Source organism: Actinospongiicola halichondriae (genome assembly GCF_049103745.1).
GTDB classification, from domain to species: Bacteria; Actinomycetota; Acidimicrobiia; order Acidimicrobiales; family Salinilacustritrichaceae; genus Salinilacustrithrix; species Salinilacustrithrix halichondriae.
Map to the genome: position 1 here is coordinate 1241607 of NZ_CP171622.1, position 56492 is coordinate 1298098.

Sequence of the window (56492 nt, forward strand, 5' to 3'; positions counted from 1 at the left end):
ACCTGCTCGAGGGTGCCGAGGTCCCCGGGGTCGAGGTGATCGCGAGCCACGCCGCGGCGACGAGCCGGGTCGCTGCCGGCGCGCTGGCGCTCGACGAGTCGGAGCGGCAGATCGCCGCACTCGCGGAAGGTGACTTCGACGCGCATCCGGCAGCGCTCGATCCGGTGGTTGCGTCGGGAGCGACGCTGGCACGGCATCGGTTGGCCGATGCCTTCACGCGTTTCGACGGCAACCTCGAAGGCGACGGCATCGACGTGCTCGCGGAGGACGAACGGCACCTCTCCCCGACGGGGATCGAGACCTACGCGACCTGTCCGCGGAAGTGGTTCTTCCGGAACGGGCTGGGCATCGGTGAGGTCGATCGGCCGGAGGAAGTCGACCGCCTCCAACCACGCGACAAGGGCACGTTGACCCACCGGATCCTCGAGCGGTTCGTCGGCGACGCGATCGAAGCCGACATCGTCCCGGCGCCAGGGGAGACGTGGGGCGACGACGACCTCCGCCGTCTCGCGACGGTCGCCGACGAGGAGTTCTGCGACTTCGAACGACGCGGACTGACCGGTCACCCGCGGTGGTGGGAGTTCGATCGTCAGGAGATCCTCCAGGTACTGGTCGCCACCATCCACCACGACGACGTGTTGCGCGCTGCCACGCAGTCCACGCCGACCGCCGTCGAGTTGACATTCGGCCGGGACGGCGTCGAGCCGCTACGGGTCGTGCTCGACGACGGCCGAACGGTGCCGCTGGCAGGCCAGGCGGATCGCGTCGACATCGTGCCCGGCGGTGTCCGGGTCTACGACTACAAGTACGCGAGCGCCACTCCCTACAACTCGATCAAGAAGTCGTTGGAGGACGGCGGCGATCCGCTCGACGGAGGCCGTCGGCTGCAGCTCGTGGCCTACGCGGAGGCCGCCGCCGCCCAGCGCGGTGTCGACGAGGCGAGTGCCTGGTACTGGTTCCTCAAGCCGGGCCACACCGGCACCCACATCGGCTACGACGTCACCCCCGATCACCGGCGGCTGTTCCGCCAGACGCTGGGCGTCCTGGTCGACGGAGTGGGGAGCGGGCGATTCCCCGCCCACAGCGGTTCGGACAACTGGTTCACCGGGACCAACGAGAACTGCGGCTACTGCGAGTTCAACGACATCTGCCCGGCCGACCGGGAAGAGGAATGGGAGCGCGTGCGTGCCGATCCGGCGCTGGCCGACCTCGTGCGACTGGCCGAGGAGGGCTCGCCGGCGTTCCTGGTGACCGCCCCGTCCGGGGAGGTCCAGGCATGAGCCGGCTTCCCGCAGATGCTCCGGCGCGGGAGCGCATCGTCACCGACCTCGACAACACGCTCTTCGTCGAGGCGGGCGCCGGGTCCGGCAAGACCTCGTCGCTCGTGGGTCGCTTCGTCTCGCTCGTCCTCGCCGGCGCCGACGTGGCCGGCATCGCCGCCATCACGTTCACCGAGGCGGCAGCGGCCGAGCTGCGAGCGCGTGTACGCGAGACGCTCGAAGACGTGATCGCCGGAAGGGAGGTGCTCGGACTCGACCCGGACGATCGCGGGCGCGAGCGGGCTCGCGTCGCGCTCGACCAGCTCGATCGAGCGGCGATCTCCACCCTCCACGCCTTCGCACAGCGGCTGCTCCTCGCCTCACCCATCGAGGCCGGGCTGCCACCGCGGGTCGAGGTCCACGACGAGATCTCGTCTTCGCTCCGGACCGAGGACCGATGGGGCGTCTTCGTCCGCGGGCTCGTCGACGACGACGACCTCGCCGTCCCTCTCGCAGCGGCGCTGGCGCTCGACATCCGGATGGACCACCTGGCCGCCGTCGCTGCGACGTGCAACCAGAACTGGGACCTCCTCGTCGACCTCGACCTCACGGCAGAACGCTCGCTGATGCTCGACGAGGAGTCGCTCTTGGTCTCGGTCGAGCCGATCGTCCAGGCGGCGCTCGAGATCGAGTCGCTGGCCGTCGTGTGCGACGACGAGACGGATCTGCTGAAACGGTGGATCGGCGACTCGATGTGGCCAGCGCTCGAGCCGCTGCGGGCGGCCGCGGGCGACCCCTACGCGCTCCTGCAGGCCACTGCCGACCCGCCCAAGATCACGAGGAACGGGAAGGCAGCCAACTGGCCGGACGGCACCAAGGCCCGCATCGGTGCCCTGTGGAACGACGCTCGGGACGCGCTGACCCAGCACCGGGCAGCGATCGCCGATCAGGTCGTCCGGCGTCTCTCGGTCGAGGTGGTCGACTTCACGCTGCGAGAGGCGGCCGGTCGACGCCGCGAGGGTCGTCTCGAGTTCCACGACCTCCTGGTCCTCGCTCGCCAGGTGCTCCGCGACGACCGGGTCGTCCGGGAGCGCATGCACGAGCGGTACCGGTACCTGCTGATCGACGAGTTCCAGGACACCGACCCGATCCAGGTCGAACTCGCCGTGCGCATCGCCGCGGATCCCGGCCACGACACCACGTGTCCGTGGGAGGACGTCCCCGTCGATCCCGGACGGCTGTTCTTCGTGGGCGATCCGAAGCAGTCCATCTATCGATTCCGCCGCGCCGACATCGACCTCTTCGTTCGCACGTCGGAGCGCAATCCGTCGGGAGCGACCCGACTCGACACCAACTTCCGGACCGTCGCCCCCATCGTCGAGTTCTGCAACCGCGTGTTCGGGACGATCATCTCCCGGACGGTGGTCGGCGGCGACGGCGACGGGGGAGAGATCGCCCAGCCCGACTACGCCGACCTGTCGCCGTGGCGGGACCCGATCGCCGGTGATCCGGGACCCCCCGTCCTGCTCGTCGGGCACGCAGAGAAGGAGTCCCGAGCCGAGACGCTCCGGGTCGCCGAGGCGACCGACATCGCGGCGGCGTTGGTCGAGGCACGCAACGACGGCTGGCTCGTCCATCCCAAGGGCGGTGAGCCGCGGCCGTGCCAGTGGGGCGACATGACGATCCTGCTGCCGAGCCGGACGTCGCTGCCACACCTCCGGCGTGCCCTGGGCGACGCTGGCGTGCCCTATCGGCTCGAGACCGGGAGCCTGGTGTACGCGACCAGCGAGGTCCGTGAACTCCTCTCGGTCCTGCGGTCGATCGACGATCCGGGCGACGAGGTCGCCCTGCTCGGAGCCCTGCGATCGCGGGCCTACGGCTGTGGCGATGACGACCTGTTGGCATGGAAGCGCGCCGGTCGCTCATGGACCTACCTGGGTCAGGGCGACGACGACGAGTCCGTCGGTCCCGTGGCCGCCGCCATGCATGACCTCCGGACCCGACATCGCGCGCGTCCGTTCCAGACGGTGCCGGAGGTGGTCGCTGCCGTCGTGCGCGAACGACGTCTCTTCGAGTCCGCGATGGCGGTGGCCGGGCACCGTGACGCGTGGCGTCTCTATCGGGTCGTGGTCGAACACGCCCGCCAGTTCGCCGATGGCGAGTCCGGTGGCCTGCGCGAGTTCCTCCGCTGGGCGGCGCTCCAGGCCGACGACAAGCTCCGCTCCACCTCCCCGGTGTTGCCGGAGGCCGACGTCGATGCCGTCCGCATCATGACCGTCCACGGCGCGAAGGGCCTCGAGTTCGCCATCACCGCGGTCTCCGGACTCTCCGGCGGCTTCCCGCGTTCGACGCGCGGGGCGACCGTGCGGTTCCGGCCCGAGGGTGGCTTCGACGTCCGGATGAAGCAGGGGCTCGAAACCGCGCAGTTCGACGCTCGGCGAACCGTCGAAGACGTGATGGGCGAGCACGAGGGGATCCGTCTCCTCTACGTCGCGCTCACGCGCGCACGTGACCATCTCATCGTGAGCCTCCACCACAAGGCCGCGAAGAACGTGGGTTGTCACGCCCATCGGATCACCGAGGTGCTCGACGAGATCGCCGAGGACGACGCGCTGCCCGATGGTGTCGAACGGCGCGACGGCACGTCGTCGCACACGGCGGACCACGCCGACGACACTGCTCGACCGCTCGAGAAGGTGCGTCCGGTGGGTGCCGACGTGTCACCGGCAGCGGTGGACGCCTGGGAGGAAGACACCGCCCGGTGGGTCGATGCTCGGCAACGCCTCGTGGAGCGGGCCGCATCGGGCGGTTCGCTCTCGGCGACAGCGCTTCGTCGTCTGCTCCGGCCCTCGTCGATCGACGACGAGGGCGAGCAACCGGAACCCACGACCGAGCCATGGCGGCGTGGCCGTGCCGGCACGTCGATCGGCAGCGCAGTCCACGCCGTGCTGCAACACGCCGATCTCCGCGATGCGTCCGGCGCCGACATCGCGTCGCTCGCCGCGTGGCAGGCCCAGGTCGAGGGCGTCGGCGGCGCAGCCTCGGAGATCGAGGCGAAGAGCCGGGCGGCCCTGGTGAGTCCGCTGGTCCGGCGCGCCGTCGGTGGACGCTGGTGGCGTGAAGTGCACGTCGGCGTCCCGGTCGCCTCCATCGTCGACGTCAGCACGACCGGTCCCGTCGACCTCTTCGAGGGCTTCATCGACCTGTTGTTCGAGACCGACGCCGGCCTGGTGGTGGTCGACTACAAGACCGACACCGTCACCGACGACGCCGCGGTCGCCACGGCCCTCGACCGGTACACGCCGCAGGGCGCCGCGTACGCGGTGGCCGTCGAAGCGGCGACCGGCCGTCCCGTGACCGAGGCGCACTTCCTCTTCCTCCGAGGAGCCGATGCCGTCGACGCGGTCGTCGACGACCTCGACGCCGCGAAGGCCCAGGTGCGCGACGCACTCCGGACGTACGGCGCGACGGGCGGGGCCGCGACGGGCGGGGTCGACTCGTGAGCGGGCATCCCGAGTCGATCAACGCGGTCACGCTCGGCAGCACCGATCTCGTCGCCTCGCACGCGTTCTACACCGCGCTCGGGTTCCTCGATGTTGCGCACGGCACGCCCGCCGTCGGCTTCATCAGCTTCCGGGTGGGACCGAACTTCTTGAACCTGCAGGCCATCGACGCTGTCGACAGCCGGTGGGGACGATTCATCGTCCACGTCGACGACGTGGACGCGCTGCACCAGCGGGCGATCGACGCCGGCCTCACACCGTCCATGTCGCCGTCAGACGCCCCTTGGGGCGAGCGCTACTTCCACATCAGCGACCCGGACGGTCATGAGGTCAGCTTCGCCCGACCGCTCTGATCACTCGTCCTCGCGGGGCTCCCACCACTGGCACCACCAGTCGCCGCCCACGAGGATGCGCAGTGTCTGGTGCCAGCAGTACGAGATCTCCTCGTCGGGGTCGAGGTAGTAGAGGCAGTTGTCACACCGCTCGTCTTCGCCGTCGGGCTTGGGGTACGGGTGGCCCTTGAGGGTTGCCCGGTCCATGACGTCTTTGACCTCGAGCCAGATCTTGGAGTCGATCTCCTTGGGCTCGGGCTTCGGGATCTCGTAGTCAGACATGGCTCACTTCGTATCCCATGGAGCGGGTCTCCATGCAACATCCCCGAGAAAATTCTCGCTCAGAGACGGAAATCGACGTCGCTCACGATCTCGGTGACCTCCATCTGCGCCTTCTGCAGCCGCCCGGAGTAGTCCCAGTTCATCGACTGCCACCGGGTGAACTGGTCGAGCACCCACACCCCCGACTGACGTGACCCGTTCCCGGACTTGCCGTTGCCGCCGAAGGGCAGGTGTGCCTCGGCTCCCGACGTCGAGTTGTTGATCGAGACCATGCCGGCCGACACGCGCTCACGGAAGCGGAACGCCGTCAACGGATCGGTGGTGTAGATCGCCGCGGACAGTCCGTAGCCGTGGCCGTTCGCCGCCTCGATGGCCTCGTCGAGGTCGCCGAACCGGCCGACGCCGACCAGCGGGCCGAAGGTCTCGGTGTCGTAGAGCGCGTCGCCCGGCCGGACGCCGTCGACGATCGTGGGATGGCAGAACAGGCCCGACGCCGGGTCGCCCACGAAGCCTGCCCGTGGGTGGTCGGCGTCGATGGTGCCGGTGGCGGTCGATCCAGAGATCGCGTGGTGGTCTTCGACGAGGTCGAGCCAACCGAGGAACCGCTCGTGGAACCGTTCGTTGATCATCGGTCCGTAGAGCACGTCGGCCATCGGGTCGCCGACCACCGCGGCCTCGACCGCTGCCGTGTACCGGCGGAGGAACTCGTCGTGGACGTCGTCGTGGGCGAACACGGTGCCGAGCGACGTGCATCGCTGGCCCGCGGTGCCGAAGCCGGAGAAGAGCGCACCCTCGACGGCCAGGTCGAGGTCGGCGTCGGCGGCGACGATCATCGGGTTCTTGCCACCGAGCTCGAGGCATGGTGTCTGGAGGTGACGGCCGCACAGCGCGCCGATCTCCCGGCCGACCTCGGTCGATCCGGTGAATCCCACCTTGTGCACGACGCCGGCGGCGAGGGCTCGGTCGAGGCCCTCGTGGGTGGTCGCACCATCCGCGTGCACCAGGCGGACGAGGCCGTCCGGGAACCCGGCGTGGGCGAGGAGTTCGCCGAAGGCCTCAGCGATGGCGGCGGAGTACTCGGCCGGCTTCCAGACCACGGCGTTGCCGCAGAGCAGCGCAGGTACCAGGTACCAGGACGGCACGGCGACGGGGAAGTTCCCGGCCGTGATGATCATCGCCGTCCCGACCGGGTTCCGGAAGGTGAACAACTGCTTGTCGGGCATCTCCGACGGCACGGTCTGTCCGTAGAGCCGGCGTCCCTCACCCAGGAAGAAGTTGCAGGTGTCGATGGCCTCCTGGACCTCGCCGAGGGCTTCGGCATGGACCTTGCCGACCTCGCGGGTGACGAGCGCCGACAGGGTCTCCTTGTTGGCCTCGAGCAGCCGGCCCAGCGCCGCGATGGACTGCCCGCGGACCGGTGCAGGGACCGCAGCCCAGTCGCGTTGGACAGCGCTCGCCGCGGTGGCGGCTTCGACGATGTCGTCGGCTGTCCCCAGTTGGACCTTCGCGACGAGGTCGGAGAGATCGGCGGGGTTTCGGGATTCGTACACGGTGGTCACGCCCTCATCGTCGCTCATCACCGGCCGACCTCCGACACTCCCGCTCCATTTCCCGTTCTGGGTGCGCGATCTGCCACTGGGGATCCCGATTGTGCACCCAGAACAGTGGGTTTGGGGGTGGAGGTGGGGATGGAGGTGGGGGTGGCGGTGATGGCCGCGTCGAGGAGGGCGAGGGCGGTGTCGACCTGGTCGGGTCGGATGACCAGTGGGGGAGCGAGACGCATCGCCGCCGGACCGCAGGTGAGCGCCAGGAGACCGAGATGGAACGCCGCCTGTTCGACGGCCTTCGCGGTGTCGCCGTCGGTGAACTCGAGCCCGATCATCAGGCCCCGTCCACGGACGTCGACGAGGGCCCGATGGCGGTCGAGCATCGGGGCGAGCCCCGCCATGAACCGTTCGCCCATCGCTGCCGCATGGTCGGCGAGTCCACTGCGCACGAGATCCACGGTGGCGCGCGCCGCCGCGCACGCCACCGGGTTCCCGCCGAAGGTCGAGCCGTGCTTCCCGGCCGTCCAGGTGTGCAGTTCGTCGCGAGCGATCAGCGCGGACAGCGGCAGGCCGGATGCCAGACCCTTGCCTGCCAGGAGGATGTCGGCCTCGACGTCGGGCTCGTGGTCGATCGCCCACATCTTCCCCGTCCGTCCGATGCCGGACTGGACCTCGTCGACGACGAACACGATGCCGTGGGTGTCGCAGATGGCCCGGAGATGTGCGAGCCATCCGTCCGGTGGAACGAGGTACCCGCCCTCGCCCTGGATGGGCTCCACGACGATCGCCGCCACGTCGCTCGGTTCGGAGAGGTGCCGGAAGATCGTGTCCTCGATGAAGTCGAAGTCGCCGTACGGCGCGTGGTGGACGCCGGCGACGTGCGCTCCGAACCCGCTGCGGTAGTGGGCCTTCGACGCGGTGAGCGAGAGGCTGCCGGCGGTGCGTCCGTGGAACGCGCCGAGGAATGCGATGACGTTCTGTCGCCCCGTGTGGAAGCGGGCCAGCTTCAGCGCGGCCTCGACGGCTTCGGTGCCGGAGTTGCCGAGGAAGACCCGGAGACCCTCTCCGCGCACCGGCGCGTCGGCGATGAGTCGCTCGCAGACGTCGGCGTAGACGGGGAGGTACCAGTCGGACGAGCAGTAGTGGAGGTAGTCACGGCATTGGGCGTCGATGGCGGCGACGACGTCGGGGTGGCAGTGGCCGGTCGCCGTGACGGCGATGCCGGCGTTCAGGTCGAGGAACCGATTCCCGTCGAGGTCCTCGACCACGCAACCGGCCGCCCGCGCAGGAGCGAGGTCGTGCACCCGTCCCATCGAGGGGCTCACCAAGCGGCGGTCGCGCTCGATCGCCGCGGTCGCGAGCGGTCCAGGGAGGTCCGTCCGCAGATCGGGCACGGGAGCGTTCGCGAGGTCGGACTCGGTGCGGGTGGGATGGTCGGCGATGGCCATGACGTCTCCTCGTGACGAGCGTTCCGTGGGTTGCTCGAGATGGTACATCTGTTCCGGGTTGCGATGATCGATGGAATGCATGTTCCGGGGTAGGGTCGCCCCATGCGGGTGAACGACGGGTCCATCCCCCTGCGGGATCGCATTGCCGACGTGGCCGGGTCGTTGTCGCCAGCGCAGGCCGCGGTGGCGCGACTCGTCGACGAGGCTCCGAGCGTCGTCGCGTTCGGGACGGTCGCCGCCGTCGCCGACGAGGCCGGAACGTCACCGCAGACGGTCCTACGCCTGGCAGCACGCCTGGGACACGACGGATTCCCCGGACTCCAGGACGAGGTGCGTCGCGAGTTGGTCGCCCGCCTCCCTCCGGCGGCATCGCGCATTCGTCAACGGCCCGGCTCGGACCTCCGTGGCGAGGTGGCTGCGGCCGACGCGGGGAACCTCGCGGTGAGTCTCGACGTCGCGCCGGACGCGATCGCCGCTGCCGTGGACCTGCTGGCCGACGTCGACCGATCGGTTGCGGTGCTGGCCGCAGACTCGTGGGTCGGGGTCGGGGCGTTGTTCGCCGGCCATCTGTCCCAACTCCGAGACGACGTCCGGGTCCTCGACGGACCCGTTCCTCGCGTGGCGTGCCAGATCGCCATGCTCGGTCACGACGACGTCGTCATCGCGCTCGACGTCCGTCGCTACGAACGCTGGGTGGTCGAGGCAGCGCAGCAGGCGGTGACCAACGGTGTCTCGTTGATCGCCGTCTCGGACGGTCCGACGTCGCCGCTCTTCGCCGATGCCGCGCATCGTTTCGTGGTCGGTGTCGGGAGCCCGGGCCCGTTCGAGAGCGCGACCGGCGTCGTGGCGTTGCTGCATCTCCTGGTGACCGAGACCGCAGCACGGCTCCGCGACGACGCCGGCGGGCGCCTCGATGCGGTGGAGCAGGCCTGGCTCGACCGCGACGCCCTCCTCGACTGAGCAGTCGCTCGATCGACCGCGCTCGACCGGCCCCCTCGGTCAGCGCACGACGATCGTCGAACCGCCGACGACGTCGACCTGCCAGCGGTCGTCCCGCTGCCGAGCCTCTGCTGGTGACCCGTCGACGGTCGTGACCACCGGGTGATCTGCCCAGCCGTCGACGGTGACGGTCTCGCCGTCGCCCACCACCGAGATGGACACCGCACCGTCGACACGGTCGACGGATGCGATGCGAGCTCGGCCGACCGGCGCATGCTTCGACACGTCGCCGAACACCGCCAGGCCGTCGAGGCGGGGAGCCAGCAGGTGGTGGGTCCACTGGGCCGGCTCGAGCGCGATGTCCCAGCCGGTCTCGGGGTGGTGGACCGCTCCGGTCCGCAGGTCGAGCGCGACCACTGCGCTCGTCGGCCAGGCCGGTCCCAGGTCGATCGTGCCCGAGATGGGTTCGTCAGCGCGGTACGTGTTGGCGCAGAAGACCTGAGTCCAGCGCCCGGCCGCGTGGTCGGTGTGGGTCTCGGCCACCAGTGGGACCGACTGGGCGACGGCGTGACGACGGAAGCACGCGTCGACGGCGGCGATGGGCACGTCGGGTCGGATGATCGTGCCGTCTGCCCGGCAGGTGGCTCGGACGACGTCGCCGTCGGTGGTGCCGATCGCGTCGCCCACGCCGACCGGGCCGGTCGACAGTGCCGAGAGGAGCGCCTCGACCTCGGCGTGGTCGCCGCCGGAGGAGAACACGTCCTTGAACGGAGCGAGCCCCAGCGCCCGGGCGAGCGCGTTGGTGTAGCAGAACCAGGCCCAGAGGAATCCGGGGCCGACCAGGTAGCCGTGGTCGCCGGAGGTGCGGATCGAGGTGACCTGGCCGAGGGTCGCGGTCTGGAAGAAGTCGGCCGGGGTCGCCATGCACCACTGCAGCGTCATGGACCGTTTGGCGGCGGCACGGTCGATGCCCTCCTGCCACGCACGTGCCCGACCCGGTGCTGCTCGGAGCCCGCGTACGCCGAGGAAGCACTCGACCAGCCAGTCGTGTTCGAAGGTCTCGACGCCCCACGACGCGGCCCGGTCGAGGAACTCCTCGTAGTAGTCGTCACCGGACGGGTGCGCGTACTCCTCGTCCACCCAGCAGTCGAAGCGGTCGACGAGCGGGGACTGCTTCGAGAGATGGCGGCAGTGGGTGATCAGCGGGCGTCCGCCCACGGCGTCTCGAATCGGTTCGAGGCCCTCGGGGAGGATGTCGGATCGTGGTGCCCAGTCGAGGAGGCCCGACGGCGGGACGACCCACTCGTCGGTGTCGAACGGCCGGGTGGTCTCGTGCGGGTAGAACCACGAGTTGAGTTGGAGCGAGCCGACGGGGACACCGGCCTCCTCGACGGAGATCACGGCGTCGCGCAGTGTCTCGGTGACCGAGCGAGGCGCCTCGGTCCGGTACCAGTAGGCCGCCCCGTTGTCGGTCCAGTAGCTCACACTGCGTCCGAGCGCGTCGTGGTCGACGGGTCGTCGAGGTGCCACGTCGAGCATCGCTGCCCACCGGGTGAGGAGGTCGCGTGGCGAGTCCCCGGCCAGGACGGCCAGCGTCGAGGTGAACCCGGCCGGCACCTCGTCGAGGTCCCCGTGCCATCCCCACACGATCCGCGTGTCGGTCGAGTCGGCGGTCGGGACGGTGATCACCTGCTCGTGGAAGCTGTCGAGTGGCGCCACGAGGAGCGTGGCGCCGTCGGGGTCGCACAGCCACATGGGCAACACCACGCTCGGTCGGAACGGCAACAGGAACCACCGATCGAGCGCTTCGCCCGCCTGCGTCGGCAGGCCGAACTCGGTGTACTGATGCCCGAACGCTCGCAAACCGGCCGGATGTCCATCGGGCCGGCGGCGGGCAGGCTCGAACCGCACGCCGCAGGCCACGTCGGCGAATCCGCCGTCGGACCGGACGCTGACGGCATCGGTCGCCCGGATCTGGAGTGTGGCGGTCGAGCCGTCCACGACGTCCACCGCCAGCGTCACCCCGTCGACGAGGTCGATCGAACCGGGACCGAGCCAGTCCGGGTGGGCGTCGGTGCCGATCCGGACGAGGTCGCCGTCGTCGGCATCCTCTCGCCGGAGGTGGAGGACGGGTGGGGGACTCGCAGCGGTCATGGCGTCATCCTTCCCGACCGAGGCGGTCGGCTGTAGCGTCCGCCCATTCCTCGCCTGACCTCGCTCCTCGCGCCGAGACATCGTCGGACGATCCGCCGGGTCCTGTTGCGGACCGGGGTCGGTGCGGCACCGGCATTGGTGGCGCTTCGAGTGCGCGGGCGCGGCGATGCGTGGCCAGCCGTCGTCGCCGGCGCATGTCTGACGTCGGCCGCTGTCGAATCGGTTCCTGCCGCGCTCGCTGTCGGCGGCGTGATCGCCGTCGCCGGTCGGGCGCGTTCGGCCTCGATGAGCGATCCGGGGTCCGTCGGCATGGGAGTGGCGGGCGCGCTGGCGAGCCTTGCCGTGTTCCCGCGGATCGTCGAGGAGCCGGCCCGGGGGATCGCCGTGGCCGACCGACGATACGTCGACCCGCTCCCGGACGGGACCGGGCTGGTGGTCGTGGTCAACGCCAGCTCCGGGTCGGGGACCGCTGCCGACGCGCTCGACGAGATCATCGATGGACTCCCCGGAGCGACGATCCGACGGTTCGACCCGGACGACGACGACGACCTGGTCGCGATGATGGACGACGCCGCCGCTGCGGGCGTGGCGTTGGGCGTGGTCGGCGGCGACGGAACGGTCAACCTCGCCGCACGCGCGGCGCTCGATGCCGGTGTCCCGCTCGTCGTGTTCCCCGGGGGCACGCTCAACCACTTCGCTCGCGACCTCGGGCTCGACGTCGTGGGCGATGCGATCGCCGCGGTCCGGGACGGCCAGGTCGTCGCGATCGACATGGGGGTGATCGCCGAGCGGACGTTCGTGAACAACGCGAGCATCGGCAGCTATTCCGAGTTGGTCGACGAGCGTGAGCGCCTCGAGGGCCGGCTCGGGAAATGGCCGGCGATGGTGGTGGCGCTGGTCCGGGTGCTCCGCCGTGGACGGCGATTCGAGATCACGCTCGACGGCGACCGGCGGACGGTCTGGATGGTGTTCTTCGGCAACGGGTCCTACGAGCCGGCGGGATTCGCCCCGTCCACCCGTCTCGACCTGGTCGACGGATCGATCGACGTCCGCCTGATCGATGCATCCGCACCGTTCTCGCGAGCCCGTCTGGTCGCAGCCCTGCTCCTCGGAGCGCTCGCTCGGAGCCGCGTCTACGAGCGCCGGCTCACCGACCGGGTCGTGGTGGACTGTGTCGCCGACGATGCCTCTCGTCTCGCCGCCGACGGGGAGACCTTCGACGGGCCGGCTTCGTTCACGGTGGGGAAGCGCCCGATGGCGTTGTCGGTGTACGTCATCGAAAGGTGATCGACAATCGTTGTCAACAAGCCATCGGCGGCCTATGGTCGGTGGAGATGCGCAGCCCTGACCAACTCGTCGCCTCGTTCCGTGCATCGGGACGGAAGGTGACCCCTCAGCGTGAGGGGATCTTCCGGGTCCTGCACGAGAACCCGACGCACCCGACCGCCGAGGCCGTCCACGCTCGCATCGTCTCCGACATGCCGTCCGTCAGCCTTCGCACCGTGTACGCCACCTTGCACGAACTCGCCGAGATGGGGGAGCTCCAGCAACTCGAGCTCGGTACCGGCTCGGCACGGTTCGACCCCAACGTCGAGGAACACCACCATCTGGTGTGCGAACGTTGCGGCGCTGTCCAGGATGTCGACGCTCGGTTCCCCGACGTGTCGCTTCCCGCCGACAACGAGTTCGACTTCGCGGTCGGTTCCACCGAGATCGTCTTCCGTGGCACCTGCGGTGGCTGTCAGACCACGTCCCCTTCCAACCAGTAACCATCATCCAAGGAGCAACACCCCATGGCCGAGCTCAAGGGCTCCCAGACCGAAGCCAACCTCAAGGAGGCGTTCGCCGGCGAGAGCCAGGCCAACCGCCGCTACCTGTACTTCGCGCAGAAGGCGGACGTCGAGGGCTACCCCGATGTCGCCGCGCTGTTCCGTTCTGTCGCCGAGGGCGAGACCGGGCACGCGTTCGGTCACTTCGACTTCCTCGCCGAGGTCGGCGACCCCGCCACCGGTGAGCCCGTCGGTCCCACCGACGCCAACCTGAAGTCCGCCATCGCCGGCGAGACCTACGAGTACACCGAGATGTACCCGGGATTCTCGAAGACCGCTCGCGACGAGGGCTTCGTCGAGATCGCCGAATGGCTCGAGACCCTCGCCCGCGCCGAGAAGAGCCACGCCGGCCGCTTCCAGCAGGGCCTCGAGTCCGTCTCGTAGCACTGTCGCACCGCTGTGGGGGCCGGGCGCTCGACCTTCGGGTCCTGCCCGGCCCCTTCCGCGCCCGCTCGTCACCGAACCACCCACATCCCCTTCGTTGGAGCAACCCATGAGCCGCAAGCTGACCCTCGACGACATCGCCGACCTCCGCGCCTACGAACGCGAGCGTGAGGACTTCCGGGCCCAGGTCATCCAGCTCAAGGCCCGCCGCCGGGTGGGCATCGGGCCCTTCGTCACCGTGGTGTTCGAGAACCGTGACACCATCCGCTTCCAGATCCAGGAGATGGCCAGGGTCGAGCGCCTGCTGACCGACGAGGCCATCGAGACCGAGCTGCGTACCTACAACCCGCTCGTCCCCGAACCGGGTCAGCTTGCGATGACGCTCTTCATCGAACTCACCTCGGAAGCCGACCTCCGTACCTGGCTGCCGAAGCTCGTGGGCATCGAGCGGTCCCTGGTCCTGCGGATCGGGGAGGGTGACACCGCCGAGGTCGTCGCGGCCACGCCGGAGGACGCGCACGCCGCCAACCTGACACGCGACGAGATCACGGCGTCGGTGCACTACCTGCACTTCCACCTCACGCCGGAGCAGATCGAAGCGGTCGCGGCGGGTCCGGTGGCGCTCGGTGTCGAGCACGAGAACTACGCGCACGAGACCGCGCTCGGTGACGAGACGGTGGCCGAACTGCTCGCCGATCTGCGTCCCTGAAGCGCCCCGCCACCCTCGAGGGTGCTTCTGGTTCTGCGTGGATCACCGGGTCTGCTGCAGGAATCTCTGGGTCTTCCGACTCATCCCTACGTTCCGTGAACATACAAACACTTGCAGTAGTTCCGACTTCTCTGTACTCTCGGGAGCATGACGACTACGAAGAGTGAGACAGAGCGGCAGCGTCTGGTCGAGGAACTGGTGCGCGGCGCCGAGTCGGCGGCCCTCAGCGGTCGCCTCCTGCGCACTCGCGAGGTGGCGCTGCTCTTCGAGGTGTCCGAGCGTGCGGTGACCGACTGGGCCACCCGCGGTCGCATCCCGAGCATCCGGACCCCCGGTGGACATCGGCGCTACCCGGCCGACGCCGTGGCGCGCCTCCTGCTCGACGAGCAGCGCGGCATCTAGGACGACCGCCCCGAGGCCGCTCGGAAGGTCTCTTGCATCCCGGGTGAGCGGGTGCCAGAGTCGCCCACTGCGGGCGGCACCCCCTGTCGTCGGCGTTGTGAGCTGAACCCCTCGACGGAGCCCTTCGATGACGACCTCCTGGAGCACTCGAGCTGCGTGTCGCGGTCTCGATCCCGTGATCTTCTTCCCGCCCACGGACGAGGAAGCCGGGTCGGCCAAGGCGGTCTGCGGTGCCTGTGCTGTCCGGGAGTCGCGTCTCGAACACGCCCTCGGGGAGCGGGAGCGCGAAGGCGTGTGGGGTGGCTGCACCGAGCGTGAGCGGCGGCGGATCATCCGTCGTCGACGCCGGGCCGCGTCCTGAGGATGCAGACGATCACCGATGTCGGCGGTTGGCCGACACTGCTGGGACGCCTGGTCGACGGCAGGGACCTGACCGCTGACGAGGCCGGTGTCGCGCTGACCGCGATCCTCGCCGGTGACGCGACCGGCGCGCAGACGGCCGGCTTCATCGTCGCCCTGCGGCAGAAGGGGGAGACGGTCGACGAACTCGCCGGGCTCGTCGGCGCGATGCTCGACGCCGCAGCACCCCTCGACCTGCCTCCCGGGACGATCGACATCGTCGGCACCGGCGGATCGCCGCGACGTCGGACCCGGGCGCTCAACGTCTCGACGATGTCGAGCATCGTCGCGGCGTCAGCCGGAGCCACGGTCTGCAAGCACGGCAACGTGAAGGCGTCGTCGACGTCGGGCTCGTTCGACCTGCTCACCGAACTCGGCGTGAACTTCGACCTGCCTCCGGAGCGCGTGGGCGAGATCGTCCGAGAGGTCGGCGTCGGGTTCTGCTTCGCACGTGCATTCCACCCGGCGATGCGTCATGCCGGCCCGGTCCGCGCAGAACTCGGCATCCCGACGGTGTTCAACGTGCTCGGCCCGCTGTCGCACCCCGGGCGCGTGCGTCGCCAGGTCCTGGGTGTCGGGGATCCGCGCCTGCTCGACCTGGTGGCCGGTGTTCTCGCGACGCGAGGTGCCGAGCACGCGCTCGTGGTCCACGGTGCCGATCACCTCGACGAGCTGTCGCTGTGTGGCCCGACCTTCGTGCGCGAGGTACGCGACGGCGAGATCGTGGGGTCCTACGAGGTCGACCCGGCGGCGTTCGGGCTCACGGTCATGGCCGAGGACGACATGCCGGGCGGGACGCCGGGGGAGAACGCAGCGATCGCCCGCTCGGTGTTCGCCGGCGACCAGGGCCCTGCTCGAGACATCGTCACCCTCAACTCGGGTGCTGGCCTCTTCGTGGCCGGCATCGTCGACTCCCTCGCTGACGGCGTCGATGCCGCACGGGCGGCGATCGACGCGGGAAGTGCTGCGACGACGCTCGAGCGGCTCGTGACCGTCTCCGCGTGACCCGCTCGGGAGCAGGGTCGTTGCTCCGGGCTGATAACGGGCGTTATCCTCCTGGTCATGAGTGATCCCGTGTCCGCGTCGGCGGCCACCGACGACCCCACGCGAGATCGGCTCATCGAAGCCGCGGCAGCGGTCTTCGCCGAGAAGGGGTACGACGGCGCCGGGGTGCAGGAGATCGCTCGACGTGCCGGATTCACCACGGGCGCGATCTACGGGCGGTTCCGGGGCAAGGCCGAGTTGCTGCTCGCGGCGATGGAAGCCCATTCGCACGACGAGTTGGACCAGCTCTTCGCCGAGCACCGCTTCGAGGGCAAGGTCACCGACGTGTTGACCACGGTCGGCTCGCACCTCGTGACCGACCCCTTCGACGATGGTCAGGCACTGCTCCTCGAGGCGTTCGTCGCCGCCCGTCGCGACCCGGAGGTGGCCGAGTTGATGCGTGGCCTGGTCGCACAGCGAGCCGAGACCTTCGCTGCGCTGGTCGAGGAGGCCAAGGCCGCCGGCCTCGTCCACGAGTCGCTCGACACCGAGGCCATCGTCCGCTTCTGCCATGCCGTCGGGTTCGGCTTCCTGTTCTTCGGGGCGATCGACATGGACCAGCCGGCGGCCGCGCCGTGGGAGCAGTTGATCCGTCAGCTGGTCGAGGCGCTCGGCCACAGCCCCGAGACGCCCTGAGACCTCGGCCGCCTCCGGGCATCTGGCCGGGGCGGAGGCTCCGAGTACGATCCGAGCCATGAACAGGTATCGCTGCACGTCCTGCGGCAACCTCACGAGGTTCGACGTCACCGCCACCCGGACCGTGAAGGCGTTCCATCACTACACGGTGGGGGGCGAGCTCGAGATCGAGGACACCGAGACCCTCTCCGAGTCGATCGAGTCGGTGGTCTGCCACTGGTGCAACTCCGACGTGGGCGTCGAGTTGCTACCGGCCGAGGCCTGACGGCCCGAGGTCTGACGGCCCGAGGCCGCGCCGGCAGTTCCTGTCAGACCCCCTCCGTACGGTTCGTGCAGTGGTCACGTCCGTGGCCGGAGGAGGAATCATGCCCACATCCCACGAGCCACTGGTCATCGACTGCGACGACTGCATCGGCCCTTCGATCGGTGCGTGCGACGACTGTGTCGTGACGTTCCTGTGCGAGCGCGAGGCCGACGACGCCGTGGTCATCGACGTGAACGAGGCCCGAGCCTTGCGGCTGCTCGCCGACGCCGATCTCGCGCCCCGACTCCGGCACCGACGGGTTGAACGCGGAGCGTGAGTACACGGTGACGGAGCCAGCCGGTGGTACCGTGCCCCGCGGCGGCATTTGTCTGATCCGCTGCGCACCCGCATGCAAGACCTCCACCTCGTCGGATTCACCACTGATCGCCGCCACCTGATCTTCAGCGCCCGAAAGGGAGCGAAGTCCGGGGGCTTTCTGGTGCCCGTGGACGAAGACCTCCTCGCAGCCGTCGAGAGCCTCGCCAACGACCCGGCGCGGGTCGAGGACGACGCGGTCGAGGAAGCCGTCGTGGCGCCGCCACCGCCGCGGGTCGACGCCAAGCTCAGCGTGCGTGAGGTCCAGGCGCGGCTGCGGTCTGGTGAGTCGGCGGCCGAGGTCGCGGCCGATGCCGGTGTGGCCGAGGACTGGGTCGAGCGCTTCGCTCCGCCGGTTCGAGCCGAGCAGCAACAGATCGTCGAGCGGGCGCTGGGACTGCGGATGGAGCGGCCTCGCGCCGGTCTGTCGGCGGAGACGCTGCGTCGAGCGGTCGCGTCGGCCATGGCCGAGCGTGGCGTCACGTTCACTGGTGACGGGTTCGCCGAGGCCTGGCGCTCCCGGTTGATCGGCCGCGACCGCTGGGTGATCGAGTTCACGTTCACCCAGCGTGGACGCAAGCGCACCGTGGGCTGGACCTACGACGTCGGCGACGGACGGATCACGACCGGTGATCGCACCGCATCGCAGATCGGCTACGTCGCTCCGTCCGAGCCCGACCCGTCGCCCAAGAAGACCACCAAGAAGGCCGGGGCGACGAAGACGGCGACGCCGTCGCCGAAGGCCAAGTCCACGCCCGGCGACGGGGGAGAAGCCGTCACTGAACCCGGCGAGCGTTCGACGCGTGGCGACGGACGGCCTGATTCGGTCAAGTCGACGGCGGCGGTGAAGACCGCAGTGGCCACCACGAAGAAGGCGCTCGAGTCGCGTCCGGCGAAGCGCAAGAAGCCTGCGGCGAAGAAGAAGCCTGCGGCGAAGAAGAAGCCTGCGGCGAAGAAGAAGCCTGCGGCGAAGAAGAAGCCTGCGGCGAAGAAGAAGCCTGCGGCGAAGAAGAAGCCTGCGGCGAAGAAGAAGCCTGCGGCGAAGAAGAAGCCTGCGGCGAAGAAGAAGCCTGCGGCGAAGAAGAAGCCTGCGGCGAAGAAGACCGTCGAGAAGCCGTCGGTCGTCGTGGAGGCGGAGGCGCCATCCCTCGTCGACGCGACGCCCGAGACGGCAGCCGTTCCCGAGGATCGCCCGGCCGAGCCGACCCCGGTCGGTCCCGAGACCGAGGAGACCGCCACCCCAACGGCAGTCGTCGAAGCTGATCCCGTGGCCGACGACCCGGTCGTCGATGAGTCGATGGACGCTCCCGACACCGCCGAAGCGGAGCCGGCACCAGAGCCCGAGTCGGCACCAGACCCCGAGCCAGAACCAGAGCCGGATCCCGAGCCCGCACCAGAGCCAGAACCCGAGCCTGAACCGGCGCCAGAGCCGGAGGCGGAGACGGCACCACCCGCGGCGACCCTCGGATCGACCGCACCGGCCGACAACCGGGTCCGCGTGCACCGTCCCGAGCCGACGAGCACACCGTCGCGGCGTCCGACCGCTCGTCCGGAGTCGTCCGATCGTGACCGCGCGCCGGCACCAGCACGGGTCCGTCGTCCGACCGCCGAGTTCCGCAGCGGCGCCGTCGTCCAAGCCGGAGCGTCGGAACAGGCGCGCCGCGCCGAGCGCCCGCCGGTGACCGAGCCGCCGGTGGAGGAGGTCGACACGCGATCCGTGCCCGCCGAGCGGCCGGCAGCGCGCGCGGAACCCAACGGGCGACGGCCTCGTCGGACCCGCCAGCTGCGCGCTCGGTGAGCACGCTCACCGGCACCGAGCTGCGGGACGAGATCGAACGGACGCTGCGATCCCACGGGATCGACGCGGTCGGCGTCACCACCGTCGATCCTTTCGACGAGGTCCGACGGTCGCTCGAGGATCGGCGAGCGCGTGGCTTCCACGCCGGCATGTCGTTCACGTTCTCGAACCCGCGCCGATCGACGGAGCCCTCCCGTCTGCTGCGCAATGCCGCGTCGATGGTGGTCGGGGCCCTCTCCTACGTCGAGGAGCGCCCGGCTCGCCCGTCGTCCACCAGCGCCCGGATCGCCCGCTATGCCTGGCGCGACCACTACGCCGATCTCCGGGCCGCGCTCGACGCCGGTGCCGGAGTACTGCGCACCGCTGGACACCGGGCGATGGTCATCGCCGACCAGAACGGTCTGGTCGACCGTGCGGCTGCGCATCGCGCCGGGATCGGCTGGTGGGGCCGCAACGCCAACCTGTTGATCCCCGGGGCCGGCAGCTGGTTCGTGCTCGGCTCGATCGTGACGGACGCCGCCCTCCCGCCGGCCTCCGAACCGGTGGCCGACGGCTGCCGGACCTGTCGTCGGTGCATCCCTGCGTGCCCCACCGAGGCCATCGTGGACGACGGCACCATCGACGCTCGACGTTGTCTGGCGTGGCTGGTGCAGGACACCGGGATGTTCCCGCGTGCGCACCGGGTCGCGCTCGGTGACCGACTCTACGGGTGCGACGACTGTCAGGACGTCTGCCCTCCGGGGCGGTCGACCGTGGGCTCGGCCGTCTCGCTCGGACCGACCGGGGGCCCGCCGGATGCCTGGGTCGACGTCCTCGACCTGCTCGACGCACCGGACGAGACATTGCTCGACCGTCACGGTCGGTGGTACATCCCCAGGCGTGAGCCCCGGTATCTCCGACGCAACGCACTCGTGGTCCTCGGCAACGTCGGCGACCCGCGCAACCAGCGCGTCGTCGACATGCTGCGGCGTTTCATGAGCCACGACGACCGTCTGCTGCGCGCCCACGCCGTGTGGGCCTGTGCTCGTCTCGGCCTCGTCGACCTGGTGGCGTCTGCGGCCGACGACCCGGACGCCGCGGTGCGGGCCGAGGTCGCCATGGCGCCGACCGTTCCACCGTCGCCCTCGAGCCTGGTCCCGGCGGGATCCACACGATGACCCATCTGCTCGTGACCAACGACTTCCCACCGAAGATCGGTGGCATTCAGACGCTGCTGTGGGAACTGTGGCGACGCCTGGATCCGAGCACGTTCGCGGTGCTCACGACGCCGCACGAGGGGTCGTCGCAGTGGGACGCCGAGCAGGCGTTCCGCGTCGAGCGCACCCGCGAACCGGTGCTCCTGCCGCATCCGGGCCTCGTCCGTCAGATCGACCGTCTCGCGGCGGAGATCGGGGCCGAGACCGTGGTCCTCGACCCCGCGCTCCCCCTGGGCCTCGTGGGCCCGCACCTCGAACGCCCGTACTCGGTGTTGCTCCACGGAGCAGAGGTGACGGTGCCCGGCCGACTCCCGGGATCGAACGTCGCCATCCGACGCGTGCTCCGGGGCGCTGCGCGGGTGATCGCCTTCGGTGGTTACCCAGCAGCCGAGGCGGAACGAGCCGCCGGGCGTCCGCTGCCGATGACGGTGGTCCCGTGCGGGATCGACTCCGCGCGTTTCCGACCGCTCGATGCCGACGAGCGTGCGTCGGTGCGCGCTCGTCATGGCCTCGACGACGGACCGCTGGTGCTCAGCCTCAGCCGCCTGGTTCCGCGCAAGGGCATGGACGTCCTGATCGACGCCAGCGCCCGACTGGCCGACCGGATCCCCGGCCTCCAGGTCGCGATCGGCGGCTCGGGTCGAGACCGGCGTCGTCTCGAGACCCGCGCCGCTCGGACCGGTGCTCCCGTCACCTTCCTGGGACGGGTGCCCGAGGACGATCTCGCCTCGGTGTACGGCGCAGCCGACGTCTACGCGATGCTGTGTCGCAACCGTTGGGCCGGACTCGAGCAGGAAGGTTTCGGAATCGTGTTCCTCGAGGCAGCGGCCGCCGGTGTGCCCCAGATCGCCGGCAACAGCGGAGGCGCGGCAGAAGCCGTCGTCGACGGTGTCACCGGCCTGGTCGTCGGCGACCCTCATGACGTCGTCGCCGTCGAGGACGCGCTCGAACGCCTCCTGACAGATCCTGCGCTGCGGTCCGACATGGCTGCGAAGGGTCGCGAGCGAGCGATCGACGAGTTCGACTACGACCGCCTCGCCCCGCGGCTGGCGGCGGCGATCGAGGGCACGTGACCGACGAGACCGACGAGATCGCCGACGATCCCACCGGCACCACGACCGACTCCGCCCACGAGGGCCCGGGGGTCGTGAACGCCGCGTTCGCCGGCACCGGTGCGTTGATCGCCGCCGCCGGCGCGGGCGTGGCGTCGCCCGACTCCCTGGGAGCGCTCACCGCGGTCGTCGCCGGGGCGCTGTTCGCCGTCGGCGTGGTCGCCTTCCTGTGGGGCTACGCCAACGGTGTCGTCCGCTCCCGCGAGGAGAAGATCACGTTGGGTGGTCTGTTCTTCCTCTCCCACACCGCCCCGGCGGTCGTCCGCTTCCGACTCCGGGCTGCCCTCGGCATCCAGGTCGTCGTGGCGGTCATCGCCGCATCGGTCCGTCCGTACACGGCGGTGGCGTTCGCCGTCCTGGCCCCGATGTACGGCCTGGGTCTCCTCGCCTTGTGGGGTGCCCGCTTCGGCACGTTCTTCCCGCGGGACGACGGGCGTGACGGGTGACGCCGCCGTTCTGGCTGGTCCTCATCGGCATCGAATTCCCGGCGATGATCGCGATGTTGGACTGTCTGCAACGTCCCGCAGATCACTTCGAGGGTGGTGCCGAGGACCGCACGTCCTGGATCCGCTGGCTCGTCGTGGCGATCCTCCTCGTCCCGGTCCTGCTGGGATACGGCATCCTGCTCGGGTACTACTTCGTGGTGATCAAGCGAAACATGCCCGGCAGCCCCCGATGACTGCCAGAATCCCGAAGGTGATGAGGAGAATCCACGTCCATGGCTGACCAGACGACCCAGCACCTGCACATCGAGGCCCCGCTGTCCTCCATCTGGGAGGTGCTCACCGACTTCGAGCACTACACCGACTGGGCGTGGGACCTGAAGGAGGTCCGCGTCGTCGAGCGTGACGACGAGGGTCGAGCGACCGCAGTGCACTACCGGGCTGCGGGCATGGGTCGATCGACGAGCTACACGCTCCGTTACCGCTGGGACGATGCGCCGAACCGCCTTCCGTGGGAGCTCGTCGAAGGCGACATCATGCGGGTCCTCGACGGCGCGTACGAGTTCGCCGAGCGCGACGGCGGTACCGACGTGACCTACCACCTCAGGGTCGAGCTCGTGGTGCCGTTGCCGGGGTTCGTCAAGCGACGGGCCGAGGCCCGGATCGTCAGCACGGCGCTGCGCGACCTGCGCGACCACCTCACGGGCTAGTCGTGCGCATCCTGCTGTTCACCGGGAAGGGCGGGGTCGGCAAGACGACAACCGCCGCCGCCACCGCGCTGCGGTGTGCCGACGCCGGACATCGCACCATCGTGTTGTCGACCGACCCGGCGCACTCGCTCAGCGATGCCTTCGACGTCGATCTCGGCGACCTGGCGGTGGAGATCTCCCCGGGGTTGTGGGGACAACAGCTCGACGCTCAGGACCGGATGGAGGACTCGTGGGAGCAGATCCGCACGTACCTCCAGGAGGTCTTCCGGTGGGGCGGCATCGACGAGATCGAGGCCGAGGAGCTCTCGGTGGTCCCCGGGCTCGACGAGATCTTCGCCCTCACCGACATCAAGCGCTACGCAGCCAGCGGTGAGTGGGACGTCATCGTCGTCGACTGCGCCCCGACCGCAGAGACGATCCGTCTCCTGTCGCTGCCCGCAGTCCTGGCGTGGTGGATGGAGCGCTTGTTCCCGATGGGGCGGCGGGTCAACAAGGTGGTCAGCCCGCTGCTCGGGCAGGTCACCGGGCTCCCCGTGCCCGACGACGACGTGTTCGGCGCCGTGGAGCGCTTCTACGACCGTCTCGACGGCGTCAAGGAGATCCTGACCGACCGCGAGGTGACCTCGGCTCGCCTGGTGGTCAATCCCGAGCGCATGGTGGTCGCCGAGGCCCGGCGTACCTACACCTACCTCTCGCTGTTCGGCTATGCCGTCGACGCCGTCATCGCCAACCGCCTGCTCCCGGACGAGATCGAGGATCCGTGGTTCGAGTCGTGGAAGCAGCGCCACCTCGAGCACCTCGAGACGATCGAGGAGGGGTTCGCTCCACTGCCGATCCTCCGGGCATCGCTCGCCCCACATGAACTGGTCGGCATCGATCGCCTCCGGGAGTTCGGCACCGTGTTGTACGGCGATGCCGACCCCGCCGAACGCATGGCCGACGTCGAGCCGCTCCGGCTGGAGCGAGTGGCGGACGGGGACCTCCTCGTGATCGATCTGCCCTTCACCGACAAGGACGAGCTCGCCCTCGGACGCCGCCGCGACGAGCTCCTGGTACGGGTCGGTCCGTACCGCCGCTCGGTGTTGTTGCCGGATTCGCTGCGTGGCCGCAAGGTGATCGATGCCGCGCTCCGCGACGGTGCGCTGCAGGTCCTGTTCGGACATTGACCACTCTGTCCGCATTCTTTGGCACGATGTCGTTCTGGTGAACGAGGACCCGGACGACGCTCACGAACGAACCGGCGCCACCGCCGCCGAGGGACTGGGCGGCGCGGCCGTCGAGCAGTTCCAACGAGCGGCCCTCGATGCGGTCCGTGCGGCACGAGCGCTGTTGGACGCGGCCGAGTCGGTGATCCAGGAACCGGCAGCGATCGAGGCGATGGTGAGGACGGTGACCTCGGTCGCGAAGACCGCGTCCGACGCGGTCGCCGGGTTCGCATCCTCGCCCGTACGCAACGCCGGCGACGACTCGGACGACGGCCCCGGCGACGGCTTCGAACACATCTCGGTCGGCTGATGCGCGTCCTCCGCCTCGTCGACCCGGACCGCTATGCGGTGGAGTTCCATCCCTACATCACCGTCGTGGCCGAAGCGACCGCCGAGCATCGGGAAGCGATCGTCACCGCGTTCGAGCAGGCGGCGGCCGGTCGATCGACCGTGCTGCGTGGACTGATCGAGGTGCACGGTGTGGTCCTCGACCTCGACGATCGGGCGCTGGGTCTCCTGGACCTCGACGTGGACGACATCGAGATCTGCGTCACCGCCGAGGATCTCCCCGGCAGCAGTTCGGCAGACGTCGGGCGGCAGGTCCGTGAGGCCGAAGCTCGACTCGAGGCACTCGAGCAACCACATCGCGATCGACGCATGGCACTCGAAGCCGCCGAGACCGAGTTGGCGATGGCCCTCGCCGCAGAGGAGGCAGCCGCCGCAGGACCCGCGGCGACCGATGCCGCTGTCGAGGACGACGAACGCGAGGCGTTGGTCGCACGCCGAGCCGAGTTGCAACTCGAACGAGATCGGCTCTTCGCGGCCCTCGATCCCGGTGCGAGCATCGCGATGGACGAAGCGCTCGCGGCACTCGAAGCGGCCACCGCGCAGCACGAGGGCGACGGCGGGGTCGCCGAGGGTCCGGTCGATTCGGAGTCGGACTCGGACTCCCTCACCGACGAGGAGCGTCTCGGCGACCTGCGAGCCGCCCTGTCGCTGCACCGGCTCTACGATCCGGCTCCCGTACGCGAGGCGCTCGACGACGTCCGGGCTGGGCGATCGGCCGGAGAGATGTCGCCGTCGACCGAGGCGCTCAGCCTCGTGGACCGCCTCGATGCGCTCGACCGCGAGATCGCAGCGCTCGACGCCGATGTCGAACTCGCGCCCGGGCCGGCAGAGGTCGAGGCGGCGGAGGATCGGGTCGAGCAGGCACGTCTCCGCCTGTTGGAGTGCGAACGCAGCCTCGATGCACAGGGCGGGGGAGAGGACGACATCCGTCTCCTCGAGGAAGCGCACGCCGCCGTGGAACGAGCACGTGAGTCGCTCGAGGGGCGTTTCGGGAAGGGCAGGGCGCAGGCCCGTCTCGACGAGGCGCTGAGCGCCGAGTCCGAGATCCTCGGCCGGCTCGGTCTCGGGTCCTACACCGAGTTCCTGACGCTCGGCGGGTCCGCCGCTCCCGGTCAGCGGCCGACTCGCGAGGTCGACGCCGCTCGCGCCGATGTCGCGGCGGCCGAAGCCGACCTGGCTCGACTCACCAGCGGGGTCCAGGCGTCGCTCACGCAGGCCGAACTGGTCGAGGACCGGCGTCGAGCGCGGGACCAGGCGCGAGAACTGCTCGGTGAGCCCGACCTGCCCGACGAGGCGATCGCCGTTGGGCTGCTCCGGCTGCGGGTCCCGGCCGACGAGTCCGGGGCGACCGACACCCTGGTCGACGTGCTCGACTCGGTCGGTCTGTCGGTGCGTGGTCTCGAGATCCCACCCGCCGAGGTCGAGGCGATGGCGGCTGACTGGCTCGCCGAGTACCAGCACACCGAGACCCGGCTCACCCTCGCGATCGAGGCGCTGGAGGACGGCGTGTCACCGCCGCCGGTCACGGTGCCCGAGGCGACCGAGGATGCCTTCCACCTCGATGATCCCGTCACCGACGCCCGCGCGGCCGTGGAGTCCGCCAAGGCACGGATGATCGCCCATGAGGCGGCGTCGGCGGCGTTGACCGAGATCGAGGCGTCGCTCGACGCGCTCGAAGCCACGCTGGCGGAGGGTCCCGCTGCTGGCGACGCGGCCGAGCCCGCCGACGCAGCAGCGGAGACTGCGGCGGCCGTGGCGAGCGCCCGCGCTGCGATCGCAGAGCTCTCCGAGGCGATCGAGCAGGCGAGCCCGGAGTACGACCGAGCCGTCGAGGAGTTGGCCGTCGTTCGTCAGACCATGGCCGAGGTCGCTCCCGAGCCGCCACCGGTGAGCGAGATCGAGTGGTACCTGCTCGCTCGCCTCGCCGCCCAGCGACAGCAGTCGTTCGTGGGCTCGTTGCCGCTCGTCATCACGGGCGCGCTCGACCAGGTCGACGACGACGAAGGTCTCGAGCACCTGCTGGATCGGCTCGAGCGGATGGCCGGGGCGGTGCAGATCGTCCACATCACCGACGACCCCAGGATCATCGGGTGGGCTGATGCCCTCGACGACGACCGTGCAGCGGTCGTGCGCCCGATGTCGGCCATCGTGGGCGATTCCTGACCTGCGCTCGCGGGATCGCTCGCGCTCCGGACGCAGCCTTGTCGTGCCCGGGACCTACGATGCGAGGCGACCACACCAACAGGCCTCAAGGGGGAGCGCACTCGTGCCCGTGATCACCGAAGACGCCATCCGTTCGCTGGCGGAGATCCGGAGCGACAACGTCATCACGTCGTGTTATCTCGACGTCGACGGCGGTCGCTACGTACGTGAGGCGGACTACGAGCGAGTCTTCGAGGGGTTGGTACGAAAGACGCGCCACGACGAGTCGGTACGACCCGCCGCCGCCGACCTCGACCGCATCGAGGCGTTGGTCCGGGGCGGGTTCGATCGGTCGCGGGTCCGTGGTGTCGCGGTGTTCTCCTGCGTGGCCGACGACCTGTGGGAGGTCGTCGAGCTCCCGGTCTCCGTTCGACCGCAACTGGTCGCCAACGCAGCGCCGGCCGTCGGCCAGCTCGAGGGCGTCGTCCAGCAGAGCATCACGATCGGTGTCCTCGTGGCCGACAAGGTCCGGGCCCGCGTCTTCGTGTTCGATCTCGACGAACTCGTCGAACACGAGGAGGTGATCGACGAGCTCGGTCGGGACTACGACACCATCGGTGAGCACGACCGGGGCGGCGTCGACCATCACCGCGAGGAGATGGAGCACCAGCACCTCCGCAACGCGGCGAAGCTCCTCTGGTCGGCGTACCAGACGCGTGGGTTCGACCACGTGGCGATCGCCGTCCCGGAACAGCTCGCGGGCGAGCTCCACGAGGACCTCCACCCGTACCTCCAGGAACGACTCCGTGGGTCGTTGCGCGTCGAGCCGTCGGCATCGCTGGCGGTGATCCGCGAGGCGGTCGTCGAGTTGGAGGACCAGATCGAACGCGATCGCGCCCATGCTGCCGTCGAGGAGCTCCGCTCGTCGTTGGGGGCGGGCGACAGGGCGGTGGCCGGCCTCGACGACGTCCTGGATTCGCTGGCCGACCAGCGGGTCCGTCGCCTCCTCGTCTCCGACGGCTACGCCGTCGAGGGCTGGCAGTGCCCGGCCTGCGGGCGCCTGGCGACCGTTGGGCGGACCTGTCGATGCGGGGGCGCGATGGAACACGTGCACGACGTGGTCGAGTACGCCGTCGACCATGCGCTGACGCACTCGTGCACCGTCGAGGTGTGCCGCGGCGACGCCGACCTCGACGTGCTCGGTCGCATCGGTGCACTCCTCCGATACTGAGCCACGCGGTCCCGGTGCCCGCATCGGGATCGACGTCGGTGGCACCAAGCTGCTCGGTGTCGTCATCGATCCGGCGCGCCCCGCGACGCCGCTGCGTGAGGTGCGCTCGCCGACTCCCGAAGGGACCGAGGCCCTCGTCTCCGCCGTCGCATCCCTGGTCGACGACCTCGACCCCGGCGGATCGGCTGCGCTCGGCATCGGACTCCCTGGACTGGTCGACCGCAGCGATCGCTTCCGCTACGGGCCCAACCTCCCCGGCGTGGTCGACGTGGATCTGGGTGGACTGCTCCGCGCCCGACTCGGCCGGGACGTGGTGGCGGACAACGACGCCACCTGCGCTGCCGTGGCGGAGTTCGCGTTCGGCGCGGGGGTGGGCCACAGCGACGGCGTCCTCCTCACCATCGGGACCGGGATCGGCGCGGGAATCGTCGTCGACGGCGAGATCCGGCGCGGCCGCAACGGCTTCGCCGGCGAGCCCGGTCACATGGTCGTCGACCCTGCCGGCCCCCGTTGTCCCTGCGGTCGCCGCGGCTGCTGGGAGCGGTTCGCTTCGGGCTCGGGCCTCGGACGGCTCGGGCGTGAGGCCGCCGTGGCGGAGCGCCTCGGTGCTGCGGTCGCCCTCGCAGGCGACGCCGAGTCCGTCCGTGGCGAACACGTCGTGGCCGCGGCGCGGGCCGGTGACCGCGAAGCCGGACTCGTACTGGACGAGTTCGCGTGGTGGCTCGCTCTGGGCATCGCCAACCTGGTCGACGTGCTCGACCCGTCGATCGTGGTCCTCGGCGGCGGGGTCATGGACGCCGCCGACGTGTTGATCGACCGCGTCGATGCCGCGCTTCCCGCGGAGGTGATGGGATCGGGACATCGACCGATCGTGCCGGTCGTCGCCGCGAAGGCGGGGGAGCGTGCCGGCGCCGTCGGCGCCGCGCTCATCGCAGCCCGTTCAGTGTGATTCGTGGCGGTTGAGTGCGGCGCGGATCTCGGTCCACGCCGCCTCGGACCCCTCGTAGCCCCTGGTCGACGAGAACTTGTGGGGCTCGAGGTCCTTGTAGATCGAGAAGAAGTGCTCGATCTCGGCGCGGAGGTAACTGGGAACGTCCTCGATCTCGGGCACCCGTTCCCACCGCGGATCGCCGGCCGGAACGCAGATGATCTTGGCGTCGGGTCCGGCGTCGTCGGTCATCCAGAACACCCCGACGGGGCGTGCGGTGATCCAGCATCCGGGGAACGTGGGCTCCTCCATGATCACGAGTGCGTCGAGCGGATCGCCGTCCTCGCCGAGGGTGTCGGGGATGAAGCCGTAGTCGGCCGGGTACACGGTGGCCGAGAACAGGCGGCGGTCGAGGCGGAACACGTCACGGTCGTGGTCGTACTCGTACTTGTTGCGGCTACCACGGGGGATCTCGACGACGACTTCGACAGTGTTCATGGCCACACAATTGCATTCCTGGGATGGTGGGGGGTGAACGATACGGTGGCGGTATGGAGTTCCGCCGCATCACCGGCTTGCCGCCGTACGTGTTCACGATCATCGACGGACTGAAGCAGGAAGCGCGGCGAGCAGGCGAGGACGTCATCGACCTCGGCTTCGGCAACCCCGACCTTCCGTCACCCGACATCGCCGTCGAGAAGTTGGCCGAGGCCGCACGGCTCGGCAAGAACCACCGGTACTCGCAGTCGAAGGGCATCCCGAAGCTCCGCCAGGCCGCCGCCGACCTGTATCTGCGCCGTTTCGGTGTCGTGCTCGACCCCGACACCGAGATCGTGTCGACCATCGGCGCGAAGGAGGGGTACTCGCATCTGTGCTGGGTGCTGCTCGGTCCCGGCGACTCCGCTCTGGTCCCCTCACCCAGCTACCCGATCCATCTGTGGGGGCCACTGTTCGCCGGCGCCAGCATCCGCGAGATCCCGATGTACGGCGACGGCAACCTGCTCGAGCGGATCCAGCACCAGTTCATGTACTCGTGGCCCCGTCCACGGGTGATCGTGGTGTCGTTCCCGCACAACCCGACCACCACCTGCGTCGACCTCGACTTCTTCCAGGGCCTCGTCGACTTCGCCCGGGAACAGGAGGTCGTGATCGTCCACGACAACGCCTATGCCGAGTTGGGCTTCGACGGGTTCCAGCCGCCGTCGATCCTCCAGGCCGAAGGCGCCAAGGAGTGCGCGGTCGAGCTCTACTCGATGACCAAGGCGTTCTCGATGGCCGGTTGGCGGGTCGCGTTCATGGCCGGCAACCCCGAGGTCGTGGGCGCCCTCGCCAAGTTGAAGAGCTACCTGGACTACGGCACCTTCCAGCCGATCCAGATCGCGGCGACGGTGACGCTGAACGAGGCCACCGAGTACCCCAAGGAGGTCAACGCGATCTACCAGTCGCGTCGTGACGCCTTGTGCGACGGCCTCGACCGCATCGGCTGGGAGATGGCTCGGCCCAAGGGGACGATGTTCGCCTGGGCGCCCATCCCCGAGCCCTACAAGCACCTCGGATCGGTCGAGTTCGCCAAGATGCTGGTCACCGAGGCCCACGTGGCGTGCTCGCCCGGCGTCGGCTTCGGTCCCGGCGGCGAGGGATTCGTCCGCTTCGCGCTCATCGAGAACGAGCAGCGGATCCACCAGGCGATGCGTGGACTCAAGCGGGCGATGCCCGAACTCCAGGGCACCGACCAGGGCGACTGACTCAGGCCGAGCGCTGGGCTCGCTCTGGCAGTGATGAGCCGCCGAGGCCGTGGCGGCAGAAGTCGATGACCTCGTCGGCCACGTCAGCCGGAGGGCGGCGTCGGCCGAGCAGTTGTGTCCGGGCCAGAACGGAGCTGACTCCGAGCACGGCCTGGGAGATCACGATCGCGTTCCCGTCGGGAATGGTGCCGGCGTCCATGGCCTCCTGCACCAGCTTCTGGGTGTCTCCCAGTGCGACCTTCTCGCCCTTGCGGATGCCCGATGCGAAGCTCGCCTCGGTCCGGGCGAACTCGATGAGCACGTAGAGGTCGCCGTGGGCGCTCCACCACTCCATCGATGCCCGGATACCGAGTTCGAGGCGGGCGAGGGGGTCTTCCTCGTCGCCCATGGCATCCCACTGCGCTCGCCGGAGCGCCCGCTCACCATCGCGGAGGATCTCCATGAAGAGCTCCTCCTTCGACTCGAAGTACCAGTAGAAGACGCCCTTGCCGACCCCGAGCCCGTCGACCAGTTCTGCGACCGACGTGGGGTGGTAACCGTTCGTGGCGAACCGTGAGGTCGCGAACTCGATCAGTTCGTTCCGCCGCTGGGCACCACGCGGGGTCAGTTGCCTGGCCATGCCGGCGAGCGTACTTGACTGAACGGTCAACTCTGGGGGTGCCGCCCGTCGAGCAAACGTCTTCGGCCCGTCCACGAGCGGAAACCAGCCGTTCACGATCGATCCGTACCGTCATCGCCATGGAGACCTACATCGTCCGTGTGTGGCTGCCCGACCGTCCTGGTGCGCTCGGGCAGGTCGCGAGCCGGATCGGCGCCGTCCGCGCCGAGATCGTCGGCATCGACATCCTCGAACGCGGTGGCGGTCGGGCGATCGACGAACTCGCCGTGCAGCTCCCCGAGGCCGGTCTCCTGGACCTGTTGGTCGACGAGATCCGCGCCGTCGATGGCGTCGACGTCGAGGAGGTCCGACCGGTGGACGGCCTCACGCACGATCCCCGTGCCGACGCGCTCGAGACCGCGGCGATCATCGTGGGCGCTGCGGATCGCAGTGACCTGCTCGACGCTGTCGTCAGCCACGGCCGGCGTGTGCTCGGCGGGGCGTGGGCCGCCGTCGTCCACCTCTCCGACGACACGGTGCACGCGGTCGACGGTGATGCGCCGTCGACCGCATGGTTGGTCGCGTTCGTCGAGGGCAGTCGTTCAGCAGGGAGCGCCGCCGATCCGGGAGATCGAGGACCCGACGACGTGGTCTGGGCGCCGATGCCGGCGACGGGACTCGCCGTGGTCGTCGGGCGTGTGGGTTCGGGGTTCCGGGCCCGTGAACGGCGGCAGGTGGCGGCGCTGGCACGGGTCGCCGACACACGGCTGGTGGACTTCGTCCGTCGGGCACACCCCAGCGCCCGGTCCTGAGCCCGAACCCGGTCGTCAGGGCCGGGCAGGCTTCACTCCGTCGTCCATGCTCGCGACCGCTCGACCGCACGCAGCCAGACCGCGTGTGCGGCGTCGGCGTCGTCGCTCGACGCCGACGGGTGGACCTCGGTGTCGAGTCGCCAGTTGGTCGTGACGTCGGCGGGGGAGTCCCACACGCGTTCGGCCAGGCCGGCGAGGTACGCGGCGCCGAGCGCGGTCGTCTCCTGGACCTCGGGTCGCGACACCGGGACCTGGAGTTGGTCGGCCTGGAGTTGCAGGAGGAGCCCCATCGCCGAAGCGCCTCCGTCGGCGCGCAGGGCCTTGACCTCGCGCCCGGATGCCGCCGACATGGCGTCGACGACGTCCCTGGTCTGGAACGCCATCGCTTCGACCGTGGCGCGAGCCAGATGCGCGCGTGTGGTCCCTCTGGTGATGCCGACGATCGTTCCCCGGGCGTACGGATCCCACCAGGGCGATCCGAGGCCGGTGAAGGCGGGAACGAGCACGACGCCGCCGGTGTCGGGCACCGATTCGGCCAGTGGTCCGGTCTCGGCTGCCTCGTCGATGATCTCCAGACCATCGCGAAGCCACTGGACGGCCGATCCGGTCGAGAAGATCGCCCCCTCGAGGGCGTAGGTGGTCGATGCGGCATCGACGGCATCGAGCGACCAGGCCACGGTGGTGAGGAGTCCCTCGACCGGTTCGGGGCAGGTGGAACCGACGTTCATGAGGACGAACGAGCCGGTGCCGTAGGTGTTCTTCGTCATGCCCGGTTCGAAGCACGCCTGGCCGAACAGCGCGGCCTGTTGGTCGCCGGCGACGCCCGAGATCGGGATGCCGGCCGGGACGCCGACGCCGACCGCCGTGGTGCCGAAGCGCCCCGACGACGGCCGGACCTCGGGCAAGGCGGACGTGGGGACTCCGAAGAGGTCGCAGAGCTCGTCCGACCAGGCCAGGGTCCGGATGTCGAAGAGCATGGTGCGCGAGGCGTTCGACGGTTCGGTCGCGTGCACGGCACCGCCAGTCAGCTGCCACATCAACCAGGTGTCGATGGTGCCGACCGCGAGGTGTTCGTCGGCCTCGACCCCGCCGCCGCCGTCGGCGGTGGAGCGGAGGAGCCACTCGATCTTCGATCCGGAGAAGTACGGGTCGAGCACCAGTCCCGTCGCCGACCGGACCAGGTCGAGATGGCCGGCTTCGGCGAGTTCGTCACAACGGCCCGCCGTGCGCCGGTCCTGCCACACGATCGCGCGATGACGAGGTTCGCCGGTGCGACGGTCCCACGCGACCACCGTCTCTCGCTGATCGGTGATCCCGATGGCGGCGATCGGTTGGTCGAGCGTGGCCGCGAGTTCGACCAGCGTGGTGCGGACCGCCTCCCAGATCTCCATCGCGTCGTGTTCGACCCAACCCGGCCTCGGGAAGTGCTGGGTGAACTCGCGATACGACATGCCGACGGGCACGCCCGACGGGTCGAGTGCGAACGAGCGCACCCCGGTCGTCCCTGCATCGATTGCCACGACAACAGCCATGCTGAGCGACTGTAGGTTCTGCGCATGCGAGTAGGTGTCCTCACCGGAGGCGGCGACTGTCCCGGACTCAATGCTGTGATCCGAGCGATCGTGCGCAAGGGCACCCGCGTCCACGGCGACGAGATCATCGGGTTCCTCGACGGCTACCAGGGCGTGGTCGACCAGCGGTTCATCCCGCTCGACGTGACGGCGTTGCGGGGCAAGCTCCCCATCGGCGGAACGATCCTCGGGACCAGCCGCTACCAGCCGTTCATGGACCCCGACGGTGTCGATCGTGTCCGGACGTGCCTCGGAGACCAGGGGATCGACGCGCTGATCGCCATCGGTGGCGAGGGGACGCTCGGCTGTGCCCGCGACCTCGCCGCGGCCGGATTCCCGATCATCGGCGTGCCCAAGACCATCGACAACGATCTCGCCGGCACCGAGATGACCTTCGGCTTCCAGACCGCGGTGCAGATCTGCACCGACGCGATCGACCGCCTGCACACCACGGCGGAGTCGCACGACCGGGTGATGGTCGTCGAGGTCATGGGACGCCACGCCGGACACATCGCTGTCTGGTCGGGGATCGCTGGGGGAGCGACTGTGACGCTCATCCCGGAGGAGCCCTTCGACATCGACTCGGTGTGCGAGGCACTCCTCCGCCGCCACCAGGCCGGCCGGTTCGCCTCCATCGTGGTGGTGGCTGAAGGCGCGGTGCCCCGACCCGGGACCCTGGTCCTCCCCGAGCCCGAGGTCGACGAGTACGGCCATCAGCGCCTCGGTGGCATCGGGACGACGCTCGGTGGCGAGATCGAACGGCGCACAGGCTACGAGACCAGGGTGACGATCCTCGGCCACGTCCAGCGGGGTGGCACGCCCAACGCCTTCGACCGTGTCCTGGCCACCCGGTACGGCGTCGCCGCGATCGACGCGGTCCACGACCTCGCCTACGGCGAGATGGTCTGCCTCGAGTCGGGGCGGATCGGGCGCATCACGCTCGACGAGGCCAAGGCCCGCGGTCTCAAGACCGTCGATCCACAGCTCTACGACGTCGCACGGGTGTTCTTCGCCGCTTGACGCGGCCGGGATCTACCGCTGCGCCGAGTAGCTGTTGCGGTCGACCGGCTGATCGGTCGTCTCGCCGTTGTCGATGGCCGCGGGGACCGGGCTCCCGTCGTTGCGGAACACGACCTTGCTGACCTCGCCGTTCGTGGCGGTCCAGACGATCTGGGCGAGGGCGTCGCGGAGGTCGCTGCCCTGGATGCCGCCGGCGCCGAAGAGGCCACGCACGTCGACCACGAGCGTCGTGGTGCCCGGGGAGAGCGTCGCACCGACGAGCTCGGCCGTCTCGGGGATCGCAGTCGTCAGTCCGGCCTCCTCGGGACGGTCGACACCCTCGGAGTCCGGACGCACCGTGAACAGGTTGCCCAGCACCTCCTGGATGCCGGCATCGACGTCGACCTCGCGCGGGACCTGCTCGAGCGAGGTCGATCCACTGCGCACCCGGAGGAGGTACACGTCCTCGGTCTTGGTGACCTCCGAGGGGGTCGAGGTCGCCGATGTCGTGCTCGTCGTCTCGAGGAGCGACTCGAAGAGGTCGCTGCTCAGCTCGATGGGCTCGTCGTTCGTCGAGACCGCGCAGGCGCCCACCGAGACGGCGATCAGCACGAGGAGGGTGACGAGGTGACGTCTCATGCTTCCCCGCTCTCGTCATGGTCGAGTTCGACGCGGGGGAGTTCCACCGTGAAGCGGGCGCCCCCACCGGGAGCGTCGGCGACGAAGATCCGTCCACCATGGAGTCGGACGTGCTCGTCGACCAGTGCGAGGCCCAGGCCGACCCCGGTGCCCGTGCCGCGCCGGCTCGCCTGCCCGGCGCGGTTGAAGCGTTCGAAGATCCGCACGCGGTCCTCCTCGGGCACGCCCTCGCCCGCGTCGTCGACCATGATCCGTACCGCGGTGGCATCGGCGTCGACGTGGACCGCCGTCGGTCCTTCGGCGTACTTGGCGGCGTTGGTCAACAGGTTCGCCACGACTCGTGCGATCCGGCGCTTGTCCAGGGCGGTGACGATGTCGCCGAACTCCTCGTCGATCGTCACGCTCTCGTCGAGGACGACGGGGGTGTCGAAGCCCGCCGACCGCACGGCATGCCCGACGAACTGGGAGAGGAGCACCTCGTCGAGGTCGAGATGCATCACACCGGCATCGAACCGGGAGATCTCGAGCAGGTCCTCGACCAACTCTCGGAACCGATCCAGGTCCTCGGCCAGGAGGTCGAGGGCCGCCTGGGCTCGCTCGCTCAGGTCGGTCCGGTTGTTGTCGAGCACCTCGATCGACGCCTGCAAGGTGGTCAACGGAGAACGGAGTTCGTGCGACACGTCGGACGCGAACTGGGCGTCCTTCTCGATGCGCGACTCCAGCGCGTCGGCCATGCCGTTGAACGACGTGATGATCGGTTCGAGGTCGGGGTCGACGAGCCCGCGGATACGGGCGTCGAGGTCGCCGCCGGCGAGCGACTGCGCGGCGCTGCCGACCTCGTCGAGTGGTCGCAGGATCTGCCGCGCCGAGTACCAACCGAAGGCGGCGCCGGCGAGCACCGTGGCGATCGATGCCCCGAAGAGGGTGAACGAGATCGACGACAGGGTGTCGTCGAGCGACCGGAGCGACACGATCTCGAAGTAGGCGCCGTCGATGTCGGCGACCGGGGTGCCGACCACCAGGCTCTTCGTGTCGTTGCGGTGGACGAAGCGCATCTTGGCGGGGGTGCCGCCCAGAACGGCTTCGCGGATCTCGGCCGGCAGCGTCTCGCAGCTGAACTCCGGGTCCTGGGCGCTCCAGCCCGAACCGCACGACCCGTCCTCGGCCGCCAGCGCCCGCTGGAAGACGATGGGACGGGAGCCCTCGGGCGTCTGGAGCGAGGCCAACAGGTTGATGGTGTCGGCATCCGGTCCGATGCTCGAACGGACGATGTTCGCGTTGGTCGACACGCGGACGACCGCGTTCGCCTCACGCTGGTTGAGGAGATTGGTCCGGGTGACGCCGAGCACCAGGCCCGACAGGACCAGGGCGAGGAGGAGCGCGCCGATCGAGAACGCCAGGATCACACGTGCGCGCAGCCCGAGCCGGGGCACGAGTCGGAGCCGGGAGTCGGTTGACGCGGCGGTGCCCGCAGTCGTCTGGGGCGCCGGCATGTCAGGCCTGGAGCTTGTAGCCCAGCCCCCGGACGGTGACGACGTGCTTCGGGTTGGCGGGGTCGGCCTCGATCTTGGTGCGCAGACGCCGGATGTGGACGTCGACGAGGCGACCGTCACCGAAGTAGCCGTAGCCCCAGACCCGTTCGAGCAGGACCTCGCGCGAGAAGACCCGGCCCGGCGACGACGCCAACTCGGTGAGGAGCCGGAACTCGGTCTTCGTCAGGTGGACTTCTTCGTCCTCGCGCTTGACGACGCCCTCGTCGGGGATCAGCTCGAGATCACCGAAGCGGAGGTGCGCATGGCCGGGCTCGCCGGCTCGGGTGCGCCGGAGCAGCGCCCGGATGCGGGCGGAGAGTTCCTTGGGGGCGAACGGCTTGGTCAGGTAGTCGTCGGCCCCGGCCTCGAGGCCGGCCACGACGTCATGGGTGTCGGCCCGCGCCGTCACCATGACGATGGGGACGTCGGAGATGCGTCGGATCGACCGACACACCTCGAAGCCGTCGATGCCCGGGAGCATGATGTCGATGAGCACCACGTCGGTGGGCTCGCGTTGGAAGGACTCGAGGGCGACTTCGCCGGTGTCCGCCTCCGCGACGTTCCAGCCCTCGTCCTCGAGGGCCAGTTTCACCGCGGTACGGATGCGTTCGTCATCCTCGACGGTGAGGATTCGTGTGGCCACGTCCTCCATCGTGCCTCATGGAGAGCCCCGACCGTGGGCATCCTCAGTCCGGATCTGCCGGGTGCACGATTCCGGCATCCCGGAGGAGGGTGACGAACTCGTCGCGACGGCCGGGATGGACGGCGATCACGAGGGTCCCGGGGAGCGGGTGGTCGTCGATGATCTCGACCACTGCACCGGCTTCGCGGGCGATGACCGAGCCCGCGCAGTGGTCCCACGGAGCGAGGCCCGACTCGACGTAGGCGTCGAGCCGTCCGCAGGCGACCGAGCACAGATCGGCGGCGGCGGCGCCGAAGCGGCGGATGTCGCGGACCCGGCCGATCAGCGTGCTGACGTTGGCAGCCTGTCGTTCTCGGACCGCTGCCTCGTACGAGAACCCGGTCCCGACCAGCGCGGTGGCCAGTGGTGCCGGTGCCGGGACCCCGATCGGTCGGCCGTTGCGGGTGGCACCGTGACGGAGCGCCGCAGCGAACCGATCCGCGGTCGAGGGCACCACGACGGCGCCGGCCACCGGCGTCCCATCGACCTCGACCCCGATGGAGACGTTCCAGCCCGGGAGTCGGTACAGGTAGTTGGTGGTGCCGTCGAGCGGATCGATCACCCAACGCACGCCCGACGTCCCGAGCACCGATGCGCCCTCTTCGCCGATGATCTCGTCGTCCGGCCGGGCCGAGCGGATCCGGTCGACGATCAGGCGCTCGCTGGCGGCGTCCATCTCGGTGACCATGTCGGTCCCCGTGGACTTGGTCGACACGTCGGATCGTTCGTCGTCCAGTCGATCGGCGAGCAGGTCGGCCGCAGCGTCGGCGATGTCGACGGCGAGGTCGCGGAGCACCGCCGGGTCGCGATCCAGCGTTGCGTCGCACGTCATGACCCGACGGTACCCATCGTCGGATGGCTGCAGTTCGGTGGGTGCCGGTGGCTACCGTCTGGGGCATGAGGACTCCCGCGCGGATCGCGCTCGCACTTGTCGTCTTCGTCTCGTTCGCCTGCTCCGGCGACGACGACGATGCCGCTCCGGTCACGACGACGACCGAAGCGACCACCACGACCGAGGAAGCCACGACCACCACGGCGCCGGCCCCCGAATCGACGCTCGTCGCTCGCTCCGAGGTCGACGTCATCGACGTCTTCGACACCCCCGAGGGTGGTGAGCCCGCCATGCAGCTCGACCGCCGGAGCGAGACCACCGGCAACCTGGTCTTCGTCGTCAACGAGGAGGCGGCGAGCGCCGACGGCCGTCACGAGGTGCAGCTCCCCGTCCGTCCCAACGGCTCGACCGGTTGGGTCGACGCATCCGACGTCTCGCTCAGCGTCCACGACTATCGCATCGAGATCGAGCTGGCGGCCTTCGAGCTCCGTGTCTACAAGGGCGACGAGAACCTCCTCACCACGCCGATCGGCGTGGGGACCCAGGACACCCCGACTCCCGGCGGCACCTATTACATCAAGGAGCTGCTGCAGCCCCCGACGCCGACCGGGCCCTACGGCACCTACGCCTACGGCCTGTCCGGCTTCTCGAACGTGCTCGAGAGCTTCGGCGGCGGCAACGGCGTGATCGGCATCCACGGCACCAACCAGCCGGAGCTCATCGGCACCAACGTCAGCCACGGTTGCATCCGTGTCGAGAACGACGTGATCTCGGAGTTGGTCGAAGAGGTCGGGCTCCCGCTCGGCGTGCCGGTCCAGATCCTCGAGTAGCCGGCGGCTCAGGAGCGGTCGTCGCGCTCAGCTGTGGCCTTGTGGTGTTGGATGACCCGCCACTCGGCCATGGCCCGCAGGGCCAGGACAGCCACGACGCCGACGCCCACGGCGAAGATCACCGCACCGGTGAGCCCGCCGATGCCCGCAGGCGTGGTGCAGTCGCCCTCGCACTGGAGGTCGACCACGGCGTAGCCGATCAGACCTCCGCACGCGCCGGCGACGAGGATCGATGCGAAGGCCAGGACCCGCGCGCCGGTCGACGGGAGCGCCGACGGCGAGTAGTCGTGATCGTCGGTGGGGGAGACATCGGCCACGGCACGAGGTTAGGGGTGGGAGGGCTGCGATCTTGCCTCGGCGGCGGCGGGGCGGTTTGGATGCACCCGTGACGACACCCGAGACGTCCGACCGCTGGGGCGAGCGCATCTTCGATCGCGAGGACTGGGCGGCGTTGCGAGCGCACGAGTCGGTGCCCATCGCGGAGGAGGACCTCGAGGCGCTGGCCGGCATCAACGAGGACCTCTCGATGCGCGAGGTCGAGGACGTCTACGTGCCGCTGGCCCGGCTCCTACACCTCCGTGCCGGGGTCACCCGCTCGCTCCACGACGCCACCGGGGCATTCCTCGGTCGGTTCCGGCCCCACGTCCCCTTCGTCATCGGCGTGGCCGGCTCGGTCGCCGTCGGCAAGTCGACGACCTCCCGTGTGTTGCAGACCTTGCTGGCGCGGGCGCCCGAGCGTCGGCGCGTCGACCTGGTCACGACCGACGGCTTCCTGCACCCGAACGCCGAACTCGAGCGACGCGGGCTGCTCCAGCGCAAGGGATTCCCGGAGAGCTACGACACCCCCTCGCTCGTGTCGTTCCTCGCCGATCTCAAGGCGGGTCGCCCCGATCTCCGGGTGCCGGTGTACAGCCACGAGGTCTACGACGTCGTGCCCGGGGGACACCAGGTCGTGGACCAACCCGACATCGTGATCGTCGAAGGACTGAACGTCCTCCAGGTGCCGCCGACCATCTCGACCGGCGGGCCCGCCGTGTTCGTGTCCGACTTCTTCGACTTCGCCATCTACGTCGACGCCCACGAGGGCGACGTCGAGGAGTGGTACCTCCAACGATTCCTCACGCTGGTCGAAGCCGCGCGCACCGACGAGGGAGCGTTCTTCCACCGGTTCGCCAGCCTCGACGACGACCAGGCCGAGCATCTGGCCCGGGACATCTGGACGAGCATCAACCTCCCGAACCTGCACGCGAACGTCCAACCGACCCGTGATCGCGCCGACCTGGTCCTCGAGAAGGCCGTCGACCACCACGTGCAGCGGGTGCGGCTCCGAATGCGCTGAGTTCCTCGGCGCGGTCGGATCGGTGTGGCCGAGCTCCAGCAATGGCGAGCGATACGACGCGCGATGTCGTCGTCGTGGGGGTTGCGCTGGCGCTGAAGAACCGGCAGTCGGTGCGGCTACTCGGTAGAACTGGTCTGTGCCTCAGTACTCCACTGACTACCCAGGTTTAGCCCTCCGGGAACATGCTGAGCTGTTCTTCGCTGGTCACGACATCGTGGAGCGCGAATGGCCCGGAGGGCCGATTGCTGAGCGCATCCCGGACTTCTCCGTGCTTGCTGTTGCACCTGGGCCTCGGTTCAACCGATGGACCTACATCACCCGCGGCTGCTGGTCAGCTACGCAGGAGGACGGGCACGGATTGGAGTTCGTGCTCTCGGCGCCAGACGGGAGTGACCGACACGTCGAACTGATGACGATCAACGCCTACTACCACTCGGGTCCTGAGAGTCAGCGACTCGATCTGGGACACACCGTTCCGATTGGCGAAGAATGGACGCCGGGTTCCGCTTGCGATCATCTGTTGGTTTCGTTGCCATACGCGTACGGGCCCGACCTGGAGATTTGTTCATGGTTAGACGGCCACGCGCGTCTCCTCTCCCTCATCCCGATCACCGAGGCTGAGCGCGAGTACAAGGCGGCCCATGGGCTGGAGGCTCTCGAATCCAAGCTGGAAGAAGCCCACACAGACTTCAGCAATCCGGCTCGGGAATCAGTGATCTAACGAGCGCCGAAGTGCCGCTCGGGACGGATCCGTGCTTGAGCTCGATGGGGACGTCGACCGCACCGATCATCCAGATAGGGCTGCGAGGCGCTGGTCAACCGGCCATCGCGCGGGTCTCGTCAGACCGGCCCGTCGAGAGGGAACCCGTCGAAGAGGGCAGACTTCAAGCACTCGCGATGCGCTCCCAGTCCTTGGGTAGCCGTGTCCTCGATCTCGGGAAACGTCACGCTGAGCTGCACGTAGTCCCACGGACCGACCTCGTCCGTCTTGGTGGGCTCGCCGCAGAAACAGCAGACCATCCTCGCCGTGCTCTTCACAGAGCCGAGTCTCGCAGACGCTCCAGCGGGCCGCCCCGACGTGCCGCTCGGGACGGGTCCGATATCGAGCGTCGAGATCACGCCGTCCGCACCGATCATCCAGATAGGGCTGGACAGGGCCGCGACAACACCGGCAGTATCCCGCGGTGTTCCGGAAAGCGTCGACAGGGCGGTCCTTCTCGCATGGACGAGCTTCGATCTCGATAGTGGTCGCGCTCGGCGTCACGGCTGCTGCGTGTACATCCGGGCCGGATACTGAGTCCGGCTCAACCGAGCTCCCTGACGAGGCGACGTTCTGCGACGAGGCTTCCGATGCCTATCGGGAGACGCTTCACCAAAACGAGACGTTCTTCGTTGGATCGACTCTGGAGCGGCTGGTCAGCGTCGCTTCGACTGAAGCGGACCGCGAGAAGCTCGTCGAAGCCGAGGCCGCCGTCAAGCGGTTCGAGGAGGTGGACGCGGCACCGGTCGACCTGAACTCCCTGCCAGCCGCCTACACGGATGATGAACAGGAGTCGATTGTGAACGCGTTGACCCTGGTCTCGCTCACCTGCAAGGACTCGTTCCCTCCACGAAGCGACCTCGGCGTGGACTTCTCGACGCCGCAAGACCCAGCGGCGTCATCGGCATCCACCGACATCAGAACGCTCGCGCCCATGGATCTCGGGGTCGTTGATCTCGGCAACGATGCGTTTCCAGCTCCGTACGAGGTCACCTACGAGGGCGGCGTCACTTGCGTGTTGTTCGAGAGTGACCCGGAGGGTGAGCCTCTCTGCAGTTCGGGCGAGCGAGAAGAGATCATCCTGGTGAGCCAATCCGTTGATTCGGTGGCGATCCTCGGACCACCCACCACCGAGACCGAAATCGCGGTCCGAGAGTCCAACGGTGACGAGTTCTCCGCAACGATGCTGACCCCCCACCTCTGGGTGGTCGACACAACCGAGCATCAAGCGCCATTCATTGCCCGCATCGGCGATTACCAATGCTTCGCGATCGCTGTGGGATTGGGTGGCACGGAACAGTGCATCGAGCGCTCGTTCTGGTAGGTCACTGCCGCACCTGACGCGCCCCGCCCCTACGTGCCGTTTCTCGGCGGTTGCGCGGGCGGCGTTCTCGGAAACTTGACCGCACCGAAGATCTGTTCTTCGTTGATGTCGGCGCTGCGCAGCTGGCAGGCGGAGTAGAGCCGTCGAGGTGGTGCAGGCTCGATGGTCAGGGGAATGTGCGGATCACGGAGGTGATGGTGTTGCCGTCGGTGTCGACCAGCTCCAGTTCCGTGGTCGAGGTGTCGGCTGGGAGGGTAAAGGCGATGTAGCGGGGGCCCGAGGGACGGTCGTCGCGTGCCACGGTCTCGACGAGGAATGACTCGTTGTCGGTGTTGACGCGGATCGCTTCGACGGTCGGGTGAAATGCGCCGTAGACGCCCCATGGTGTGTCGTCACGTTCGTAGCCCAGTCGGGAATGTCCGATCGACGAGCGGGTCGGGTCTGCGAGCCACGACGTTTCGTCGGCAGGCGCGCAGGAGTAGATGGAGCCGGAGGGCTCGCCGTAGTTCGAGCCTCCGGCGTTGAGTTCGCTCCCGGGACGGTTGATCTGCTCCGCGACCAGAACGACTCCGCCGGTATCGGCGGCACAGCCGTCAACGACTGCGTCGGTGGGCAGCAACCACCACTCACCAGACGCTGCCTGCCCCGACATCAACGCCTCCTCGACGGGGATGCGAACGATCGCGTCCTCGTTTTGAGCGAGGAACGCCGACGCCGCACCGACCGCGACGATCGCAGCGACTGCGGTTGTCGCGAGCCGACGCCAGCGGCGACGGGCCAGCGGCGGAGCCTCGGGAACGTCGGCATGGTCGGCGACGACGCGAAGCGTGTGCCGGAGATGGTCGCCGAGGTCGGCTTCCAGAGTGTCCAGATCGTCTCTCATCGGTCGAGTTCCTTGCGTAGGTGGATCAGCGCGCGTCGGAGGTCGGACCGCACGGTGCTCTCGGGCCGATCGAGCAGGTCAGCGATCTCCACGAGGGCAAGGTCTTCGTAGAAGCGAAGGACGACGACGGTGCGCTGGATGGTCGAGAGCTGTTGCACGACCTCCCATGTCTCGTCGACCACGGGTTCGCCAACGAGTGGTTCGGGACGTGCCGGCAGCTGTCGGTGCGCTCGCCGGTGAATGTCAGCGGCGCGGTTCGCGACGGTGCGCCGCAGGTATGCGCGTGGGGATCGGACTTCTCTCCAGGACTGGGCGAGTGACGCGAAGGCTGTCTGGGCGAGATCCTCGCCGTCGCTGCGGCTACCGGTCAGGAGATAGCCGAGCCGTGCAAGTCCTTCGTACCGTTCGGAGTACAGGTCTTCGAGCGACTCGCCGAGTTGTTCTTCTGCCTCAGCTCTCACACCTACATAGTCGTGCAGACGGTGCACAACGTTGCACCGATCTCGGAGACACGGGTCTGGGGCTGAACGGCGATCGCCGCTCGGGACGACGCGCGTCCCTTGTCAAGAGCGCAGACCGCGCCGATCACCCCGATCTGTTCGACAAGAGGCCGCGATACCCGGCAATCGGTGCGGGTCAGACGGGTGTCGGTTGGGGTGTGAGTGCGTGGACGTTGACGGGTGCGGTCTTGCCCTTGAGGTGGTGGGTGCCGCGGTCGGTGAGCCCGGTCGGTGCGGTGGTGAGGGCGTCGAGGGTGGCTTGGGTGACCAGGGTGGTGTCGCCGGTGGTCTTGGTGAGTTGCTCGATGCGAGCGGCGACGTTGACGGTGTCGCCGATGAGGGTGAACTCGCGTTTGCGGGCGGCGCCGATGGTTCCGGCGATCACGGTGCCGGTGTTGATCCCGATCCCGATCCGCGTGTCGCCACCGAACCGTGCCGTGACCTGCGCGTCGATGAGCCCGGCGCAGGCGAGGGCACGTTCGGCGTGGTCGGGGTGGAGTTCGGGGGCGCCGAAGACGACCATGGCGCCGTCGCCGAGGAACTTGTTGACGTGTCCGCCGTGGGTGTCGACGGCGTCGACGACGATCTCGAACACCGAGTTGAGGTGGGTGACGGTGTCCTCGGCGGTGTTCGCTTCGGCGAAGGGGGTGAAGTCACGGATGTCGACGAACATGACGGTGACTTCGAGGCGTTCGCCGTTGAACACGTCGTCACCCTGGGCCAACAGTCGCTTGGCGAGGGCGGGGTCGACGTAGGACCCGAAGGCCGCCTGCAGGCGTTCTCGTTCGGCGAGGCCGGTCTGCATCCGGTTGAACGACGCCGACAAGACGCCGAGGTCGTTGTCCTGGACGACCGGGAGCCGTTGGGTGAAGTCACCGGCCTCGACCCGACCGGTGGCGGCGGCGAGATCACGCAGCGGCGCCAGACCCGGACGAATGACCGAGAATCCCGTGACCGATGCTGACAACCCGGCGGCGCCGAGCGCGATCGGCAGCGCACGAATGGGATGCTCGGCTACCCCGGCCACCCCAGCGAGAAACGCAGCCGTCATCGACATCCACACGACCTGGGTCATGATCACGATGGTCGACCACGTCCCGAACGTCGGACTGGACTTCGGGAACTGATCACCAACGTCGTTTCCCTCGGCCAGGGCCAGCCGAGCCGGCCGCATCGCCGCCTCGGTCCAGAAGTGACCTCCCGTCACTACGATCAGGATCCCGACGACTACGGCGATCACCGTCCACTGGGCTACCCGGCCCGTGTCCCCCAGGACGAGCGTGAGCGGCACCAGTCCGACGAGGCCGAACACGGGCGCAGAGGTCAGCAGGCCCCGGCGAAACATCTGGCGAGCGAACCTGTAGGTGCCAGCCAAGGCTGCGGTCGCCGACACGTCCTCGGCACCGGCCGCCCACCGCTCCACATCCCGCCACGCCGACGACCCCGGCAGGATGGCCGCCCACGGAGCCAACACACTCGCCAACGTTCCCGCCACCAGTGCGACGACCACGGCCTTCGAAGTCCCATAGGCCACGACCGCGTCACCCTCGGCCAACAGCACGAGGACGTACATCGGTACGGCCACTCCCACGAGCACCGTCAACGCGAGCACGACGAGAACCGCCCACGAATACCGCGACCCGAACCGACTCCAACACAATCCCCAGAGCGCATCCATCCCGACAGTCTCCCCCGACAACCGCCCATAGGTGCCGATAGCGCGGCGTCGGCGTGGAGCTCCCATGCAACAGAACGACGGCGCTGAACGTTCGGTGCGGTTGGCCCCTTGCGGAACCGCGCCAGAACCGGCATTAGGGACGGCGGGCGGCCCAGTCGGGACCAGCGCGCGGACGTCGGTCAGAAGTAGTAGATCCGACGCTCCCTTCGGTTCTCGGTCCAGTTGCTCCGGCGCGCCAAGAACGCCATCGACAACGAGAACCCGATCTCGCACAACAGGAACAGTGCCAGCAGCTTCCCCCGGCCTACGTCTTGCATGGCGTAGATCAAGGTCATTGGAACGGCAAAGACCAACGAAGCGAGGGGGAAGAAGACGAACCCTGGCAACTTGGCTGCGACGTAGCGCTGGAGCCGATTCGGGGCCTGGTCTGCCGGTCCCCACCGATCGCTTGCCTTCTCGATGACCACCTGGCTCAGCCTGCCACCTTTGCCCGCCTCGGAGCCGAGTGTTCCGCACTAGATGTGACGCTCGTCGGTGGTGCCGAGGCGAAGCGCCACCTCGGAGCGACTTCTCGATCGACGGCTCGCTCGCATTTCAGTTCTACTGGACGCCGGCCCGCGCGACCCGGCACTCTCCAGCGCATGCTTGGCCGGATCGAGAACTCTGCCGTCGGGGTAGCGATTCTCTCCACGGCTCCGTGGATGCTCCTCGGGCAGATCTTGGTGTACATCAACAACCGCGGCGAGGCGTCGGAGGACAGCCTCTTGGGCATTACTCAGTTCGCGATCGTTCTCGCGATCCTCGCGACAGCCGCTGGAACTCTCTGGACGCGGCTTCTACGACAATCCGACCCGCTGCGTTCGGCCTCCCGTTGGGGACTCCTGTCGCTCGCTACGGCCTCGTTTCTCATCCCGACCGTGCTCGTCGGGGTACTTGCGGCGCTCGTTCTCCTGCCCACGGCCGGGCTTCTCATCGGGCTCGCAGGCTCGACCCCGAATTCGGATGGGGCACGGGGACTCGCTGGCTCGGCGCTTCCCGCACTTGCCATGGGTGCACTCGTTGTCCTCGTGCTGAGCTTCTGAAGTGAGAACGTGACCCGACCGCTCCGACGTGCTGTTGCCCAGCGGGTGAGGTGGGTCGAGCCCGAAGGCCGCTAGGCGCGCCGATTGACCGGTTCTGCGTGACAAGGGCTAGCGAGATCCTGCAGTCTTCTGTGGTGACGGATGTGACTCGGCGGCGACCCTGAACGAACCCGTGGACGACACTCCCGCCTCCACCTCCGCCTCCGCCTTCTGCGACGTTGCGACCGTTCTTGCGGTCGGTATCTACGTGTTGTGCGCGTGCACATTGCTACTGGCTCGTCCGCAACTGCGGAACGCCTTTGATCGCGTTCGTTTGTCCGGGCGCTCGCCCAAGGTGCTCCGCATGATGGCCACTGACTGGGGATTCCGCCTCACGTTCACGCTGGTGCCTCTGACGGCGATCGCAATCGGATGCGGGTTGCTCGTGATTCGCTTGGTCCGCTGCTGACTTGCGTCGCAGCCCCGGGGCAGCGCCGACGTGCCGCTCGTTGGTGGCCTCGAACACCCCGCCGTCGAGAAGGCCAACCGCACCGATCAAGACCCATTCTTCAATAGCGCGGGCGGTGCTCGTCCGGCAGAATGCGGCGCCGACGCCACCTTGAGTGGCGACATGTATCGGATGGGTGATTGGGCATGCGGGCTGGACACGGAGGACGAGGCGGCCGTGATGCCGTGAAGTGGGCCGTCTCGTCGGGCACCTGGTATGTCCTGGTGGGCACGATGTTCCTGCCCGCATCGGTGATCGGACTGATCCGTGGGGGCAACCCAACATGGAAGGTCCTGCTGCTCGGCGCAGCCGGTGCCGCATGTGCGCTGCTTTGGATCGAGATGTTGCGCCAGTTTCTCCGTGGGGAGCGTGAGTGATCGGCTATTTGAATTCGGGTTCTCCGAGCTTGTAGCCGAACCGAGGTCCGATTCTCTTTGGTCGTCGACCGACACGCCGTCGAGGTCGGTCCTGCCCGCAATTTCCAGTACGGCGTGCGGGACGGGACCGGGATCCGGCAGTCGGCGCTACTCGCCCCGTCGGTGGATCTTCGCGTTCCCGATGATGGCAAGCACGATGGCTCCGACCGCGCCGCCCATGCCAACGGCGTCGGCCGAGCTTCGTTCCACGCCCGTTCCCACGGGGGGCGACTCCACGACCACGAGCCAGACCCCGAGTGTCACCACGCTGCCAAGGACAAAGCCAGTGACCGCACACAGCACGGTGATCCAGAGCCGCAGCGGGAGTGAGGTGGTTTCGTCAGCCAGGACCGACAGCCTACGAGCACCAGAATTGACCGCGCCTACGTGCCGGTAGTCCTCGCCTGATCGAGGTCGAGCTCAGAAACGCTTGCCGCACCGATCATCCAGCTATCCGTTGACTGGACTGCGATGTACCCGGCATCCTTCGAAGGCTGTGGGACTCTCGGATGTGTCGTTTGCTGTAAGCCTTTCGTTGTTCTTGGGCACCGGATTCTTGATGGTCCGCAATCGCTTTACCCGGCAGCCTCTTCCAAACGCTGGTTTCTTCTTCTTGCCGCTGATCTTGGTGGAGGCTTGGTGCCTCGGGTTGATCGGGAGCGATGCGCTCCTCGTATTGGTCATGGCCATCCTCTTCGCAATCGCGCTTCTGGTTGAGCGCCGAGCGAGGATCGAATACGAGTCCGCGGCACACCGACGGTTCTCCGATTGACGCATCCGTCGGCCTCGGCCTAAGGCTGAATCCACGGCTCGTGACAGGCGTTCGTGCCGCTACTCGCCACCCACTCTGTGACCCCGGTCGATGACGCTGACCGCACCGATCATCGGTTGGCGGCTGGACGCTGCGCTCAGGAACCGGCATTCTCCAGCGATGGCCGACCCGTCCCGTTGGTCCCGATGGCGTCGGCCGACCGTCCGCCGTGGGATCACGTTCATCGCCCTCGGGATGTTGACACTCGTGGCTGCGGGCTTCCTGCTCGGTCCAGCATCCGACCGGCAGGACGCGCTCGTTCAAGCTGGCGTGGAAGTGCCCGGCGTAGTGACGAAGTCACGCGACCCGATCCGCGGTCCCAGTTCGGTTGAGTTTCGCTATTCGTTCAACGGACGTGACTTCGACGGCGAAATCTTCGGCAGCAACTCGTACGACGCGGGGGAGGCTGTCGCCGTCTTCGTCGATCCCGATGACCCAGCAAGCGCCACCCTGGCGAAGGAGCAGCCGCAGAGCCGACCCGCCTACGTCCTCACGCTGGTCATGATCACGGGTTCGTTCCTTCTTCTGGCTGCGGGCGTCGCGGACCTTTGGAAACGGTGGCGACGTAGCCGTGTGTAGGTCGCGACCGTCCCGACGTTCACGTCTTCGTTGACGCCGACGCGATTCACTCGGCATGCTCCAGCGCATGGCAGGGCCGCCAAACGCAGCAGTCGAGCAGGCGATTCGTGATGCGACTCGCCTCGCTCGAACCTGCGCAGCGGTCATGGCCGGGTGTGCTGTAGGGATTGCCCTGAGCGTCGTCATCGGCTTGGCAGCGGTTCCGCAGATCGGGCTGCTTCTCTGCGGGTTCGGTCTGATGTTCGGCGCTCTCTACGGGATCGCGTGGAGGCGGGCGACGTGTGCCCGCCAAGCAATTCGGGCGTCCGAGTTCCGAGAAGTTCGAGCGCATGGATGGACGCGGCCTCCTGACGGCTGCAACTACGCGCTCTTCTACGGGCCAGACGATGGCGACCCTGATGTCGTCATTCGCCTGCCACTTCGTCGGGACATGACACGCTCTGTCCTCGGGTGGCTAGCCGGGCCGGGAGAGCCAGCGGTGCTCGGCGGCGTCGGCCTGGTCTCAGAGGACGGGCTCTTGGCCACCGGACGTATTGTCTCGGACCGGGCGGCCCGCAAGCGGTGGGCTCGGCGCGAGACGGTGCCGGGCAGGCTGGTCCAGAGGCCACCGGAGGGGTGGTATCCGCCGGGAGGCGAGTAGCGTCTACGTGCCGTTGCACTGCGGGTGCCGGATACCAATCCGACGACTGCCGACCGCTCTGTTTTCCCGATAGCTGTTGGACACGGCCCGCGCGACCCGGCAATCGGTACGGCCCGGATTGACTCTGGGTTGCGGATCCGCGCGCCCGTGAAGGGAATCGCAACCCAGAACCAGTGGCGATCCGTTCTGGGCTTCGATTCCGCGCGCTGGTGAGTGGAATCGCAACCCGGAACGGAGAACCCGCACCGAGGTGCCGTTCTCTTGTGTACCCGCAGCAACGGTTGGTCAACAGAACGTTCCGGGGGCACGTTCTGTGTGGCACCGGGACATGCGTCGCCGCCAGAGAACGGCACATAGCGCGGGCGCCCGCGGCGTCCGTGCTCCCTCATCAACCTGATCCAAATCTCAACCGGTCGAACGAGGCTCCCAGGCTTCAGTCCGGGGAAGCCACCACTGCGGTAGACCGTTCGTCACAACGAACTCGTGGTCAACGTCCGAGTACAAGGTCCCGATCGACTGGTTCTGCTGCAGCACCGCCTGAACCATTCCTGTCCGAAGTTGGATGGATGCCGCCGCCTCGGTTGCCGCCACTGCCGCCCGACGCAGGGGGTCCAGATAGTGCTGCTCCACCTCGTGGCGATGCCCGTTGGGAGGCTCCAATCGGTCCAGGTCGGTGACGACCGCTCGCAGCCGCGAGGCGACTGTCTTCGCCCAAGCGCGGCCGGCCCATGGCCAAGGGACGAGGTGGAGAAGCAACGTGCGTGGCCTGTTGCGCGCCCAGGCTCGCTCCGAGGCATCGCGGTAGTTCGCCCAGTCCACCAGCGGAAGATTGCCGGTTCTTCAGCGGCGTCGCAACCGCGCCTCGAAGCTCCGACCACGACCTATCGCTCCCGGACGGTTTCTAGCCACCCGTTCATCCAAACTTGCTGCCGAACTCCGGATGCGCTGACCTACTGGGCGAGGTCGGCGACCGAACCGCCACACAGGCGCACGAGGTCCTCGGGGGCGACCGCGAAGACGTGTCTCGGCGTGCCCGCTGCAGCCCACACCTGTTCGTGGTCGAGCAGCGCGCGGTCGACGACCGTCGCCAGGTCGGTCGCCAGCGCGAACGGCGGGACCCCACCGATCGGGTAGCCGGTGGCGGCGCGGACGGCATCGGCGTCGGCGCGACCCACCGTCGAACCGTCGAGCGCGGCCGCCAACTTCGCCTCGTCGAGGCGGTTGTGGCCGGCCACCAGTGCCATCACCGGGTGGTCGTCGAGGAGGAACACCAGCGACTTGACGATCGACGAGACCGGACCCCCGACGGCATCGGCTGCGTCCTGTGCCGTGCGGGTCCCTTCGGGGTACTCGACGACCTCGATCGTCACGCCGGCATCCGCCGCACCGGCCACGACCCGTTTCGCGTTCGCGTGCATGCGTCCATCGTGCCCGATCCGTCTCCGCCGGTGACAGACTGCGACCGTGCGTGCATGGACTGTTGCCGGGGGACTGATCGAGCTCGACGGTCGTCTCCTGCTGGTCAAGAACCAGCGGCGCGACGGTTCCCTCGACTGGACCACGCCCGGTGGGGTCGTCGACCCGGGCGAGGAGATCCTCGAGGGGCTCACCCGTGAGGTGCACGAGGAGACCGGGCTGCGCGTCGCAGCGTGGGAGGGTCCGTTGTGGCGGGTCGAGGCCGAGGCGCCCGACATGGGTTGGACGCTCGAGGTCGAGGTGCACCGAGCCATCGGGTTCGAGGGCGAGATCACCGTCGACGACCCCGACGGCATCGTCGTCGACGCCGCATGGCTCGATCTCGACGGATGTCGCGAGTGCCTCGACACCTCGTGGGTGCCGGCTCGCGAACCCATGCTCGCGTGGCTCGGTGAACGATGGACCGACCCTCGATCGTTCCGCTACCGGGTCGAGGGCGACACGCGTACCGGGTCGTCCGTCATCCGTCTGGACTGACGGTCCACGGTGTCGGCGACCGTCCGGACGATCCTGCACGTCGACATGGACGCGTTCTACGCGTCGGTCGAACAACATCGGCGTCCCGAGCTGCGCGGTCGACCCGTGGTCGTCGGCGGAACCGGCGCCCGAGGGGTCATCGCCGCGGCGTCGTACGAGGCCCGGGCGTTCGGCGTCCGATCGGCGATGCCGTCGCTCCGCGCCAAGCGGCTGTGCCCGGACGCGGTCTTCCTCCCAGGTGACCACGCGCTCTACGGCGAGGTGTCGGGCCGCATCATGGAGATCTTCCGGGGGATCACACCCCTGGTCGAACCGTTGAGCCTCGACGAGGCGTTCCTCGACGTGACCGGCAGCCGTCGACTCCACGGCGACGGTGTCGGGATCGCCCAAGGGATCCGCGACCGGATCTTCGACCAGGAGGGACTCACCTGTTCGGTCGGGGTCGCGTCGAACAAGTTCCTCGCCAAGCTGGCGACCGAACACGGCAAGCCCCGGCCGTCGGTCGACGGGCCGATCCCGGGCACCGGCATCACGGTCGTCCGACCCGGTGACGAGCGAGCGTTCCTCCGGCCGCTGCCGGCCGGATCGCTGTGGGGGGTCGGGCCGAAGACGCTCGAGAAGCTGCAACGGTTGGGTGTCCGCACCGTCGCCGACATCGAGGCACTGCAACTCGACACCCTCGTCCGCGCGGTGGGCGAGGCGAGCGGTCGTCACCTCCACGCGCTGGCCCACGCGATCGACGAGCGCCCGGTCGTGCCCGACGCACGTCCGAAGTCCATCGGGCACGAGGAGACCTTCGCCGAGGACATCGACGACCGCGACCGACTCCACGTCCACCTGGTCCGCATGGCCGATGCCGTGGCCGACCGTGTCCGGCACCACGGACTCCCGGGACGGACGGTCAGCATCAAGGTCCGTTTCGGCGACTTCTCGACGATCTCGCGGTCGGCGACCCAGCCCGGGCCCGTCGACTCCGGTCCCTCGATCGTCCGGGCCGCGTCCGCGTTGCTCGATCAGGTCGACATCAGTTCGGGTGTCCGACTGCTCGGCGTCTCGCTGACCAACCTGACAGAAGATGCACCGCGCCAGATGTCCCTCGACGACCTCGCCCGGACGCCCGACACCGCCCCCGCCGCCGACGGTGCGGCCTGGGAAGCCGTGACCCAGGCCGTCGATGCCGTACGAGAGCGGTTCGGGACCGATGCACTCCGTCCGGCCACCCTCCTCGGCGATTCGCGGGCTTCTCGACCGGGCGAACGGCCGTGGGGTCCCGACGCCACGTCGGAGTCGGGGGAGAACGAACCACCCAGCCCCACGAAGCGGCCTCCTCGGTAGAGTGGAGGAGCGCGTTGTTGCCGTCGTCGACGTGTGCGAAGATGACGCGACGGAGCGAACCCGCTGTACGAATGGCCGAGAAGGGGTGTCAGGTGCCGCTTTCCGAAGACGAAGAGCGCATCCTCAAGGACATCGAACGGGAGTTCTACGAGAACGACCCGGCCTTCGCCCGCGAAGTGGGCGAGACCACGCTCTACAAGCACGCGTGGCGCAACATCAAGCTCTCGCTCGTCGGCTTCGTCGTCGGACTCGCCGCCCTCGTGCTGGCGCTCCCGGTCTGGTACCTCGCCTTCGGCGGTTTCCTGGTGATGCTGGCGTGCGCCCTGGTCATCGAACGCAACGCCCGGAAGATGGGCCGAGCGGGCCTCGAGTCGGTCACCAAGACCATCAAGGCGGGCAACGGCCTCCGAGAGGTGCTCGGATCGTCGTCGGACAAGATGCGCGAGCGCTTCAAGCGCGACGAGCAGTAGTCCCCGACAGCAGGTTCCTCGGTCAGCCGTCCCGGAGGCGCCGAGGGTCGAATCGGGTCCGGAGTCGCTCGGTCCGAGACATCGATGCCTTGGCGACGCGCTCGACCTCGCTCGCGTGCACTCGCGCGTCGGCGCCGTCGTCGGTCGACGGCGCGACCGGTGCATAGGCCGTCGCCTGCACCGCCATCGCCAGGATCTCCATCGGCTCGGCCGCGCCCGGGAGGCGTTGGGCGACCCGCTCGGCGACCTCGGTCTGGGTCAGGGCGTCGCGGATGGGCACGCCCGCACGCCGGACGGCTCCGAGCGAGTCATCCCACGCGAGGGCGACCTGTTGGCCGGGTTCGACCGCAGCGCGGCGCCGGCGCTGACGTCGCAGCGCCGTGACCACCAGCACCGTGAGCAGATAGAGAGCCACCGCCGCGACGAGGATCCCCGCACCCCAGGCGACCCGACCGAACCACGGGTTCGGTGCCGGCTCGGTCTCGGCACCGTCGATGCCGCCGGACTCGAGGTCGTCGGGGTTCACCGTGTCGCGTCCGGGCTGCGACGTGTCGGGGGACGTCGTCGGCTCGGTCGAGGGAGGGGAGACCGCAGTCGTGGCGGTGGCTCCGTTGCCGCCCGACGACACCTGGGCCTCGGGGACGCCCGTGTACTGCTCGGTGAACGGCGCACCGCGACCGGGTGTGGGTTCGAACATGACCCAGCCGTATTCGCCCAGGAACACCTCGGGCCAGGCGTGCGCATGCTCGCCGCGCACCCGGTAGAGCGTCGGGTCGACGGCGTTGCTGTTGCCCGGGGTGAACCCGACGGCGACCCGGGCAGGGATGCCGATGCTGCGGGCCATGGCCGCGAAGCTGCCGGCGAACTGCTCGCAGTAGCCACGCCGCAGTTCCAGGACGAACTGCTCGATGGCCTCCTCGTTGTGACCAGCGCCCACGTCGAGGTCGTAGGTGAAGTTGTCCTGGAAGAAGTCCTGCAGGCGCAGTGCCGCGTCGTAGGTCGACGTCGCGTCGCCGGTGATCTCCTGTGCAAGGGACTGCACGGAGACGGGGAAGTCGTCGGGGAGTCCCAGGTACCGGTCGGCGATGTCGCGGGGGATCTCGGACGAAGCGGTCGCCAGCGCTGCGGCGTCGTGCTGCGGGAGCGCCGAGGTCACCCGGTAGTCGGTGTTGTCGGAGGTCGGGATGTCGGTGTCGACGATGATCGTGCCCGACACCTCGTCGTACCGCAGGTCGACGGCGGTGGCCACCGACTGCGGTTCGTACGCCGCGGGCAACCAGATCTGGGCGAGCGCGTTGATCGAGAACGACTGCTCGAACGTGACCCGCTCCGACGCGACGGGCACGCCGTCGTCGAGGTCTCCGTCGGCCGATCCGTACGAACCGTTCGACGACCAGATCCGCCCGTCGAAGCGGTCGAGCGACGTCAGACGCCAGTACGAACGCACGGGGCTGCGCACCGAGAACACCTCGACATCGGCCTGCTCGACGAGCCGCGAACGGATGTCGACCAGCGGACTGACCGTGACCCTGGTCCCGGGTCCGTCGTCGCCGATCTCGGTCAGGGAGAGGATGGCTTCGCTCTCCGCGCCGGGGAGCCGCGGCCCGATCACGGCTGCGACCAGCACCGCGACGGCCATCAGTGCCCCGCCGAGGATCAGCATCGACCGTGGGCCGGTGCGCTTCCGGTCGCCGACCCATGTCGCGGTGTGGCCGAGGCGGTCGGCGCGCCGCAGGAGGAGGAACGCCAGCACGGTCACGACCCACACCGTCGCGACGAGGACCCGATCGACGTCGGCGCCGAGGACCGCCGTGAGGAGGAACAGCGTCGCGGACGGCAACGTCGACTCGAGCGACGCGCCGATCCGGAAGGCCGCCCAGTCGGACAGCGCCACGCCCAACCACACCGCCGCGGACGACGCGATCAGGAAGCCCGGGAGCGCGTCGGTCGGTGCCTTGACCTCGGAGAACATCGTGCCCGCGTCGTTCAACGCCGTTGCGATGGCCTCGAAGGTGTCGCCAGTCGGGATGCCGAACGCCGTCGTGTCCCCGGCGTGCACCCACGTGACGGCGATGAAGCCGGCGGCCAGCACCAGCGCGACCGAACCGGCGATGGAGACGCCGCGGCGACGCAGGAACGCTGCGAGTCCGTGGGCAGCGACGACCTGCACCGCGAGCGCCGGGAACCACTCGGTGCCGAGGAAGGCGCGCCGGAGGCCGAGCACCCCGGCGAGGGTCACGGCGGTGAGTGCGATCTCGGACAGCAGCAGGAGCGGCAACTCGCCGGTCTCGCTCGCCGTCCTGCGTCGTGGCCAGGTCTCGGTCGCGGCGGTCATCGGGCTGCCGTCCGTCGCCGGACGCTCGCCCGTCGGGTCGCCGAGGTCCGACCACTCGAGGGCGTCGCCTCGATCCATGCGTCGGCGAACGACGCACCCGGAGGGACGCCCAGGACCTGCGTGCGGCGCGACGTGGACGAGCGGTCGGCGATGTCGAGACGGACGATGCGCCGCAGGCTGATCGACGGCCCGATCGCCTCCACGGCATCGAGATCGGGGCCGCTCGGTCGTCCGGTCACGACGACGAGGGCGCCGGTCGCTCCACGTTCGGCCAGATCGAGCGCGCCGTGCATCGTGCCGCGTCCCGAACGGTCGGCGATCGCGAGGTACTCGAGGATGCCGTCGAGGTGCGAGGCCCCGGTGCCGTAGCCGGTGTCGACGCCGGTGGTCGAGACCATCCGGACGTGATCGCCACGCCGCAGGTGCGTACGCAGGATCGACGCCACGGCCGAGACCGCTCGCTCGATCGTGTCGACGTCGTGGTTCTCGCGGCGGAGGTCGAGCACCACGCAGATCCGGCCCTGCCACGGGATGTCGTCCTGGCGGACGAGCAGGTCGTCGTCGGTGCGGGCCGAGGACGGCCAGTGCACCCGGCGGAGGTCGTCACCGATCACGTAGGGGCGCAGCGCAGCGAAGTCCTCGCCGACGCGACCCAGCGATCCGGTCTCGGCGCCGCCGTCGGGGTCGGGGCCGACGGTGCGGGCGAGCGGTGGGATCTCGTCGATCCGGGGGAGCACGGTGATCTCCACGGGCCCGCTCGCCCGGTTGCGTGCTGTCGTCAGACCGAAGGGGTCGGTGACCTCCACCATCATCGGGCCGACCGTGACGAGACCGCGGTTGGTCGTCGGCAACCGGTACGCGACCTTGGCGACCTTCCGCAGCGGGATGGGGGCGAGCAGGAGGTCGGCTCCGGCCGTGCCGGTGACCGGATCGTGGAGGCGCAGGACCGGTGAGGTGCGGCGGCCACGGTTGCGGACCTGGACCTCGACCGTGCACGGGTTCCCGACGTGGACCCGGCTCGGCCGCACACTCCGGGCGACCACGACGTCGATGGCCCGCGT

58 protein-coding genes (2 of these 58 cut by a window edge) are annotated in these 56492 nt (G+C 69.0%); 39 read left to right on the plus strand and 19 right to left on the minus strand.

What is annotated here, in order from left to right; genetic code table 11:
* The 3 genes in view from AB8619_RS06160 to AB8619_RS06170 are tightly spaced (each overlapping or abutting the next) and all read left to right on the plus strand, a layout consistent with a single transcriptional unit that may run on beyond the window.
* Positions 1-1280, plus strand: partial view of a PD-(D/E)XK nuclease family protein gene (locus tag AB8619_RS06160; RefSeq protein WP_436795583.1) — the final stretch only. The gene continues 1882 nt to the left of window position 1, outside the view; only the last 1280 of its 3162 coding nucleotides appear in the window; its start codon lies off the left edge, out of view; its stop codon occupies positions 1278-1280.
* A complete protein-coding gene (locus AB8619_RS06165) occupies positions 1277-4762 on the plus strand; it encodes a UvrD-helicase domain-containing protein (RefSeq protein WP_436795584.1) in 3486 nt (1161 codons plus the stop codon). The genes AB8619_RS06160 and AB8619_RS06165 overlap by 4 nt, the downstream gene beginning before the upstream one ends.
* Positions 4759-5115, plus strand: coding sequence for a VOC family protein (locus tag AB8619_RS06170; RefSeq protein ID WP_436795585.1), 357 nt, complete (start codon positions 4759-4761; stop codon positions 5113-5115). The genes AB8619_RS06165 and AB8619_RS06170 overlap by 4 nt, the downstream gene beginning before the upstream one ends.
* Here the strand turns inward: AB8619_RS06170 and AB8619_RS06175 are convergent, their stop codons facing one another.
* From AB8619_RS06175 to AB8619_RS06185, 3 genes are read right to left on the minus strand one after another with little or no spacing between them, the layout of a single operon-like run.
* On the minus strand, positions 5116-5376 hold the full coding sequence (locus AB8619_RS06175; RefSeq protein WP_436795586.1) for a hypothetical protein: 261 nt from the start codon (positions 5374-5376) through the stop codon (positions 5116-5118).
* 59 nt (positions 5377-5435) lie between these two features.
* On the minus strand, positions 5436-6953 hold the full coding sequence (locus AB8619_RS06180) for an aldehyde dehydrogenase family protein (protein WP_436795587.1): 1518 nt from the start codon (positions 6951-6953) through the stop codon (positions 5436-5438).
* Entirely contained in the window at positions 6953-8371 is a 1419-nt protein-coding gene (locus AB8619_RS06185; protein WP_436795588.1) for an aminotransferase class III-fold pyridoxal phosphate-dependent enzyme, read from the minus strand. The genes AB8619_RS06180 and AB8619_RS06185 overlap by 1 nt, the downstream gene beginning before the upstream one ends.
* Positions 8372-8473: 102 nt before the next feature.
* On the opposite strand from AB8619_RS06185, the gene AB8619_RS06190 reads away from it, so the two are divergent.
* A complete protein-coding gene (locus AB8619_RS06190) occupies positions 8474-9331 on the plus strand; it encodes a MurR/RpiR family transcriptional regulator (protein WP_436795589.1) in 858 nt (285 codons plus the stop codon).
* Positions 9332-9370: 39 nt separating this feature from the next.
* On the opposite strand, the gene AB8619_RS06195 is transcribed toward AB8619_RS06190, so the two are convergent.
* Positions 9371-11464, minus strand: a complete 2094-nt coding sequence (locus AB8619_RS06195; protein ID WP_436795590.1) for a hypothetical protein — start codon at positions 11462-11464, stop codon at positions 9371-9373.
* Positions 11465-11569: 105 nt separating this feature from the next.
* Here AB8619_RS06195 and AB8619_RS06200 point away from each other — a divergent pair, with 105 nt between their 5' ends.
* From AB8619_RS06200 to AB8619_RS06300, 21 genes are all read left to right on the plus strand, one after another.
* Positions 11570-12751 (plus strand): diacylglycerol/lipid kinase family protein, encoded by a 1182-nt coding sequence (locus AB8619_RS06200; RefSeq protein WP_436795591.1) that lies wholly within the window; start codon positions 11570-11572, stop codon positions 12749-12751.
* A 47-nt stretch (positions 12752-12798) separates the two neighbouring features.
* Positions 12799-13233, plus strand: a complete 435-nt coding sequence (locus tag AB8619_RS06205) for a Fur family transcriptional regulator (RefSeq protein WP_436795592.1) — start codon at positions 12799-12801, stop codon at positions 13231-13233.
* Between the two features lie 24 nt (positions 13234-13257).
* On the plus strand, positions 13258-13677 hold the full coding sequence (locus AB8619_RS06210) for a rubrerythrin family protein (RefSeq protein WP_436795593.1): 420 nt from the start codon (positions 13258-13260) through the stop codon (positions 13675-13677).
* Between the two features lie 109 nt (positions 13678-13786).
* The gene (locus AB8619_RS06215; RefSeq protein WP_436795594.1) at positions 13787-14386 is read left to right on the plus strand and encodes a DUF3501 family protein; all 600 of its coding nucleotides are present in this window, start codon (positions 13787-13789) and stop codon (positions 14384-14386) included.
* A 198-nt stretch (positions 14387-14584) separates the two neighbouring features.
* Complete coding sequence (locus tag AB8619_RS06220) at positions 14585-14788, plus strand: helix-turn-helix domain-containing protein (RefSeq protein ID WP_436796352.1); 204 nt, start codon at positions 14585-14587, stop codon at positions 14786-14788.
* A 127-nt stretch (positions 14789-14915) separates the two neighbouring features.
* The gene (locus AB8619_RS06225; RefSeq protein WP_436795595.1) at positions 14916-15149 is read left to right on the plus strand and encodes a WhiB family transcriptional regulator; all 234 of its coding nucleotides are present in this window, start codon (positions 14916-14918) and stop codon (positions 15147-15149) included.
* 2 nt (positions 15150-15151) lie between these two features.
* A complete protein-coding gene (gene trpD, locus AB8619_RS06230) occupies positions 15152-16192 on the plus strand; it encodes an anthranilate phosphoribosyltransferase (protein WP_436795596.1) in 1041 nt (346 codons plus the stop codon).
* A gap of 57 nt (positions 16193-16249) precedes the next feature.
* A complete protein-coding gene (locus AB8619_RS06235) occupies positions 16250-16867 on the plus strand; it encodes a TetR family transcriptional regulator (RefSeq protein ID WP_436795597.1) in 618 nt (205 codons plus the stop codon).
* A 58-nt stretch (positions 16868-16925) separates the two neighbouring features.
* Positions 16926-17132: a hypothetical protein gene (locus AB8619_RS06240; protein WP_436795598.1), complete on the plus strand. Its 207-nt coding sequence runs from the start codon at positions 16926-16928 to the stop codon at positions 17130-17132.
* A gap of 100 nt (positions 17133-17232) precedes the next feature.
* On the plus strand, positions 17233-17448 hold the full coding sequence (locus tag AB8619_RS06245) for a hypothetical protein (RefSeq protein ID WP_436795599.1): 216 nt from the start codon (positions 17233-17235) through the stop codon (positions 17446-17448).
* Between the two features lie 72 nt (positions 17449-17520).
* A complete protein-coding gene (gene sepH / locus AB8619_RS06250; protein ID WP_436795600.1) occupies positions 17521-19284 on the plus strand; it encodes a septation protein SepH in 1764 nt (587 codons plus the stop codon).
* Positions 19281-20441: a tRNA epoxyqueuosine(34) reductase QueG gene (gene queG / locus AB8619_RS06255; RefSeq protein WP_436795601.1), complete on the plus strand. Its 1161-nt coding sequence runs from the start codon at positions 19281-19283 to the stop codon at positions 20439-20441. Before sepH ends, queG begins: the two co-directional genes overlap by 4 nt.
* Complete coding sequence (locus tag AB8619_RS06260; RefSeq protein ID WP_436795602.1) at positions 20438-21553, plus strand: glycosyltransferase family 4 protein; 1116 nt, start codon at positions 20438-20440, stop codon at positions 21551-21553. Before queG ends, AB8619_RS06260 begins: the two co-directional genes overlap by 4 nt.
* The gene (locus AB8619_RS06265) at positions 21550-22038 is read left to right on the plus strand and encodes a hypothetical protein (protein WP_436795603.1); all 489 of its coding nucleotides are present in this window, start codon (positions 21550-21552) and stop codon (positions 22036-22038) included. Before AB8619_RS06260 ends, AB8619_RS06265 begins: the two co-directional genes overlap by 4 nt.
* The gene (locus AB8619_RS06270; protein WP_436795604.1) at positions 22035-22271 is read left to right on the plus strand and encodes a hypothetical protein; all 237 of its coding nucleotides are present in this window, start codon (positions 22035-22037) and stop codon (positions 22269-22271) included. Before AB8619_RS06265 ends, AB8619_RS06270 begins: the two co-directional genes overlap by 4 nt.
* A gap of 39 nt (positions 22272-22310) precedes the next feature.
* Complete coding sequence (locus AB8619_RS06275; protein WP_436795605.1) at positions 22311-22745, plus strand: SRPBCC family protein; 435 nt, start codon at positions 22311-22313, stop codon at positions 22743-22745.
* Between the two features lie 2 nt (positions 22746-22747).
* Positions 22748-23911, plus strand: a complete 1164-nt coding sequence (locus tag AB8619_RS06280; RefSeq protein WP_436795606.1) for an ArsA family ATPase — start codon at positions 22748-22750, stop codon at positions 23909-23911.
* Between the two features lie 37 nt (positions 23912-23948).
* Entirely contained in the window at positions 23949-24260 is a 312-nt protein-coding gene (locus tag AB8619_RS06285; protein ID WP_436795607.1) for a hypothetical protein, read from the plus strand.
* Complete coding sequence (locus AB8619_RS06290) at positions 24260-26461, plus strand: hypothetical protein (protein WP_436795608.1); 2202 nt, start codon at positions 24260-24262, stop codon at positions 26459-26461. Before AB8619_RS06285 ends, AB8619_RS06290 begins: the two co-directional genes overlap by 1 nt.
* A gap of 103 nt (positions 26462-26564) precedes the next feature.
* Entirely contained in the window at positions 26565-27671 is a 1107-nt protein-coding gene (locus AB8619_RS06295) for a hypothetical protein (RefSeq protein ID WP_436795609.1), read from the plus strand.
* A complete protein-coding gene (locus AB8619_RS06300; RefSeq protein ID WP_436795610.1) occupies positions 27652-28620 on the plus strand; it encodes an ROK family protein in 969 nt (322 codons plus the stop codon). The genes AB8619_RS06295 and AB8619_RS06300 overlap by 20 nt, the downstream gene beginning before the upstream one ends.
* On the opposite strand, the gene AB8619_RS06305 is transcribed toward AB8619_RS06300, so the two are convergent.
* Positions 28612-29097, minus strand: coding sequence for an inorganic diphosphatase (locus tag AB8619_RS06305; protein WP_436795611.1), 486 nt, complete (start codon positions 29095-29097; stop codon positions 28612-28614). The two genes, AB8619_RS06300 and AB8619_RS06305, sit on opposite strands and share 9 nt — an antisense overlap.
* A gap of 53 nt (positions 29098-29150) precedes the next feature.
* On the opposite strand from AB8619_RS06305, the gene AB8619_RS06310 reads away from it, so the two are divergent.
* Positions 29151-30344 carry an aminotransferase class I/II-fold pyridoxal phosphate-dependent enzyme gene (locus tag AB8619_RS06310; RefSeq protein WP_436795612.1) on the plus strand — a complete coding sequence of 398 codons (1194 nt, stop codon included), beginning with the start codon at positions 29151-29153 and terminating at the stop codon, positions 30342-30344.
* 1 nt (position 30345) lies between these two features.
* On the opposite strand, the gene AB8619_RS06315 is transcribed toward AB8619_RS06310, so the two are convergent.
* A complete protein-coding gene (locus tag AB8619_RS06315; RefSeq protein WP_436795613.1) occupies positions 30346-30963 on the minus strand; it encodes a TetR/AcrR family transcriptional regulator in 618 nt (205 codons plus the stop codon).
* A gap of 119 nt (positions 30964-31082) precedes the next feature.
* Here AB8619_RS06315 and AB8619_RS06320 point away from each other — a divergent pair, with 119 nt between their 5' ends.
* Positions 31083-31754 (plus strand): hypothetical protein, encoded by a 672-nt coding sequence (locus AB8619_RS06320; protein ID WP_436795614.1) that lies wholly within the window; start codon positions 31083-31085, stop codon positions 31752-31754.
* 32 nt (positions 31755-31786) lie between these two features.
* On the opposite strand, the gene glpK is transcribed toward AB8619_RS06320, so the two are convergent.
* Positions 31787-33286 (minus strand): glycerol kinase GlpK, encoded by a 1500-nt coding sequence (gene glpK, locus AB8619_RS06325; protein ID WP_436795615.1) that lies wholly within the window; start codon positions 33284-33286, stop codon positions 31787-31789.
* Between the two features lie 24 nt (positions 33287-33310).
* On the opposite strand from glpK, the gene AB8619_RS06330 reads away from it, so the two are divergent.
* The gene (locus tag AB8619_RS06330; RefSeq protein WP_436795616.1) at positions 33311-34345 is read left to right on the plus strand and encodes an ATP-dependent 6-phosphofructokinase; all 1035 of its coding nucleotides are present in this window, start codon (positions 33311-33313) and stop codon (positions 34343-34345) included.
* Between the two features lie 12 nt (positions 34346-34357).
* Here the strand turns inward: AB8619_RS06330 and AB8619_RS06335 are convergent, their stop codons facing one another.
* From AB8619_RS06335 to AB8619_RS06350, 4 genes are read right to left on the minus strand one after another with little or no spacing between them, the layout of a single operon-like run.
* The gene (locus AB8619_RS06335; protein WP_436795617.1) at positions 34358-34963 is read right to left on the minus strand and encodes a GerMN domain-containing protein; all 606 of its coding nucleotides are present in this window, start codon (positions 34961-34963) and stop codon (positions 34358-34360) included.
* Positions 34960-36456: a HAMP domain-containing sensor histidine kinase gene (locus AB8619_RS06340; RefSeq protein WP_436795618.1), complete on the minus strand. Its 1497-nt coding sequence runs from the start codon at positions 36454-36456 to the stop codon at positions 34960-34962. Before AB8619_RS06340 ends, AB8619_RS06335 begins: the two co-directional genes overlap by 4 nt.
* 1 nt (position 36457) lies before the next feature.
* Positions 36458-37138, minus strand: a complete 681-nt coding sequence (locus AB8619_RS06345) for a response regulator (protein WP_436795619.1) — start codon at positions 37136-37138, stop codon at positions 36458-36460.
* A 43-nt stretch (positions 37139-37181) separates the two neighbouring features.
* The gene (locus AB8619_RS06350; protein ID WP_436795620.1) at positions 37182-38009 is read right to left on the minus strand and encodes an inositol monophosphatase family protein; all 828 of its coding nucleotides are present in this window, start codon (positions 38007-38009) and stop codon (positions 37182-37184) included.
* A gap of 65 nt (positions 38010-38074) precedes the next feature.
* On the opposite strand from AB8619_RS06350, the gene AB8619_RS06355 reads away from it, so the two are divergent.
* Entirely contained in the window at positions 38075-38839 is a 765-nt protein-coding gene (locus AB8619_RS06355) for a L,D-transpeptidase (protein ID WP_436795621.1), read from the plus strand.
* An 8-nt stretch (positions 38840-38847) separates the two neighbouring features.
* Here AB8619_RS06355 and AB8619_RS06360 read toward each other — a convergent pair whose 3' ends face one another.
* Positions 38848-39156, minus strand: coding sequence for a hypothetical protein (locus AB8619_RS06360; protein ID WP_436795622.1), 309 nt, complete (start codon positions 39154-39156; stop codon positions 38848-38850).
* 68 nt (positions 39157-39224) lie between these two features.
* Here AB8619_RS06360 and coaA point away from each other — a divergent pair, with 68 nt between their 5' ends.
* The 3 genes from coaA (at position 39225) to AB8619_RS06375 (ending at position 42262) form a co-directional block, all read left to right on the plus strand.
* Positions 39225-40178, plus strand: a complete 954-nt coding sequence (gene coaA, locus AB8619_RS06365) for a type I pantothenate kinase (protein ID WP_436795623.1) — start codon at positions 39225-39227, stop codon at positions 40176-40178.
* 136 nt (positions 40179-40314) lie between these two features.
* Entirely contained in the window at positions 40315-40899 is a 585-nt protein-coding gene (locus AB8619_RS06370) for a suppressor of fused domain protein (protein WP_436795624.1), read from the plus strand.
* Positions 40900-41422: 523 nt separating this feature from the next.
* Positions 41423-42262 carry a hypothetical protein gene (locus tag AB8619_RS06375; protein ID WP_436795625.1) on the plus strand — a complete coding sequence of 280 codons (840 nt, stop codon included), beginning with the start codon at positions 41423-41425 and terminating at the stop codon, positions 42260-42262.
* 166 nt (positions 42263-42428) lie between these two features.
* Here the strand turns inward: AB8619_RS06375 and AB8619_RS06380 are convergent, their stop codons facing one another.
* The 4 genes from AB8619_RS06380 to AB8619_RS06395 all read right to left on the minus strand — a co-directional run bounded on the left by AB8619_RS06380 (position 42429) and on the right by AB8619_RS06395 (position 45790).
* Positions 42429-43145 carry a hypothetical protein gene (locus AB8619_RS06380; RefSeq protein WP_436795626.1) on the minus strand — a complete coding sequence of 239 codons (717 nt, stop codon included), beginning with the start codon at positions 43143-43145 and terminating at the stop codon, positions 42429-42431.
* Positions 43142-43633 carry an RNA polymerase sigma factor gene (locus AB8619_RS06385; protein WP_436795627.1) on the minus strand — a complete coding sequence of 164 codons (492 nt, stop codon included), beginning with the start codon at positions 43631-43633 and terminating at the stop codon, positions 43142-43144. The genes AB8619_RS06380 and AB8619_RS06385 overlap by 4 nt, the downstream gene beginning before the upstream one ends.
* Positions 43634-43781: 148 nt before the next feature.
* Positions 43782-45323 (minus strand): adenylate/guanylate cyclase domain-containing protein, encoded by a 1542-nt coding sequence (locus tag AB8619_RS06390; protein ID WP_436795628.1) that lies wholly within the window; start codon positions 45321-45323, stop codon positions 43782-43784.
* Between the two features lie 179 nt (positions 45324-45502).
* Positions 45503-45790: a hypothetical protein gene (locus tag AB8619_RS06395; RefSeq protein WP_436795629.1), complete on the minus strand. Its 288-nt coding sequence runs from the start codon at positions 45788-45790 to the stop codon at positions 45503-45505.
* A 174-nt stretch (positions 45791-45964) separates the two neighbouring features.
* Between AB8619_RS06395 and AB8619_RS06400 the strand changes: the two genes are divergently transcribed.
* From AB8619_RS06400 to AB8619_RS06415, 4 genes are all read left to right on the plus strand, one after another.
* Complete coding sequence (locus AB8619_RS06400; protein ID WP_436795630.1) at positions 45965-46405, plus strand: hypothetical protein; 441 nt, start codon at positions 45965-45967, stop codon at positions 46403-46405.
* A 172-nt stretch (positions 46406-46577) separates the two neighbouring features.
* Positions 46578-46853: a hypothetical protein gene (locus tag AB8619_RS06405; RefSeq protein ID WP_436795631.1), complete on the plus strand. Its 276-nt coding sequence runs from the start codon at positions 46578-46580 to the stop codon at positions 46851-46853.
* A gap of 185 nt (positions 46854-47038) precedes the next feature.
* Positions 47039-47269, plus strand: coding sequence for a hypothetical protein (locus AB8619_RS06410; protein WP_436795632.1), 231 nt, complete (start codon positions 47039-47041; stop codon positions 47267-47269).
* Positions 47270-48170: 901 nt separating this feature from the next.
* Positions 48171-48698, plus strand: coding sequence for a DUF3592 domain-containing protein (locus AB8619_RS06415; protein WP_436795633.1), 528 nt, complete (start codon positions 48171-48173; stop codon positions 48696-48698).
* A gap of 1590 nt (positions 48699-50288) precedes the next feature.
* Here the strand turns inward: AB8619_RS06415 and AB8619_RS06420 are convergent.
* Entirely contained in the window at positions 50289-50756 is a 468-nt protein-coding gene (locus AB8619_RS06420) for an aminoacyl-tRNA deacylase (protein WP_436795634.1), read from the minus strand.
* A 46-nt stretch (positions 50757-50802) separates the two neighbouring features.
* Here AB8619_RS06420 and AB8619_RS06425 point away from each other — a divergent pair, with 46 nt between their 5' ends.
* The 3 genes from AB8619_RS06425 (at position 50803) to AB8619_RS06435 (ending at position 53096) form a co-directional block, all read left to right on the plus strand.
* Positions 50803-51291 (plus strand): NUDIX hydrolase, encoded by a 489-nt coding sequence (locus tag AB8619_RS06425; RefSeq protein WP_436795635.1) that lies wholly within the window; start codon positions 50803-50805, stop codon positions 51289-51291.
* 9 nt (positions 51292-51300) lie between these two features.
* Positions 51301-52626 carry a DNA polymerase IV gene (locus AB8619_RS06430; RefSeq protein ID WP_436795636.1) on the plus strand — a complete coding sequence of 442 codons (1326 nt, stop codon included), beginning with the start codon at positions 51301-51303 and terminating at the stop codon, positions 52624-52626.
* Between the two features lie 92 nt (positions 52627-52718).
* Positions 52719-53096 (plus strand): DUF3040 domain-containing protein, encoded by a 378-nt coding sequence (locus tag AB8619_RS06435; protein ID WP_436795637.1) that lies wholly within the window; start codon positions 52719-52721, stop codon positions 53094-53096.
* Positions 53097-53118: 22 nt separating this feature from the next.
* Here the strand turns inward: AB8619_RS06435 and AB8619_RS06440 are convergent, their stop codons facing one another.
* Entirely contained in the window at positions 53119-55509 is a 2391-nt protein-coding gene (locus AB8619_RS06440; protein ID WP_436795638.1) for a transglutaminase TgpA family protein, read from the minus strand.
* Positions 55428-56492: the 3' portion of a DUF58 domain-containing protein gene (locus AB8619_RS06445; protein WP_436795639.1), read on the minus strand. The gene runs 144 nt beyond the window's last position; only the last 1065 of its 1209 coding nucleotides appear in the window; the start codon falls outside the window, past its right edge; the stop codon is at positions 55428-55430. Before AB8619_RS06445 ends, AB8619_RS06440 begins: the two co-directional genes overlap by 82 nt.

Excerpts from the sequence above, each read along its gene's own strand:
- AB8619_RS06420 (WP_436795634.1), bottom strand. The coding sequence starts at position 50,756 with ATGCACGCGAACGCGAAACGGGTCGTGGCCGGTGCGGCGGATGCCGGC.
- AB8619_RS06315 (WP_436795613.1), bottom strand. The coding sequence starts at position 30,963 with ATGGCCAGGCAACTGACCCCGCGTGGTGCCCAGCGGCGGAACGAACTG.
- AB8619_RS06410 (WP_436795632.1), top strand. The coding sequence starts at position 47,039 with ATGCGGGCTGGACACGGAGGACGAGGCGGCCGTGATGCCGTGAAGTGG.
- AB8619_RS06210 (WP_436795593.1), top strand. The coding sequence starts at position 13,258 with ATGGCCGAGCTCAAGGGCTCCCAGACCGAAGCCAACCTCAAGGAGGCG.
- AB8619_RS06380 (WP_436795626.1), bottom strand. The coding sequence starts at position 43,145 with ATGAGAGACGATCTGGACACTCTGGAAGCCGACCTCGGCGACCATCTC.
- AB8619_RS06330 (WP_436795616.1), top strand. The coding sequence starts at position 33,311 with ATGCGAGTAGGTGTCCTCACCGGAGGCGGCGACTGTCCCGGACTCAAT.
- AB8619_RS06440 (WP_436795638.1), bottom strand. The coding sequence starts at position 55,509 with ATGGATCGAGGCGACGCCCTCGAGTGGTCGGACCTCGGCGACCCGACG.
- AB8619_RS06350 (WP_436795620.1), bottom strand. The coding sequence starts at position 38,009 with ATGACGTGCGACGCAACGCTGGATCGCGACCCGGCGGTGCTCCGCGAC.
- AB8619_RS06335 (WP_436795617.1), bottom strand. The coding sequence starts at position 34,963 with ATGAGACGTCACCTCGTCACCCTCCTCGTGCTGATCGCCGTCTCGGTG.
- AB8619_RS06260 (WP_436795602.1), top strand. The coding sequence starts at position 20,438 with ATGACCCATCTGCTCGTGACCAACGACTTCCCACCGAAGATCGGTGGC.
- AB8619_RS06165 (WP_436795584.1), top strand. The coding sequence starts at position 1,277 with ATGAGCCGGCTTCCCGCAGATGCTCCGGCGCGGGAGCGCATCGTCACC.
- AB8619_RS06310 (WP_436795612.1), top strand. The coding sequence starts at position 29,151 with ATGGAGTTCCGCCGCATCACCGGCTTGCCGCCGTACGTGTTCACGATC.
- AB8619_RS06415 (WP_436795633.1), top strand. The coding sequence starts at position 48,171 with ATGACGCTGACCGCACCGATCATCGGTTGGCGGCTGGACGCTGCGCTC.
- AB8619_RS06180 (WP_436795587.1), bottom strand. The coding sequence starts at position 6,953 with ATGAGCGACGATGAGGGCGTGACCACCGTGTACGAATCCCGAAACCCC.
- AB8619_RS06185 (WP_436795588.1), bottom strand. The coding sequence starts at position 8,371 with ATGGCCATCGCCGACCATCCCACCCGCACCGAGTCCGACCTCGCGAAC.
- AB8619_RS06190 (WP_436795589.1), top strand. The coding sequence starts at position 8,474 with ATGCGGGTGAACGACGGGTCCATCCCCCTGCGGGATCGCATTGCCGAC.
- AB8619_RS06235 (WP_436795597.1), top strand. The coding sequence starts at position 16,250 with ATGAGTGATCCCGTGTCCGCGTCGGCGGCCACCGACGACCCCACGCGA.
- AB8619_RS06400 (WP_436795630.1), top strand. The coding sequence starts at position 45,965 with ATGCTTGGCCGGATCGAGAACTCTGCCGTCGGGGTAGCGATTCTCTCC.
- AB8619_RS06275 (WP_436795605.1), top strand. The coding sequence starts at position 22,311 with ATGGCTGACCAGACGACCCAGCACCTGCACATCGAGGCCCCGCTGTCC.
- AB8619_RS06390 (WP_436795628.1), bottom strand. The coding sequence starts at position 45,323 with ATGGATGCGCTCTGGGGATTGTGTTGGAGTCGGTTCGGGTCGCGGTAT.
- glpK (WP_436795615.1), bottom strand. The coding sequence starts at position 33,286 with ATGGCTGTTGTCGTGGCAATCGATGCAGGGACGACCGGGGTGCGCTCG.
- AB8619_RS06320 (WP_436795614.1), top strand. The coding sequence starts at position 31,083 with ATGGAGACCTACATCGTCCGTGTGTGGCTGCCCGACCGTCCTGGTGCG.
- AB8619_RS06305 (WP_436795611.1), bottom strand. The coding sequence starts at position 29,097 with ATGAACACTGTCGAAGTCGTCGTCGAGATCCCCCGTGGTAGCCGCAAC.
- AB8619_RS06215 (WP_436795594.1), top strand. The coding sequence starts at position 13,787 with ATGAGCCGCAAGCTGACCCTCGACGACATCGCCGACCTCCGCGCCTAC.
- AB8619_RS06175 (WP_436795586.1), bottom strand. The coding sequence starts at position 5,376 with ATGTCTGACTACGAGATCCCGAAGCCCGAGCCCAAGGAGATCGACTCC.
- trpD (WP_436795596.1), top strand. The coding sequence starts at position 15,152 with ATGCAGACGATCACCGATGTCGGCGGTTGGCCGACACTGCTGGGACGC.
- AB8619_RS06205 (WP_436795592.1), top strand. The coding sequence starts at position 12,799 with ATGCGCAGCCCTGACCAACTCGTCGCCTCGTTCCGTGCATCGGGACGG.
- AB8619_RS06355 (WP_436795621.1), top strand. The coding sequence starts at position 38,075 with ATGAGGACTCCCGCGCGGATCGCGCTCGCACTTGTCGTCTTCGTCTCG.
- sepH (WP_436795600.1), top strand. The coding sequence starts at position 17,521 with ATGCAAGACCTCCACCTCGTCGGATTCACCACTGATCGCCGCCACCTG.
- AB8619_RS06340 (WP_436795618.1), bottom strand. The coding sequence starts at position 36,456 with ATGCCGGCGCCCCAGACGACTGCGGGCACCGCCGCGTCAACCGACTCC.
- AB8619_RS06290 (WP_436795608.1), top strand. The coding sequence starts at position 24,260 with ATGCGCGTCCTCCGCCTCGTCGACCCGGACCGCTATGCGGTGGAGTTC.
- AB8619_RS06195 (WP_436795590.1), bottom strand. The coding sequence starts at position 11,464 with ATGACCGCTGCGAGTCCCCCACCCGTCCTCCACCTCCGGCGAGAGGAT.
- AB8619_RS06245 (WP_436795599.1), top strand. The coding sequence starts at position 17,233 with ATGCCCACATCCCACGAGCCACTGGTCATCGACTGCGACGACTGCATC.
- AB8619_RS06225 (WP_436795595.1), top strand. The coding sequence starts at position 14,916 with ATGACGACCTCCTGGAGCACTCGAGCTGCGTGTCGCGGTCTCGATCCC.
- AB8619_RS06240 (WP_436795598.1), top strand. The coding sequence starts at position 16,926 with ATGAACAGGTATCGCTGCACGTCCTGCGGCAACCTCACGAGGTTCGAC.